This window comes from Peristeroidobacter agariperforans (genome assembly GCF_004138335.1).
In the GTDB taxonomy this organism is placed as follows: Bacteria; Pseudomonadota; Gammaproteobacteria; order Steroidobacterales; family Steroidobacteraceae; genus Steroidobacter; species Steroidobacter agariperforans.
Genome location: NZ_RYFW01000004.1, coordinates 168377 through 225271 on the forward strand (window position 1 = coordinate 168377; position 56895 = coordinate 225271).

Here is a 56895-nt window from a genome sequence, read left to right on the forward strand (position 1 = left end):
TTGACGATGGCTGGTTATGTCACGCGCGACGTCATGCCGGCGCTCGTGCTGAGGAGCGCATCATACGTTGAAGCGTCGCGGTTACGCGCGATTCTTCACCATCATCCCCGCAATCTCCTTCACCATCTTGGCGGCGACCAGCGTCGTCTGGTTGGAGATATCGCAGCGTGGGTTGTACTCGACGATGTCGGCGCCGACGATGGGCTGCCTGATCGACTGGATCAAATCGATCACCTGGCGCGGCGATGGACCGCCGGGCTCACGATGAGACACGCCGGGAGCGAAGGCGGGGTCGAGGCCGTCGATGTCCAATGAAATATAGACCGGCGTCGTGAGCTCCAGTCGCGTGCAATCGCTCCAGCGTCCGGCTTCGATCACCTCGACGTTGAAACGTTTGAACTGCTGGCGATGCTCGTCGCAGATGGTCCGCAGCCCGACCTGGATCAATCGATCCGTCAGCTTCTCTTCCATGATTCGCGCGAACGGCGACGCGTGCGAGCGAGGATTGTCCTGATAAGCGTGATAGATGTCGGCGTGCGCGTCGATGTGAAGGATCGTCAGACTCCGATGGTGCCGCCGCACCCCGCGCATGATGGGATACGTCACCGCATGATCGCCGCCGAGACAGATCAGCGGATCGCCCGATGCCAACGCCTCGCCAACGCACTGCTCGATGAGATCCCACGGATCGCGGTCGCCCTCGAAGCGGATGTTTCCCAGGTCCACGAGCCTGCCCGGCGCACTCAGGTCGACGCCGCTTTCGCTCCACAGGCTGTAGGCATCGTTGTGCAACTCGCGACGAATCAGATCCGGCGCCTCGGCCGGGCCTCTGAGATAAGAAGAGTTCTCGTCGTGCGGGACGCCGAGTAGTGCGATCTTGGTCATGGCCGACGCTCCTTGGGGCCAACGATTGTGACATAGCTCACGTAGCAAACCCTGCCGCCCCGGTACTTTAGGGTCTTGGCCTCCCTGGAGGGCAGATTCACATGCGAACGGCAAAATACTTCTCGACGGCGCGTGCCGGTGCGGCGCTGCTGCTGCTTGCCATCGGCGGTTGCGCGACCATGGATCGGGAGGAATGCCTGACCGTGGACTGGCGCACCGTCGGTTTCGAGGACGGCGCTCAAGGATACTCCGGCGACCGCATCGGCCAGCATCGCAAGGCTTGCGCGGAGTACGGTGTTACGCCCGATCTCACCGCCTATCAGCAAGGCCGAACCGAAGGATTGCGGGAGTATTGCGTGCCGGCGAATGGCTTCCGGCTGGGCTCGCAAGGCGGCAGCTACGGCGGCATCTGTCCGTCCGATCTCGATCCCGCCTTTGCCGATGCATACCACTCCGGCCGCCAGCTCTATACGCTCGAATCGCGGCTGTCGAACGTTGCTCATCAACTCGACTCGCGGCGGGGCGATTTACGTGCCGCCGAATCGGATATCGTCACCCGCTCGGCGGTCGCGATCAGCAGCGACGCCACGGCGGAGGAGCGTGCGCAGGCGGTGCTGGATGTGAAGAATCTCGGCGAGCGCGTCGGGCGCTTGAAGACCCAGATCCGCCAGCTCGAAGAAGAGCGCGTGCACTGTGAACGCGATCTGCAGGACTATCGGGCGACGCTGAATCTTCCCTGATCCCTGCGAACAGCCTACGATCGCCAGCAGATCGCAGGCTGACAATGACAACTGAAAAACTTGCAGAGCTGCTGGCCGTCAATCTCTGGGTCGTGCTGTTCGTCATCACGCTCGGCATGCTGCTGGGCGCGTGGCTGCTCTGGGCGGGGCTGCAGCGTCATGGCAATCGGATCGTCGCGCTGCTGCAGAAGTTACTCGACCGCCTTCGTCCTCATGCCGAACGCCTGCCGATGCCCCGTGCCGTGCACGGCGCCTGGCAAATAGCACGGCAGCTCGGAGTGCAGGTGCTGTTGAGCATGGCAATTGCGGTCGCGGCATGCGTCGGCTTCGTGGAGATCGCGGACGAGATCGGGATCGACGAAGACCTCGGCCAGTTCGATGTCGCGCTGAGCGCCGCCTTGAGCCAGCATGCGAGCGATGAGCAGCTGCGCATCTTCGCGGCCATTACCGATTTGGGCGACAAGAAATTTCTCATACCCCTGACCGCGGTCATCGCCGTGCTGATGCTGTTCCGACGTCGCTGGACGCTGGCGGCCACGTGGATCGTCGCCACCGCGGGCGGCGCGTTGCTGAACGTGGGATTGAAAACCATTTTCGAACGCTCTCGTCCCGAACGTCTGCATGATTTCGCAGTCGCCGATGGTTGGAGTTTTCCGAGCGGCCATTCGTCGGGTTCTTTCATCGTTTATGGCCTGCTCGCCTATCTCATCGTGATCAACTCCAGGCCGCGCTGGCATTTGCCCGTGGCGGCGCTCGCCATGACGCTGATCGTTTGCGTGGGATTCAGCCGGGTGATTCTCCAGGTTCACTACTTCAGCGACGTCCTGGGCGGCTACGCGTTCGGTGCGGCGTGGGTCGCGGCGTGGATCGCAGGTCTCGAAGCATTCCGCCGCAGGCGGCAGGGCGCAGATCTGGCGGGAACCAATATTTCATAACGGGGAGCGGCTATGTGGGCACAAGGTTACGACCCCTTCGGCAACTCCATTGTGTCCACGTTCATGGCCGCCGTACCGGTGGTCGTGCTGCTGGGCTGCATTGCCTTCCTGAAGATGAAAGCGCACGTCGCGGCGCTGCTCGGCATCGCCAGCTCGCTGGCCATTGCGATCGTTGCGTTCGGCATGCCAACGGGCATGGCGACGCGTGCCGCTGCATTCGGCGCGGCGTACGGCCTGATGCCGATCGGCTGGATCATCCTCAATGTGATTTTTCTGTATCGGCTGACCGAGCAGCGCGGGCAGTTTCGCGTTCTTCAGGACAGCATCGCCGGAATCACGCCCGATCGGCGCCTGCAACTGCTGCTGATTGCCTTTGGTTTTGGCGCCTTCTTCGAGGGCGCGGCCGGATTCGGGACGCCCGTGGCGGTGACCGGTGCAATGCTGATCGGGCTGGGATTCTCGCCACTGGCGGCCTCGGGGTTGTCGTTGATCGCGAATACCGCGCCGGTGGCGTTCGGTGCGTTGGGCACGCCAGTCATCGCACTTGCCAGTGTGACCGGCCTCGATCTGCACGAGCTCAGCGGCATGGTGGGGCGGCAGCTGCCGTTCTTCTCGATCATCGTGCCGTTCTGGCTGATCTGGGTATTCGCCGGCTGGCGCGGCATGTGGCAGGTCTGGCCCGCCATTGCAGTCGCGGGTGTGACGTTCGCCATTCCTCAATATCTCGTTTCCAACTTTCACGGGCCGTGGCTGGTCGACATCGTCGCGGCGCTCTGCTCGATGGGCGCGCTGACGGTCTTTCTGCGGGTGTGGCGTCCGGCCAGCATCTGGCATTCAACGAAGCGCGGCGAGCCTGACGGCACGGTGGCGGCCGAGTCGGCGCTGGCGACTCATACGTCAGAGCAGGTGTTTAAGGCGTGGTTGCCGTGGATCGTGCTCAGCGTGTGCGTCTTCCTGTGGGGCATTCCACAAGTCAAAGCCTGGTTGGATTCGTTGTTCATCATCAAAGTGCCAGTGGGCGGGCTGCACGAGTTGGTGCAGAAAATGCCCCCGGTTGTGGCTGCGCCGACCGCCGAAGCGGCCGTTTATAACTTCAACATCCTCTCGATGACCGGCACGGGGATTCTGGTCGCGTCGATCCTCAGCAGTGTGCTGATGAAATTCTCGTTTCGTGAGTTCGTGCGTGAATATTTCCGGACGCTGGTGGTCGTTCGCCTGTCGCTGCTGACCATCGCCGCCATGCTCGCGCTGGGCTACGTCACGCGCTACTCGGGTGCGGACGCGACCATGGGCCTGGCCTTCGCACAGACGGGTTGGCTGTATCCGCTGTTCGGCACCATGCTCGGCTGGCTCGGCGTTGCGCTCACGGGCTCCGATACCGCATCCAACGTGCTATTCGGCGGCTTGCAGAGGATTACTTCGGAGCAACTCGGGTTGAATCCCGTGCTGATGGCCGCCGCCAACAGTTCCGGCGGCGTGATGGGAAAGATGATCGATGCCCAAAGCATCGTCGTCGCGTCCACCGCGACGCGTTGGTACGGCCACGAAAGCGAGATCTTGCGCTACGTCTTCTTGCACAGCATCGCACTGGCGCTACTGGTGAGCCTGCTGGTGCTGGGGCAGGCGTATGTGTGGCCGTTGACTACTTTGGTGCACTAGACAGCCGACTGGCAATCGCCCGGGCGTAGCGTTGCTGTGCGCCCGGTGAGAGCGAGGTGAACAAGCAGGGCTCGACCAGCTCGACTTCCTGCAATCGCACGACGCCATCGTTGTTGGTTGCGAGATCGACGCGCGCATACACCGGCGTCTCGCCGATCTTTTCGAGCACCTGACGCGAAACCTGCAACTCGGCTTCGATCGGCGGCATCTCGTGAGATTCATCGAAGCCGCGCGGCGCGGATTCCAGCGTCGGTGGCCGGCGAACCGCATGACTGAAAGCGCCGTCGAAGAAAACATACGAACGTTCGCCTTCAGTCTCGAAGGCCAGCAGATACGGCTGAATCATCAGGTCCAGCCGCGCGACCAGCCGATCCAGCGTTGCTTGCGCCGTGTCGATCTCGGCCAGGTCGAACACATGCGTTTCGGTTGCACCAGCGGACACGACCGGCTTGATGACGAAGCGAGCCCAGCCGCGCGCGCTCACTTCTCGGCGCAGGTTGACCGAGCTGCCGGCCGAGACCCACAGCGTCGGCGTGATCGGGATGCCTTGCTGCTCGAGCTCCAGCAAATAACGCTTGTTGAGATTCCATTCGAGCAGGTGAAGCGGATTGAACAACGCCGTCTGAGCCTGCACGCGACGCGCCCAGCTCACGAACGCCAGCGGATCGAGATGACTGTCCCAGGTCGATTGCACGACGACGGCGGCGAACGGATCGAGGCGGGCTGTCGCATCGGTCCAAATCAGCGGCGTGGCGCGAATGCCGAGCGCGGCGAGCTCGGCGATCACGCCGCGGTCATGGTGGCCCAGGTCAGGATGGTATGAGCAGGTGGCAATCGCGATATCGATCATGCGGTGTCGGCGGGCACTGTTTGACGACCGCTACATTAGCAAAGTCCCGCGGCGAAATGACGGTCTACGACTCGAATCGATAGCTGAGCTTGATCAGTAACTGATCGTCGTCGCGGAGGCTGAAAGTATCTCGCAGCAGCCGCCCGCGAGCGTCGCTCTCGGCTCGCTGTTCGTAGCCGCCGCGTCCATAAACGATATATAGATAGGAAAGCGGAGCGATCTCGAAGCGGTAGCGGAGCTGCACGCCGAGGTTGCGCACGCTGAAGTCCTCGACGACCTCATCGGTAGGCACGGCATTGCCCGCGGGATCGACGCGATAACCCTGACGAATGTCGGCATTCACGGCGACGGCTTGCAGTTTCAAGCGCAGCTCGTGCCGGTTGGTCATCACCCAGTTGAAGCCGGCGCTGAAGTTCGACTCCTCGCCGTCGAAACTGCCGATCAGATTGTCCCGCTGCCACACCAGCCAGTCGGGCGTGCGGCTCGCAAAGAACCCGAGATACACATTCAGTTCATCGCTGATGAAATAAGTGGGTTCGAGGTTGATGCTGTAGCCCACCTGGTCATTGCCAGACAAGCCCCCGCTCATGGCCTCGAGTTCCACGTGATAAGCCCAGTTGCCCTGTCGCGGCCTTTCGTACTCGAAATAGCTGTTGAAGTTGGGCGGCAGATTCACCACGCCATGGCCGCGGGTCAGCAGGTCATCCACGCCCGCGCTGTTGATATTGATCTGGCCGTACTCGTAGCTGCCGTTCCGCAGCCGGCTTTCGCGGCTGATCCGAAACTGATGATTCATCAGCTCGCCGGCATCGTTGTACGAGGTGCTGACTCGCCCGCGCCAGTCCTTGGACGCGTAGCGCGACTCGGCGGGCAGCTGGGTGAAGCGACGGTTGAGCTGCCAGTGCGCATAGTTGGTGCTGTTGCGCTCGAGGTAACCGGCGTCGTTGATCTCCAGGTCGTTGCTGAAGTGCATGCCGATCCATTGCTGGCGCCAGCCATGGTCCATTTCGTAGTCGGCCCAGACTGTCGCTCCGTCGCCGGTGGTGCTCGATCCGGAGTCTTCGATCTCGCTGCCGATGAGCCGGGTGCGAACATTCCATCGCGCCGTCGGCCGCCAGTTGTGATCGATGCCCACTACGCTGGCGGTTCGATCGAGAAACGGCCGTTCGACTCGGGTCGCGAGTATGCCCAGGTTCTGCTCTCGAAAGTCGCGCACCAGGCGCAGCGCGCCGAACGAGCGGCCGGCCGCATCGGCTTCATCGGCGCCGAACACGCCGTACTTGGTCGCGCCGATGCTGCCGTTCAATTTCAATGCGCCGGTGATATCTGCGGCGCCTTGGCCGTCATCCGCCGGTCCGCCGATGCGGCGGGTGTAGAGCAGCTGGCTGAAGTCGGACGGGGTGGTGAACTCGAAGATGCCCTGGTTCTCGGTGAAGAACGGGCGCTTGTCGCTGATGAATGTTTCGGTGGCGTCGAAATTGACGACCAGCTCGTCGGCTTCCACCTGGCCGAAATCGGGATTCACGGTGGCGCTGAGCTGCAGCTGGCCGTTCGGCTTCCAGAACAGGTCGACGCCCGCATCGAGCTCGTTGTCGCGGTCGATGGCGTCGTAGAGGCTGGAAACGTACGGCGTGATCGCCAGCAGCGATTGTTTGAAGCTGGTCACTTCGATGGGCGCGAAGTCCGACAGGAAGCGCGGCCGCTCGAAGCTGGCCAGCGGCCACGCGACCCGTTCGCCGGTCGAGCCGACGACGCGATCCAGATAGATGCCGATGGTGCGCAGGTCGCCGGAGTTCTCGCGCATCGGCGCGATGTGCCATGGGATCAGGACCTCGGCCGTCCATTCGTTTGCATCGCCGCCGACCGCGTGTCGCCAGTTGCCGTCCCAGTCCTTGTTGAATTCGGTTTCGTTGGTGATGGTGGCGTCGTAGACGCCCGCGGTCGAGGTCACCCGGAAGTTATAGCCCGTGCGCCGATCGCCGTCGAAATCGATCATCACATTGATGCGATCGACCTGCTCCTCGGAATCGCGCTGTACGCGTTGCAGGTTTCTGGGCACGCTCGGCGGCTGGAAATTCCGGAAGGCGACCGCGAGGCCGTCCGGCGTCGCGAGGATCCAGGCCTCCGTGGCCAGCGAGCCGGGCTCGCCGTTCAGGGGCTGAGTCTTGCGAAAGTCCGTAATATGCCGGCCTTGCCGCCACTCATCGGCATCGATCCGGCCGTCGATGTCGACGGCGAAGGCTCGAGTGGCGAGCACGGCCAGCAGCAGCCCAACGCAAGGGGCGCGGCTCGCGATCATGGTTCTGTTCCTGGCGCTAACCCGGTTATGCGTAGGACGCGGCCGCTGGCGAAAAGGTTTAAGCGGTTTTCAGATCTCGATCGTCACCTTGCCGAAGTGACGTTGCGTTTGGTAGTACTCGAACGCGGCGACGATCTGCCCCAGTGGAAAGCTTCGGTCGATCACCGGCTTCAAGCCGTTTACTTCGATCGCGCGGATCATGTCTTCCAGATCGGTTCTGCTGCCCACCGAAATTCCACTGACGCGGAGCTGTGCGGAGAACAGCGCCGGGATGAGCAGCTCGCCAGCGAAACCCGACAGCACGCCGATCAGTGCGATGTGTCCGCCCAACCTGCACGCAGCCATCGATTGCGCGAGCGTCGCGGGCCCGCCGACTTCGATGACATGATCCACGCCGCGGCCGTCGGTGAGCGCTTTGGCTTGCTCACCCCAGTTGTGGGTCGTCTTGTAGTTGATCAGCTCGTCGGCGCCCAATTGTTGCAATTTCTCGAGCTTGGCGTCGGATGAAGAGGTGGCGATGACCCTCGCTCCCGCCGCCTTGGCGAACTGAAGCGCAAACAGCGATACCGCTCCGCTGCCCATGATCAGCACGGTGTCGCCTGGCTTCACCTTTCCTTGCGTCACCAATCCTCTCCAGGCCGTAACTGCTGCGCACGGCAACGTTGCGGCTTCTGCATGGCTGTAGCCCTTCGGTGCCCGAGTAAACGCATGAGCTGGCATGCACGCATACTCACGTGCATAGCCGTCGATGAGCTCGCCGGGAATATCACGTCGGTTTGCAGCGGTGATCTCGCCCGACAGCCAGTGCGGCCAGAAAGTGCTGACGACGGCATCGCCCACCTGCAACCCGCTGACGCCTGGACCGCACGCAACCACTTCACCCGCGCCGTCCGAGAGGGGGATGCGACCGGCTGCAGATGGAATGAGGCCGCGCACGACGAAATCATCGTGGGGATTGATGGAGCTCGCCCGCAAGCGCACCAGCACTTCGCCCGCCTTGGGCTGCGGCGGAGTCTCCTCGATCGTGCACAGGTTGGCCACGCTCGCGGGTGCTTTCAGTCGAACGGCTTTCATCCGGTCCTCGGTGTCGACGGCGCAAATCGGGCAGGCGATTGTTCGGTTCGACCTGCCCGTCGGTGCGGATTCAACCGTTATTTTTGTTGGTCCCGGAAGGCCGCCTCGCCGGCGTCCGACACCTCGATCCACTTTGGATCGGGCGGCGCGCCCGGCACGTAGCTGTCGTGCCAGTTCCACCATTTGTAAGTTCGACTCTGCGGATAGCCCTTCGGTGAGTCTTCCCATTCCTCCTGACGGCCGAGCGCCGTCATGTCGAGGAAACTCCATACGGTGCCGATCGCCTCATCGCCGCGAGTGTTGATGAAGTAGGTGCGGAACACGCGCTCGCCATCGCGGATGAACGCGTTGTGGCCGTGCCATTGATCGACGCCGAAGTCCAGGTCGAAGCTGTCGGTGAGGGTGTACCAGGGCATGGTCCAGCCATTCTCTTTCTTGAGTCGCGCGATATCGGCTTGCGGGGCGCGCGAGACATAGGCCAGCGTCGTGTCGCGCGCGTGCAGATGTGCGAGATGGGAGACCTGGTCGGCGACCATCGAACAACCCACGCACGCATGCTCAGGCCAGCCGTGCACGCCGGGCTCGAAGAATGCGCGATAGATGATCAGCTGACGGCGGCCCTCGAACAGGTCGAGCAGGCTCACCTTGCCCTTCGGACCCTCGAACGAATATTTCTTTTCGACTGCGAGCCAGGGCATACGTCGTCGCTCGGCCATCAGCGCGTCGCGGGCGCGGGTCATCTCCTTTTCCCTGACGAGCATTCGCTCGCGTGCGGCGTCCCACTCCTGCGCCGACACGATGGGCGGCGCGTCCAGGCCTTGCAGTTCTTTGAGGCCTTTCTCAGTTGATGCGGTCATTGCAACCTCCGAAGCGATGCTGGTCGAATCTTCGCGGAGGAGTATGGCCCCGTAAGACGGCGGGGCAGGAGTAACAAGTGTGGCGGGAAGTCGAGCGCCGGCTACTATCGCCAGCGCCCCCGGAGTCACGTTACAATGTCCGTTCCGCGCCCGTAGCTCAGTTGGATAGAGTACTGCGCTTCGAACGCAGTGGTCGGGAGTTCGAGTCTCTCCGGGCGCGCCACTTCTTCAGGGCTGACATCGCAGCCCAATCCGGCGATTGCCGACGAGCCCGCCGGCGCCGGCGGCTCACTCCTTGACGTGGCTGTTCGCCGTGTAGCTCAAGCTCACTCGCCAGCCGCGGTCCTTGGAGGGCTCGGCGACCGACGCGTGGGCCTCGGAGGTGGCGCCGTCCCAGAAGGCGACCATCATGTCGACGCGAGACAGCGTCGCACCGGCATCGGTCATTTTCTTGCGGTGAGCGGCCGAAGCGAAATCGTAGGACGGCGTGCCGCGCTCGCGAGTGACGCGCTTTTTGATCGTGGCATAGAGAGCCGCGGCGTCGGCTTCATCCTTGACGTCGAAGATATAGCCGCCGCGAAACAGTTTGCCGTCGTCGCAGGAATAAACCGCCAGCGCATCCCGATCCAGCTCGCGAATCCGGAAGGCAAATTGGTAGCCGGAAGGAAGCTTGCCGTCGAACGGCCCCGAGCCGCGGGCCTCTTCCTGAGCCACGACCCGATCGCAAGGCGCGCCGAAATCCAGGACACGAAAATCGGCGGCGCCCGCCGGGCCGGCGAGCAGGGCCGCGCCGGTGAAAACAACACGAATCGAGAGACCGCTGAACCGCACGAAATACACTCGACTGACCATTGGGTAGCGTCAATTTACCCAATTGCCGGGGCGCCTGCCCGACGGAATGTGCGCTCGATCACTCTCCGACCCTCCCTTAAGGGCGAGGCCGGGCACGGATCGCGGCGGCCGGGCATACAATCGGGCCATGAACAAAGAAGCGGCGCTGGCAAGCCTGGGTCTGCAGGGAAACGAGGATCACGCCACCGTGGCGAGGGTCTACGGCGAGCGTCTGGCCGCCGTCCAGGAGCGGCTGCTGTCGGCCCAGTCCGATGCCGATCGCAACACGCAGGGCGCCGAGCTCGCCAAGCTGAGCGAGGCTTACGAATACGTCACCGGCACCGGCCGCTACACGAATTCCAGCGACGCGAGCGCGACGGTGATGCGCTCCGCTACGACGCTGACACCGGCGCCGTCAGGCGACACGTTCGTTCGCATGGAGCCGGGCGCGGTCATCGCCGATCGTCTGGAGATCGGCAATTTGCTGGGCCAGGGCGGCATGGGCAACGTGTATGCCGCGCGCGATCGTTTGAAAGAAGAAGACGTCGCGATCAAAGTGCTGCGCCAGGACTTGCAGTTCAGTATCGCGGCCAAGGATCGTTTCCTCGCCGAAGCGAAAGTTTCCTGCAGCCTGTCGCATCCGAACATCGTGCGCGTGCACGACGTCGGCATCAGCGGCGGACTCTATTACTTCTCGATGGAGCGGCTGAAAGGCCACACGCTGCGCCAGCGCATGGAGCAGTATCGTCAGAACAATTGCGTGTTCAGCATTGCTGAGGTCACGGACATCGCGCGTCAGCTGATCGACGCGCTTCGCTACGCGCATCGTTACATCGTGCACCGTGACATCAAGCCGGAGAACATCTGGCTGGCGGAAGATGGCACGGTCAAGCTGATGGACTTCGGCATCGCTCGCGCCTTCGCCAATTCTCAGCTGACCCAGACCGGCATGGCGCTGGGCACGGCCTATTACATGTCGCCGGAGCAGCGCATCGGATCGAAGGAAGTCGACTGGCGCACCGATCAATATGCGCTCGGCGTCGTGTTGTATGAATTGTTCGCGGGCACGCTGCCGACCGGTGCGGTGCAGCCCATCGAGACGCTCCGTCGCGATCTGCCGAAGCGGTATGCGGCCGCGTTGATGCGTGCCATGGCGGTGATGCCCGAAGACCGCTTCCAGTCGCTGAATGAGCTGCTCGCCGAGATCGAAGCGCCGCCGTCGAAAAAGTTTCGTTATGGCAGCATCGTGCTGATCGGCGCGGGCCTCGCGGCCGCAGCTGCCGGTGCATTCGTGATTGTGAGCAATCAAGGTGGCGCGCCGAAGCTCGAGGCGGCCGTCGCGTCGGCGCCGGCCGCCAAAACAACGCCCGCGCCGGCATCAGGCTCGGCGCAGTCACCTGGTGCTGCAGGAACGGATGGAGCTGCACCGAGCGAGCCGCCACCACCGTCGGAAGAAACATCAACCGTAGCCGCAACGTTGCCCGAGCCTGAGCGGGAAAAGTCGGCACCGGCGCCGGAACAATCGGCTGCTGATGCGATCAGCGCGACACCCTTGCCGGCTGCACCGGCTCCGTCACCAGCGCCGCAGCGTGTGGCGAAGGCAACCTCATCCGACAGCGCACCGTCCTCAGCGTCATCCGCCGGTGGCGGCATCGATGCGCGGCGTCAGCAATGTATCGCTCAGTGTGAGCGCGACGATGGCGAATGTCGTAGCCTCGGCCGCCGTGGCAAGCAGGAATGCATGCGCGCAGTGGCCTTCGGTGCGACCCCGGGTCGAATCACGACGACGAATCCTGCCGCGACGAGCTGCGCCTACTTCGGACAGTCACGCTGCGACTCGTCCTTCAATCGCGAAGCCTGTCTGGCTCGCATGACCACACGATACAAAGCCTGCATCGACGTGCTCGGCGGTACGGTTGCTCAACGCCGCCAGGATTGCGACGAAAATGCTCGCGAGTCCGACCAGCTGTGCCTGGACGAGCTGCGGGATTGTCGCCAGTCGTGCGAGTGAGCCGAGCGCCGTCTCAGCCGACGACGCTCTTCAAATAACGAAACAACAATGGATGTCCGGCCTGCAGCGCCTTGCGCTGGGCCAGTTCGTCATCTTTTTTCTGGGCGCGACGGGCTTCGAGCCAGCGGTGCACGCAGCGATAGTGTTGTTCGCCGGCAGTGTCGGTGCGGGCCAGGTCGATAGTCATTTGTCTTGCGAGCCCGGGCTCGTGCAACAGCATCCACGCAGGGAAATCGCCGGGGGGCAGCGCCGCGTCAGTCGCGTCGTCATTGGCCAGATCGTCTTCCGCCGCCAGAAATTCCTGCCACGCCTTGCCGATGCCGGCATCAGGCTGTTGTGGTTTGCTCAATGCTTCCGCGGCGACCGACGGCGCGTGCCAACACAGCGCAAACCAACCCATCAGCGAATCGACGCGACGATGTTGAAACGCGCCGCTCTGCGCGACCGCCAGACAAAGCGCAGGGTGACGCCACCATTCGGGATCCTGCTGAACGCACACGTTCACGCCAGCCCAGTCCTGAGCCTGACTCAGCGCATAGCTGCGATGAAGCTGCGGTTCATCCGCGGAGAAGGGCTGATCGTTCAGCGCATCGGCGAGCTGCCGCCACAGCGGCGTCAGCAGTTCGCGCCACTGCGAGCCCAGCAATCGCTTGGCCGTCGGGGCTGTTTCCTGCAGAAACTCCAGTGCTTCGCGCGCGTCGTCAACAGGCTGGCCCAGACGAGCGAGCGCGCCCACCAGTCGATCGTACCCAGCCAGGTCGGAGTGGTTCGGCGCGATTTCATACAAACGATCCAGCTGTCGCTGCGCGTCGGCGGCATTCATCTGCGCGAGCGCGCGAGCGATGCCGTTGGTGAGCGTGGCGACGGGATTGTCGAAGAACAGATCCATCTGCGGCGCCAGCTTCGCCGGAATGAAACGTCCAGCGATCAGCCGGTGCAACTCTGCTTGAGCGCTGACGCGTAGCGGCTTGTTGGTGGCGGGGGCGTCCGTGTGCCAGGCCGTGAATTCCTGCGGCTGCTCGACCAATCCGATGCTACGAGCGTAGTTCACCGATTGTTCGATCTGGGCGCGGATTTTCTCCGGGCTGCCCATCAGCACGCCGTCGAGGAATTCGATCTCCTGGCGACGCCAGCTCTCGTAGTCGCTATAGGCCAGGCGCCCGGTTGCGAGCAACAGCTCCAGTACGGTGAAAGCGCCTTGTTCCAACAATTGGTCGTCGACCTGCTTCTGCAGGCCAGGGTCGATTTTGATCATGGAGCGAACAACATTTCGAGATCGGCCGCATCCAGCTGCAGCGGTGCGGCGTTCTTTTCGGTGTAGAGCTGACTGGCCAGCTGATGTTTCTGTTCCTGCAGCCGCACGATGCGTTCCTCGACCGTGCCTTGCGCGATCAGCTTGTACACGAACACGGGCTTGTGCTGCCCGATACGATGCGCGCGATCGGTGGCCTGAGCCTCCACCGCGGGATTCCACCAGGGGTCATAGTGAATGACGGTGTCGGCGGCCGTGAGATTCAAACCCGTGCCGCCGGCCTTCAGGCTGATGAGAAACAGCGGCACGGCGCCGCTCTGGAACTTCTCGATCAACGGCATGCGGTCTTTGGTATCGCCGGTCAGCAACAGATACGGAATGCCCAGCTCCTGCATCTGCTCCTCGATCAGCTCCAGCATCGACGTGAACTGCGAGAACAGCAGAATGCGCCGGCCTTCCTCGATCATCTCCGGCAAAGCGTTGCTGAGCCAGTCCATCTTGGCCGAGGGCACGGCCTCTTCAGGCTGCTCGGCCGAAGCAACCAAGCGCGGATCGCAACAAGCCTGACGCAGCTTGAGCAAGGCGTCGAGCACCGTGATCTGACTGCGGGCGAGTCCGCGTTCCTCGATGGTTTCGCGGACCCGGCGGTGCGACGCGAGACGCACGCCGTCGTAGAAGTCGCGCTGCTTCTCGTCGAGCGCAATGGTTTCGATGATCTGCGTCTTGGCCGGCAGCTCGGGCGCGACGGCATCCTTCGTTCTTCGCAGCACGAAAGGAGCGATGCGGCGGCTGAGCGAGAGGGCGCGGTCGCGATCGTTGTTCTTTTCGATCGCCGTACGGTACTGGCGCTGGAAGTCGCGTTCCTCGCCCAGCATGCCGGGCTGCAGAAAATCGATGAGCGACCACAACTCGCCGAGGTGATTCTCCATGGGCGTGCCGGTGAGACACAGCCGGTGCTCCGAGTTGAGCGCGCGAGCGGCCTGAGAAACCTTGGCGCGAGGATTCTTGATCACCTGGGCTTCGTCCATCACGACCAGATAGAACTCGTGGGCCGTCAGCACTTCGCTGTCGAGTTGCAGCAGCGGATACGCCGTGATGACGATGTCGACGTTCCGAATCGAGGGGAACAGCTCCTTGCGGCGCGCGCCGTGCAACGTCAGCTGTTTCAAGTGCGGCGCGAACTGCTGAATCTCCCGCTGCCAATTGCCGATGACGCTGACCGGCGCAACGATCAGCGACGGTTTGGTCAGCCGGCCTTCCTCCTTCTCCAGCGCGAGATGCGCCAGCGTCTGCACCGTTTTGCCCAGGCCCATGTCGTCCGCAAGGATGCCGCCGAGATGGCAGCGTCGCAGGAACTGCAGCCAACCCAGGCCTTCTTGCTGGTACGGACGCAGCGTAGCGTTGAAGCGCGCCGGCGGTTGCAGAGGAGTGATCGCGGAGAAGTTCTTGAGCTCGGCAACGGACTCCAGCAGCGCCGCACTCTTCGAGCGCAGGACTGGCGCTTCCGGCTCCGACGTGAGTTGCGCAAGGCGGCTCGCCTGCGATGCCGGCAGCGACAGCGATTGTTGCTTGTTGAGCGCGTCATGATCGAACAGCTCGACGAGCGTATCGGCGATGCGTCTGATCCGATCGATGGGAACAGGCAAGTAACGTTTATCTGGCAGCTGCACGAACAGCTGATCACCGATGCGATGAACGCCGGCTTCACCGGTGCCAAGCGCGCCTTGCAGATAATCGACCAGCGCCGGCAGCAGGTTGACTTGCACGCCGTCGACGACCAGGCCGAGCTTCAAGTCGAACCATTCGCGATCGCGGCCGCTGTCCGCGTCCACATACCACTCGCCCGCGGAGGCCAGGCGATACGGAAAATCGTCGTTGATGACCACGTCCCAGCCTTCGGCGCGCAGTTTGGCAATGCCGTCGAGCACGAATGCCAGCCAGAAGTCGCGGCCGTGCGAGCTGTTTGCGAGCGCCGTATCGAAGCGCTGCTGGATCTTGTGCTCGGCAGCCCGGTCTCTTGGGATCTCGCGAAGCTTGTTGTCCGCGAGGATCCGGACATGCGTCATGTCATCCCGAAGGGATCGGCTGTACACGGGCAGGCCGTTGTAAACGAAGTACAACGTCGCGATGGGATCTTCGGAAAGATACAGTTGCGCGCCGACGCTCTTACGTGCGCGTCGGACCGCCTTCAGTTCGCGCAGCTTCGGCAAAGCGGCGCAGCTGCTCGCGATCTCTTCATTCAGTTCGGCCACTTGTTCAGGGGCCACCGGCGGCGAGTTCCAGAAGCGGCGGAAGTCCTCGATGGGGCAGGGCAGCGACAGCGCTCCGATTTCTTTGCTTGCCGGATCGACGTAGGTCGCGACATCGAGATCGAAGAACGTGACGATTGCGTCGTCGCCGCGCTCCGCGACTTCACACTGCAAATATTGATCGCCGTTTTCCAGCTGCTGCCACGACAGCTTCGCCTGTCGCAGCTTGCCTGCTTTCAGCGAAGGAGTATCCAGCGTCTGCCAGCGGGCGCGGCCCGTTGCGATCACCTGGTTCAGCACGGTCGTGCCTTCGGTGTCGCGCAGGAGCCAGGGGCCGTCGGTTCGCTGCGAAAGTAACAATTGCAGGATCTGCCGATCTTCCGAATCGACGTAGCGGGGGTAGTCGTTGCCGCGTGGCACGAAGATGCTGGAGCTGCCGCGAGAAAGTTTGGTGGAGCCGGGCGCTGTTTGCCCGACCCAGGTCGATAGCTGCAACTCGCCTGCGGATGTTGCCTGTAACAGATAGTAGAGCCGCTGTTGTAACTGCGGCCCGGCAGGCGCTGAAGTCGCGCGTTGCAGTGCTGACGTGGGGCGTTGAGGCGAGGCAACGCTCGGCGCGTTGTTCACCGCCGCGATAGAGACAGCGGCAATGTGCACGCACGGGCTCGGCTTGCCGCAGCTGCATTCGGCTTCCGCGATGTGCGGGTCGTTCGGCTTCGCGTGTCGAATATAAACACGCTGCCGTTGGGCCGCCGCGCTCTCATCGGCGACCACACCGGTAACGACCAAGCCAGATTGCAGAATCCGCAGCTCGCTGACCGCTCCGCCGCGGACCAGTTGCTGTGCGGCCTGATACAGGTCGTCGCCGAGCCTTATAAAATCGGGATCGGGCATCCTGCCACGACCCTCATGCGAGTCGGCAAAAGGCGTGACTTTTGCCTCTCGCCGCCGCAAGCGGCGAGGTACATCCATGTACCCGAGGTGCCTGTCGAAATATCATCGTCAACATCGGCATCAAGCCAGCGTGTGATACACCTTCTGCACGTCCTCGTCCTGTTCGAGCTTGTCGATCATTTCCAGGACTTCGGTGGCCTGCGCTTCGGGCAGCTCGGTCGGCGTGAGACAGATGTATTCGTGCTCGGCGGACAGCGGGGTGATGCCGCGATCTTCCAGTGCTTTTTGCATCTGGCCGAACTCGGGGAAGTTGCAGCGGGCCACGATCTGCGGCTCGCCCTTTTCACCCGTGCTCTCGCCCATCTCCTCCAGGCCGTGGTCGATCAGGAACAGCTCCAGGTCGTCCTGATCGATGCCATCGGGGTTCAGACGGAACACGCCCATTTTCTTGAACTGAAAGCTGACGCTGTTCGCCGTGCCCAGGTTGCCTTCGTGCTTGGTGAAGATGCTGCGCACGTTGGCGACGGTGCGGGTCGGATTGTCGGTGGCCGTTTCCACCAGCACGGCGACGCCATGCGGGGCGTAGCCTTCGTACAGGATTTCGGTGAAGTTGGCCGCGTCCTTGCCGGAGGCGCGCTTGATCGCTGCTTCGACCTTGTCCTTGGGCATGTTGACGGCGCGTGAGTTCTGGATCACGCGGCGCAGGGCCGGGTTGGAGTGGGGGTCGGGGCCGCCGTTCTTCACGGCGATGGTGATGTCCTTGCCGATGCGGGCGAATTGCTTCGCCATGCGGTTCCAGCGCGCGAACATCGCGTGCTTTCTGACTTCGAAAATACGGCCCATGAATGGCTCCCCGAAATTCCAAGCGGGCCAGTTTACCACCGCGCCCGTCGGGTGGCGGGCCGTGGTTGGGGGTGGGCTGCGTTATTTACCCTTGGCTTCCCAGACCAGCTCGGCCTTGGCGGCCGCGGCCCGTTTCAGAATGCTGAGCAACGGCACCGCGCGGGTCGCCAGGTCCACCGGCGGCTCGCGGTCCTCGTCGTCCTCGTCCTCATTCTTGGCATCTTCGTTGTCAGCCGGGCGCGCCGGGGTGACGTGCGTGCCGGCCTTGATCCGCTCGGTGGCGTGCTCCAATTGGCGCAGGGCCAGGGGCACGTCGTCCGGACCGAGCGCCCCGGGTATCCGCCCGGTGGCGCCCATCAGCTTCAGCAGCTGGACCGCGACGTCCTCGAACATGGTGATGGATTCCGTCGCGGTGGAGCGAAAGGTGACCAACATGTGCGAGCTTGCTCCGAGTAGGAAAATATGAGCTAGGTGCAACCGCGAACCAGGAACAGTACGAACAAGACTGGAATCGGCACGCCCAGCAGCCACAACAGGATCCAGCCTACTTTACCCCGCTCGCGCCCGTAATTCAGCATTCGGTGCAGGCCGGGCGGCGGGCGCTTGGACATGTTTGCAGGCTCTTGAGCCATGGCAGTCCCCTCATTCACTGCGATATGCAATGAACGGCTGCCGTCACGACGCGGTTCCGGGCGCTATTCCTCGACCGCTTTGTTCGCCGCGCTCCAAATATCCTGGACGATCCGCCGGGTCAGGCCTTGTTCCATCAGCAAGGCCTGGGCGCCTTCTTCGGAATAAGTGCCGCGCTTGGTCAGCAGGGTCAGCGCCCCGCACAGCTCGCCGAAATAGATGGCCTGGCCGAGCGGGCTCATGTGTCCCGGGGGCACTTTGTCCGTCTGTTCCTGCAAGGCGCGAATGGAAGGATCGGAGAGTTCCCACGTCGCCGCGATGAAGCCCGCGACGTTCGGCGCTTCCGTCTGCATGGCGCGAATGAACACTTCGGCGCGCGGCTGCAGGTCCTGGTGCTCCCGATATGTTTCCATCGTCAGTCGAAACAGCACGATGCGCGCCAAGGGGTCGAGCAGGCCGATCAGCTGCGCGATGAAAGGATCGGCATTGCCGAGCGCTCGCGCACACACTTCGGACGCGGCGGCCGTGCGTTGGGCGTGTTCCCAGGTCACTGCGGCGAAGTTATCGAAGTGACCTTTGGGTTGCCGGAACACCGGCTGTAACAGCGCCGTCGCCAGCAAGCTGCGGAGCCCGTCGGTGCCGAGCACGACGACGGCGCGATCGAGGCTGTCGACCGGCTCGGGCGAATAGCGATACGCCGCGCTGTTGGCTCGCTGCAGAGTGCTTCCGGCGAGTGCAGGGTCTTCGAGAATGAGCCGTACCAATTCCCGGCGCGTGCTTTCATCGTCGTTCAGCGCCTGCATGAGCTTGGGCAGCAGCATCGGACGACGGGGGAAATACTCGCGCTGGTGAACTGCCGCCGCGGCGTTGTCGTTGACCCTCTCCAGGACGTTGGCGTGCTCACCCGAGATCGCATAGTCGAAACCGGGGACGCTGAAAGCGAGCTTGTAACACTCGGCATAGGCGCTCGCGGTCGCTTCGGTTTCGAACGCCGGACCGTCGCCGCCGGGGGGGCCTGTGACGGCGCGCATATCGTCGCGAGGCGCAGTGGTGACCGAGGAACGATTCGAGGAGCTCGTCGGTCCGCGCACGCCGAACATGAATACGGCCAGCCCGACCATGACTGCGATCAGAATGATGGTGAGGGTCACGCTCGACTTTGCTCCTCTGCTTTGCGCTAGTGCTCTGGCGCTGCAAACAAATCTGGAAGCTTTGTGCCGGCGCGATCATACCTTGTCAGCGCCGTTCGTGTCGGTCCCGAGATAGCTGCTGACCCCGGCCGGCGCGCGGTGTGATCGGAGGGGTGTTAATCTTGCAGTCATGCCGCTCAGCTCCGGACAACTCGACGACATCGCGCCTGGCGTGCGCCGGCTCGTGGCGCGTAATCCTGGATTCATGACGGGGCCGGGGACGAACACGTATCTGGTCGGTCATGAGCGTTACCTGGTGATCGACCCAGGGCCGGAGGATCCGGTGCACGTCGAGCGCATCGTCAAGGAAACGGGCGGTCGTATCGACGCGGTGCTCGCGACTCACACGCATCCGGATCATTCGCCGGCCGCCAAGGCGCTCGCCGAGGCGACCGGCGCGAAGGTGATGGGCAAGTCGGCTCCGGTGCATGGCCGTCAGGACGCGGAATTCGCGCCGAGCAAACAGTTGCAGGATGGCGATCGAGTGACGATCGATTCGCTGACGCTGCGAGTCGTGCACACGCCGGGGCATGCGTCGAATCATCTTTGTTATCTGCTCGAAGATACCGGGCTGTTGTTCACCGGCGATCATCTGATGCAGGGCTCGACGGTGGTCATCGGTCCGCCGGATGGCAGCATGACGGAATACCTGCGCTCGCTGCAGCGCTTGCAGACCCTGCCGGTTACCCGGCTCGCACCCGGTCACGGCCTGACGATCGACGACGCGCAGGGCGAGATCGTTCGCATCATCGCGCATCGGCTACAGCGCGAGGCCAAGGTCGCCGACAGGCTCGGCCGCATCGGCAGTGCCGACTTGGATACGTTGGTCGTCAGCGTCTACGACGACGTCGATCCCCGCTTGCACCCGGTGGCGAAAGGCTCGCTGCTGGCCCACCTGCTGAAACTGGAACAAGACGGCCGGGTCGTGCGCGACTCGCCGGACATCAACGCCCCGTGGTCCCTGCAAAACACTCCAACGCCGTCCCGCTGATCGAGCTCGTCAACTGTTCGCTGATCTTCGAAGCGCACCAGGCGCTCGATGAAGTCAGTTTCACGTTGCGCAAAGGCGAGCGCTGGGCGCTGATCGGCGCCAACGGCTCCGGCAAAACCCTGATGCTGAAGATGCTTCGCGGCGAAGTATGGCCGACGCCTACCGGGCGTCAGCGTCGTACTGCGTCGCTGGCGAAAGAGCAGATCGCCTATGTGGGGCCGGAGCGGCAGGACAAGTACGTTCGTTACGACTGGAATCTCACGGTCACGCAGGTGGTGACGACCGGGTTGTTCGACGAGGACATTCCGCTGACCCAGCCGACGCATGCTCAGAAGGAGCGAGTTGCGCGCGTGTTGAAGAGATTTGGTTTGTGGGGACTGAGGCAGCGGCGCATTCTCACGTTGTCTTATGGCCAGCGCCGCCTGGCGCTGGTGGCGCGTTTGTTTGCTGGTAACGCGGCGGTGTTGTTGCTCGATGAGGTGTTCAATGGATTGGACGTGCGCGCCAAGGAGAAATTGAAGAAGGCGCTCGAGCAGCCTAGAGGCGGGCACGATTGGGTGATCACGTCGCATCGGCCCAAAGAGCTGCCGAAGAACGTGACGCACGTGGCACATATCGAGCACGGCCGGATTGTTTCGGCCGGCCCGGTCGGGCGTGAGCAGAAGCTTACCCACGATCGCAAAGAGCAGAAGACAAAGCCCCGGGTGTTAGGGCCGGCAAAGCCGAGAAGGAAGCCGTCGTCGGCGCCGCTGTTCGTCATCCGCAACGCCGATATCTATCGCGACTACCGGCCCGTTATCCGCAGTCTCAACTGGACATTGGCGCGCGGCGAGAACTGGGCGGTCCTCGGTGCGAACGGTTCGGGCAAGAGCTCGCTGCTCAATATGATCTACGGCGACCTGCATCCCGCGCTCGGTGGCACGATCGAGCGTGAGGGCGTGCCGCGCGGTACTCATATCGAAACCTGGAAACATCGGCTCGGCTGGGTATCGCCGGAGCTGCAGGCAGATCACTACCTGGCCACTTCGATCGAAGAGATCGTCATCTCCGGTCGCTACTCGAGCGTCGGTTTGAACGACGCACCGACCCACGCCGATCGCAAGGCTGCCGATCGGTGGCTGAAGTTCTTCAACATCGAACATCTTCGGGGTCGCGGTCCGCGGCAAGTGTCGTACGGCCAGATGCGGATGGCGCTGTTCGCGCGCGCCATGATGAACGATCCAGAATTGTTGTTGCTCGACGAGCCCTGCACGGGGCTCGATGGCGACGTGCGCGCGACCATGCTCGGCTTCATCGAGCAGTTGGCGGAGAAGGGCACCCAGATCGTCATGGCCGTGCACGATCCGGAAGACATCGTGCCGGCCGTGAAGCATGTGCTCCGAATCGGGCGCGGCGGCAGGGTGGAGCTGGTGGAGGTCGATTTCAGCTGGTAGAACGGCAATTACCGCGGTGAAGCACGCGTTGCGAATCAACCGGGCGGCAAGGCGTCATCAGTCGACATAGACTAGGATCGACCGCCGCGATGAAATGCCGAGGCTGCCGGTGCTCAAGTCCATATCAACGTCACTCGTGCTGTCACTTTGTTTCGCGGTCGGGCACGCGGAGGCGACGCTCGAGCCCGCCAGACAAATTGCCGCCGAGATAGACAGCGGCGTTCACGCAGGGTTCGAGTCCTTCATCATGCAGGTCGATGGCGTCACCGTCGGTCGCACGGTCGATTCGACGCTGGCGAAGCGGCCGCCGGATCTTCGTTCAGCCACCAAATCCATCACGGCCCTATTGATCGGCATCGCCATCGATCGCGGGGCGATTCCATCGGTGCAGGCCAAAGTGATTGACCTGCTGCCAACCCGACGCACAGCGTTCGAGAGCGATCCGCGTAAGGCGGCGATGACGCTCGAAGATCTGCTCACCATGCGCAGCGGTCTGGACTGCAACGATTGGGATCCGAAGTCGCCGGGCCAGGAAGACAAGATGTACCGGCAGCAGGACTGGGTCGCGTTCTGGAGCGAGCTGAAGATGCGCACCGAGCCGGGCAAGGAATTCTCCTATTGCACTGGAAACGTGGTGGCGGTGGGTGAAATCCTGGCAGGGGCCGTGAGCATGTCAGCCGATGCTTTCGCGCTGAAATATTTGTTCATCCCACTCGAAGTGCGGCGCGCCGAGTGGCGTTACTACGACGCTAAACACGGCGTCGACACCGGCGGGCACTTGCGATTGGAGCCGGATGACCTGCTGAAGATCGGCGAGCTGGTGCTCGCGCGCGGCACATACAAAGGCAAGCGCGTCGTGTCCGAAGCCTGGATCGACGCCATGACCCAGGAGCGCACCGGCATTTCCGGAATGAATCAGCGCTATGGATATTTGTGGTGGCTGGATCACACCAAGGATCCGAACCTGCCGCAAACCAAGCTGTGGTGGGCGCAGGGCAACGGCGGCTCGCTGCTGATGGTCATGCCTGAGTTGCGCGCCGTGATGGTCACCACCGGCACGCGCTTCAACCGGCCCGACATGCTCGAGCCGATGTTCTGGCTGAGGGATCGATTGCTGCCGGCGATGCGGTCGAGCAAATAAAAAGGGCGGTGTCTTTCGACACCGCCCTTGCTCATCTCTTTACCCTCAGCCGAGAGACTTCGATTTAGTTGGTCTTGCGACCATCGAGATCATTTCGCTTAGGGTAGTCGATGCGTCCGGCTAAACGTTTATCGTCTACGCCTTCGGCGCCGAACGCGCCTTGGCGGCTTCCTCGATGACCACGTCGGCGACGTTCTTCGGCACTGGATCGTAGTGCGAGAACTCCATCGTGTACGAGGCGCGACCCGAGGTCATGCCACGCAGATGGCCGATGTAGCCGAACATTTCCGACAGCGGCACGGTGGCCACGACGGCGATGTTGGTGCCACGCTCCAGCTGCTCCTGGATCATGCCGCGACGGCGGTTCATGTCGCCGATCACGTCGCCCAGGTAGTCGGACGGGGTCACGGTCTCGACCTTCATCACCGGCTCGAGCAGGATCGGACCGGCCTTGCGGATGGCTTCGCGGAAGCAGGCCTTGGCGGCGATTTCGAACGTCAACGCGTTCGAGTCGACGTCGTGGTAGCTGCCGTCCGTGAGGCGGGCCCGGAAGTCCACCGTCGGGTATTGCGCGAGCACACCCTGTTCCATCTGCATACGCAGACCTTTTTCCACCGAGGGCACGTATTCACGCGGCACCGAGCCACCGACGGTTTCGTCGACGAACTCGAAGCCGGCGCCACGCTCCAGCGGCTCGAACGTGATCCACACTTCGGCGAACTGACCGGAACCGCCGGTCTGTTTCTTGTGGACGTACTGCTCGGCGATCGTCTTGGTGAACGCTTCGCGGTAAGCCACCTGCGGCTGACCCATGATGCCTTCGACGTTGTACTCCGTGCGAATGCGGTCGAGCGTCACTTCGAGGTGCAACTCGCCCATGCCGCGCAGAATCGTCTGGCCCGTTTCGCGATCGGTTTCCAGCTTGAGCGAAGGATCGGCGCGGACCATCTTGCCCAGGGCGGTGCCGAACTTCTCCTGCTCCGCCTTGTTCTTCGGCTTCACCGAGACGCTGATGACGGGGTCCGGGAAGCGCATGCGCTCCAGGATCACCGGGCTTTCGGAGGCGCACAGCGTGTCGCCGGTTTCCGTTTCGGCAAGCGAGACCAGCGCGATGATGTCGCCGGCGCGGGCTTCTTCGATCGGGTTCGCGTCCTTGGCGAACATTTCCACCATGCGGCCGATCTTCTCGCGCTTGCCGCGAGTCGAGTTCATCACCGACATGCCCTTGGTGAGCACGCCCGAATACACGCGCACGAAGGTGAGCGCGCCGTACGCGTCGTTGAGCACCTTGAACGCCAGGGCCGAGAACGGCTCGTCGTCCGAGCTCTTGCGCTCGCCGTTCGGGTTACCGTCCTGGTCCACGGTCTTGATGGCTTCGACGTCGGTCGGGGCCGGCAGATAGTCGACGACCGCGTCGAGCATCTGGGTCACGCCCTTGTTCTTGTACGACGAGCCGCACAGCACCGGGTTGAAGGAGGCGCTGATCGTGCCCTTGCGCAGGCACTTGCGCAGCACGTCGGCCGACGGCTCGACGCCGTCTTCCAGGTATTTTTCCATCGCCGCGTCGTCCTGCTCCAGGCAGGTATCGACCAGGTCGGAACGGAACTTGGCGATGTCGGCGAGGATCTTGCGATCGCTCGGCACGCTGATGTCCAGCTTGTCGGCCAGATCGGCGGTGATTTCGTGCTGGACCGGCACGGCATCGCGATCGTCCGACTCCCACACCAGGGCCTTCATCTCGACCAGGTCGATCATGCCCTTGAAGTTGTCTTCCGAGCCGATCGGCAGTTGCACGGGCAGCGGACGGGCGCCGAGACGCTTCTTGATCATGTCCACGCAGCGCAGGAAGTTCGCGCCGCTGCGGTCCATCTTGTTGACGTAGCAAATACGCGGCACGCCGTAGTTGTCGGCGAGACGCCAGTTCGTTTCAGACTGCGGCTCCACGCCAGCGACGCCGTCGAACACGACGACTGCGCCGTCGAGCACGCGCAGGGAGCGGTTCACTTCGATCGTGAAGTCGACGTGGCCCGGAGTGTCGATGACGTTGATCTTCTTCTTGCGCCAGAACGTCGAGACGGCGGCGGACTGAATCGTGATGCCGCGCTTCTGCTCCTGCTCCATGTAGTCCGTCGTGGTCGAGGACTTCAGATCCTTGGTGTCATGAACGTCGACGATCGTGTGCTTGCGGCCCGTGTAGTACAGGATGCGTTCGGTGGTCGTGGTCTTACCGGCGTCGACGTGGGCGATGATGCCGATGTTTCTAATATCGGCAAGGGCTGTAGTACGGGGCATGTCAGATTTCCGTTACAAGGTCTGTGCGCAGCTAGGTTGTGGGTCGTTTAGCGGGCGCGGATTCTATCGGAAAACCGCGCAAATGAGATTACCCAGGCGGCTCCCAACCGGGGCGCCCAGGCGAAGGGCGCGCATTCTACCTGAAAAATCGGCCGAAGTTGTTGTAAGAGAAAGAAAATTTTTGGCCGCTGCCGGGAAATTGACGGCCGCCGGCTCAGCTGCGGCCTTACGGTAGGAATTTTCAGGAGTTTTGATCAGGATGCCCGAATGCGGGGGCGCAGGGATGCGCAGGACCGGCCCGACCCCGGGCCGTCTCGCCGGGGCTGAACGGCGGCCGGCTCAGGCCTGGATGTTCGCCTCGTACACGATCACCGCGTCGCCGACGATGCGGACCGACTGCGCGACCTTACCGGACGACTCGATCTCCACTTCGACCATGCCGGGCCGGCGCATCCACATGCCCTGGCGCCCCTGGAACACGACGCGCCCGTCTTTCGGCGTCATCAGGCCGTGATTGACGAGATAAACGCCGAGCATGCCGTGCGCATTGCCGCTGACCGCGTCTTCGCGAATGCCGAGCGCCGGAACAAACATCCGCGACTCGGTGCCGACGACGCCGTTGTTCTCGACCAGCGCGAACACGAAATAACCCTCTGCGCCCACGTGCGAAGTGAGGCGGGCGAGCTCTTCGAAATCCGGCTTGATGGCGCCGAGCAGGTCGTTCGACTTCAAGCCCACCAGCAGGCGCGAGCCGCCCTTGGTCAATACCTGCAACGGACAATCGACGTGCAGGCTCGGGCTGGAGATGCCGAGCGCATTCAACACCTGGCGGCGGTGATGCTCCGGAATGACAGGGCCGAGCGACGGCGGGTTCTGGGTGATGGCGATGCGCAGGTCGCCTTCGACGTCGGTGACCTCGATTTCGACGATGCCGGCGCCCGTGCGCTGGCGCAGCCTGCCGCCGGGTTTGCCGTCTTTCTTGGCCCGCACGTATTGCGCAGCGATGGTGGCGTGACCGACGAACGGCACTTCATGGCGGGGCGTGAAGAATCTCACCTGCATGTCGTGATCGCCGGATTCGGCTTCCAGCACGAACGCGGTCTCGCCGTTCACTTCGGTGGCGATGGTCTGCATCTGCTCATCGGACAGATGGTCCGCGTCGAGCACCACGATGGCGGGATTGCCGGTATAGCGTTGGCGAGTGAACGCGTCGACGTGAAACAGCCGGCAATGTCGGTTGGGCATGGTTGCAGCCATTGAAAAAACGAAAGCGCTCTTATAGCGCCAGAAGCGATTGGTGCCCAGTGCCCAGCCTCCAACAAGAGCCAAAAGGGGCGCTTTGTGCCCTTAGCACGCTCTTTGTTACAATCGCGCTCGCCTTAGGGGTGGCCCTGACTGGGGCCCGAGATGCCAACCGCCGACGACGCCGGCTCATTGGCAAACCCGTTGAACCTGATCCGGTTAGTACCGGCGTAGGGAGCAGGTAGTGGCCCAAGTGTGATCATGACGGGTCCCGTTCATTTCCCCGCTCTTCGCTCGCTGTTGCCCGGATCTTCACTCGAGAGGATCTGGCCATGTTCATCGACAAACAAAAAAGTCTCGGGAGATGCACCCGGGCATCGATCGTTTCGCTGGCGCTGACCGCCAGCCTGGCAACCGCCGCCGAGCAGGACGTGCTCGAAGAGGTGGTTGTGACTGCGACACTGCGTCAGCAATCTTTGGTCGAAGCGCCGGTCAGCGTGACCGTGCTGGACGCGACCACGTTGCGCGACGGCGGTCGACAGCATTTCGAAGATGTGCTCGCGAACGTGCCCAACCTGTCCTATGCGAGCGGCACTTCACGGCCGCGTTTCTTCCAGATTCGCGGTATTGGCGAGCGCGAGGAGTGGCAGGGCGCGCCGAATCCTTCGGTCGGGTTTCTGATCGACGATATCGATTTCAGCGGCATGGGCATGCCGGCTACGACGTTCGATGTAGAGCGCATCGAAGTGCTGCGCGGGCCGCAGGGCTTGCACTACGGCGCCAACGCGCTCGGCGGCCTGATCGTCATGCGCGGCCGCGATCCCGAAGATGAATTTGGCTTCTCCACCGAGGCTTCGGTCGGTGAGTACAACAGCCAATCGATCGGCGCGGTCGCGACCGGTCCGGTCGAGTCGCTGAATTCGGCGTGGCGCGTAGCGGTTCAGAACTATCGCACCGATGGTTTCCGCAAGGATGTCTATCTCGGCCGCGATGACACGATGGACCGCGACGAGCTGACGGCACGCGCCAAATGGCGTTGGCGTCCTAGCGAAAGCACGACGGTCGATCTGACCTGGCTGCACGCGGATCTGGATAACGGCTATGACGCGTGGTCGATCGATAACTCGCGCGTGTCGCTCGCCGATCATCCGGGCAGGGATTCGCAGAAGTCCGATGGCGCGGCGCTGCGCGTCGACACATCGGCAGGCCAACTCGGCCGTTTGACGCTGACGGCGACGCTGTCGGACAGCGAGACGGACTACAGTTTCGACTCGGACTGGGGCAACGCCGAGAGTTGGGCTCCGTACACGTACGACTATTTCGATCGTCAGCAGCGCGACCGCCGCGGCCGCAGCTTCGAAGCGCGCATTACTTCCGAAGAAGCAGCGTCGCCGCATGGGCTGACGTGGGTCGCGGGCGTTTACGGCCTGGACGTGGATGAGCAGCTGTACTACACATCGCAAGGCGTCTACATCGATCCGTTCTTCCCTGAATACTCCGGCTCCACCGACAAGACACTGCGCAGCGATTACGACGCGCAGAATCTCGCGATGTATGCGCAGGTCGAAGCGCCGTTCAGCGAGCGCTGGGGCTGGTCGTTTGGATTGCGCGGCGAGCGGCGCGATGCTGACTACACCGATCGCCGCACCGGTGAGGATCTGACCGGCATCGATGCATCTGCGAAGGACAGCATGTGGGGCGGGCAAGCGACGGTCTATTTCGATCCGCGCGATCACCTGCGTTGGTTTGCCACTCTGTCGCGTGGGTACAAAGCAGGCGGTTTCAATCTTGGTGAAGCGGCTCAGGTCCAAGCGGACTTCGAGCCTGAGAGTCTGGTTGGCCTCGACGTGGGCATGAAGGGTCAGTGGCTCGAGGGTCGCCTGTATGCGGATGTCACTGCCTTTTATATGAAGCGCACTGACATGCAGGTGGCGATCAGCACGCAGCTCGACCCAGGCGACCCGAGCAGCTATCTGCTCTACACGGACAATGCGTCCGGCGGCCGCAACATGGGCATCGAGAGCAGCGTGCGCTGGCGTGCGACGGAAACGTTGGAGTTGGGCGGCTCGCTGGGCCTGCTGCGCACCCGGTATTCGGGCTTCCGGCCCGACGGTGTCACCGACTTGAGCGATCGCGATCAGGCGTATGCGCCCGAGTATCAAGCGTCGATGAATGCGACCTGGCGTCATCCGCTGGGCTGGATGGCGCGCGTCGATGTGGCGGCGACCGACGATTATTACTTCGACGTGCCCGACCTCGACGGCGACAAGAATAACTATCGATCCAACACCTATACGCTCGCACACCTCAAAGCCGGTTACGAAGCCGAAACCTGGGCCGTGTACGCCTGGGGTCGCAATGTGTTCGACGAGGACTACTACACGCGCGGCTTCTACTTCGGTAACGAGCCGCCCGATTTTGCAAACACGCGCTACACGCAGCTCGGCGAGCCGCGGCAGTTCGGTGTCACCTTCCGTTGGGAGTTCAAATAATGCGTACCGCCATCGAGATCAGTCTGTATCCGCTCGACGCTGACTACATTCCGCCGATCAAGGATTTCATCGACCGCTTGAATCAGTATCCCGAGCTGCAGGTCACGACCAACGCCATGAGCACGCAGATCGCCGGTGAGCACGCGCGCTTGTTCGAGATTCTCGGCAAGGAGACTGCAACCAGCTTCGCTGAGCACGGTCGCAAAGTGTTCGTGATGAAGGTGCTCGGCGGCACCGTTCCGGACGCCTGAGCCGCACGAGAGCGTCCATGGAAGAAGCCATCCTCGAGACATCGCTTGCTCCCGCGCCGATGACGCAGATCATCGTCGAGCAATTCCTGGCGACTTCGCCGTGGGAAGCCGCGGCGGCGCTGATCGGCCTGGCGTACCTGCTGCTCGCAGTTCGCCGCAACCTGCTGTGCTGGCTGTGCGCATTCGTGAGCACCGCCATCTATCTGGTGCTGTTCGCGAAGGCGTCGCTGTACATGCAGTCGCTCTTGCAGGTGTTTTACCTGGTGATGGCGGTGTATGGCTTCATCGACTGGAAGCGTGGCCGGACCGAGTCGGGCGACGTGCGAATCGAGTCGTGGACTGTGAACCAACATGTGATGGTGGGCGCGCTTGTCATAATCGCGACCGCGCTGAACGGTTGGGCACTGTCGCGATGGACCGACTCGCCCGCGCCTTATCTCGATTCTTTCGTCACTTGGGGCAGCATCGTTACCACTTGGATGGTCGCGCGACGCATAATCGAGAACTGGTTGTACTGGATCGTGGTCGACGGCGTCGCTGCCTGGCTGTACTTCAGCCAGGGCCTGCTGGCCACCACGGTATTGTTCATCATCTATCTCGGGATCGTGGTGCGTGGATATTTTGTTTGGCGACGGGAACAGGCGTTTCAGAGTACCGCTGCGCCATCGACGTGAGCTGACATGACGTCCGCTGGCACCGCCGCCGGCGCACTCGATATCGCCGCGCGGGTGCTCAGCATCCCCGTCGAGGCGATTCTGTCCTGCGAGCCCATCAAGCACGGGCTCACCAATGACAGCTGGCTGGTGCGCACCCGGCAGGATGATGTCGTCGTGCGCATCAGTAATGCCGCCGAGCAGGCTTTACAAATCGATCGGCAGAGCGAAGCGGCCGTACTCACGGTGGTGAGCGAGGCGGGCATCGGGCCGGAAGTCCTCCTGTGCGATCCCGCGCAGCGAGTGCTGGTGACGCGCTATCTCGGCGATACCTGGACCGAGGCCGATGCCGTACAGGAAAACAACATCCAGCGGCTCGGCCAAATGTTTCGTCGCCTGCATCGCTTGTCGCCGCCGCTCGGCGTCCGTCGCGTGGAGCTGAACGACACGCTCGAAGGCTACTTCCGCACGCTTCAGGAACGCGGCATCCAACCGGCGCTGACGACCAAGTCACTGCGCGACCGGGCGCTGCAAGTCGCATTGAAGTTGCGCGAGAACTCCGCCGCCACGCTGTGTCACAACGACGTGCACCACCTGAACGTCACCGACGACGGGCAGCTAAGGTTGATCGATTGGGAATATGCGGGAGTCGGGCAGCGGCTGTTCGATCTCGCGTCAGTGTGCGTTTATCACAACTACGACAAACTGCAGCGCGAGCAGTTGCTGAGCGCGTACACCTCACTCACCGAATTGACGACCTGGCACCGCCTGGAGCTGGCGTGCTGGCTGTTCGACTACGTGCGCGATCTCTGGATGGCGGTGCGCGAAAGCGGCGGCTGATTCAACCGCGCCCGGGCGCGCAATGCTTGAACGCCAGCGTCACCTGGCCTCGCAACGTTCGTAACAGTCCCAGTTGTTCGGCATCGATCTTGATGCCGTTGGGCTTGTCCGAGTCCGCGTACAACAAGCCGATCGCTTGTTCCTTCAGCATCACCGGCAGCAGGATGAAACTCCTGGCGCGCAGCGCCTTGCGGTGCCAATCCGGAATGCGCTGGGCGATGTTCTCCGCCTGCGCATTCTCGATGACGATGTCGGCGCCTTTCTCGATCGACACGTGAAACGCGTCGGGTGCGAACGCCAAGGGGAACGAGCACTGAGGAATGACGCGCTCGATGTCCGCACCGAAGCCGAAGCGGGCACGCATCGTATTCATGCGCGCGTCACGAATGAAAATCATGGTGCGCGTGAAGCCCATGCCGCGATACATGGTTTCCAGCACCATGTGCAGCAGGTCGTTCAACGAGCAGTCGGAAGCGAGCGCTTCGGTCACATCGCGAATGCCAGCGGAGAGCGCCTGCTGTGGCGTCTCGGCCGCCGCCACTTCCTTTTCTTCTTGCGCGTCGATTGCGTCGACGTGCTGCGTCAGCGGGTCAGGCGCCTTTGAGGTCTCGGTATTCGGTGTCTCGTCATTGTCCGGAGTGCTGCCGCTCCAGGCGCGGATCGCTTGCCACGTGGCGTTTTTCTCCGCAGGCACTTCGAGTGCCGTAGTACGTTCCGCCATGTCCTTGAGGCTTTGATCGATGATCGCAGTCAGTTCTCTGGCGTCGAGCTTGATCGCGGCACTGTAACGTCTGCTCAGTGCGAACAATGCTGCGGATTTGGCGGATGCGGGCGTGCGCAGTGCGGCGTTGTACAGATCGTTGGCGTAGTTGGCGGCGATCTTCAAACGATCGATATCGTTCGTCGGCGCCGAAATATCCCGAGACGAGAGCGTTTCCATGCCTTCGACCAATCGGCCGGGGAAGTTCCACTCGCGGGCGACGCTCACGCCCAGCTCGCGATAGGAGACGCCGAGCACGCGCTCGGCCGCAGCTTCTTCAGGCAGTTCCTTTTCGACCAGCGCGCGGATTTGCTGATTTTCGTCAAAAAGAAAGAAGGTCACCAGCAGCCGTCCCAAACTCTGGAACATGGCGCAGATCACCGCTTCCTCGCTATTCGGTATGCCGAGGCGCTGACCCAGCTGCTTCGAGACGACACCTGCGAAGAACGCGCCGATGAGCTCGTTCTGCAGCGACTTCTCTTGCGGGCGCCCCTTGGCGAACTCCAGCATGGTCAACGCCATCGCCGTGTTTCGCACTTCGTCGCAGCCCAGGATCATCACGGCTTTGGAGACGGTGCGGATGCGGCCGTGATACTGGCCATAGAGAGCGGAGTTGACCACCTGCAGCAGCTTGGTGGTGAGCGACGCGTCGCGCAGAATAACCTGTGTTAATTGCCGGGCGCTGTGCAGCTCGTTCGCGACGACGCTGTTGATGTCGACAATGGTGGTCGAAAGCGTCGGAAAGCCCGAGCTGCTGCGCAATCGGCGCAGGATCGCGTCCAGTCCAGGCGGTCGATGATCGTCGGTGCGCGTCGGCGTGCTCTTCATGAGTCTCTAATGTCATCGCGACCGGTGAGCATGCTCGGCCCGCGCGCCTATTGATTCCGCTGATTGCTGGTGTACATCCGTGCATCGACCCCCTGAGGCTTTCCTTGAGTGGGGAAGTATACGTGCGGCTTGCGTACGAGTGAGACGTCCGTCGCACGCGCCGCCCTTCAGAGCGGCGCGTGTCGGCCGATTACCTTCTGCACGCGTAAATCGTCCGCCGTCGCCTCGGGTTCAGCTCATACAATAGGGCGCTCGCGACCGACACTTATCCATCCAGTTATGACGTCTGCACTGGCCTCGCTGGCCGCGGCTTTGAACACACCCGCTCCGTGGCTGTTGCCATATGCCCCTATCGCACGAAGTGTGCTCGCGGCAGCGACGTCAGATTCGGTGGCCGACGCGTTGAATGCAGCGGGCGAGGGCGGTGTGCGCTTCGTCGAGCAGGCGGCGTTGCCTGACGGCGAGCCCTATGAATCTTTCATCGCTCGCACTGCCTGTGTTCCCACCCGGGACAACTTGCACGATCTGTTCAACGGGCTGATGTGGCTCAGCTACCCCAAGACCAAGCGGCGCTTGAACGCAATCCACGCCGAGGCGATTACCGCGCGAGGCGGTGCTGCTGGCGCTCGTGGTCCGTTACGCGATGCTCTGACACTGTTCGATGAGAACGCCGCAATATTGCAAGCGCCGCCCGCGCTGGTCGAGGCATTGCGCTCTCGTCACTGGAAGGCGCTCTTCATCGATCTTCGCGCTGAGTGGCGATCGGCGCGCCTGGCGCTGTTCGGTCATGCGCTGTTCGAAAAGCTGATGCAGCCACGCAAGCCGATAACGGCCCACGTGTGGCCGGTCGAAGACGTGACCGACGATGCGATCGCCTCGAGCCTTGCGCCCGCGCGCCTGGCTGCCAAGGACTTCCTGCCTATGCCGGTACTCGGCGTGCCCGGCTGGTGGCCCGACAATGAAAACCTTGCCTTCTATGACGATGCCGATGTTTTCCGAGTCTCGCGTTGATGTGAGCGGCGTATCTCGCTAGCCTTTTGAGGTATGAACTTGCGTGACGGTGTATTGGTGCGGCGAAACGCCCTGGGATCGGCGGATCTCGCGGAGCTCACCCGCTTTCTGCGTCGTGCCGGCATGTCGGATTCGCCGGTCTCGAACTTCGAGGACGAGGCTCACGCCGGCGAAGTGGAGTGGGTGATCAACAAACAGATCCGCGACACGCAGCAGGTGAAGCTCACGAAGACCATCGAAAAGAAGCTCGCTGCCATCGACGACGCCTGTATCGCGTCGATCATCAATCCGTTCTACAAAGTCGAAGTGCGCGACTGCGAGCCGTCACAGATTCTGCACTACGGTGTCGGTGGGCATTACATTCCACACGTCGACGCCGAAACGCTCTACAAAGACGACAACGGCCTCGAGCTGTGGGAAAAGACGCTGGACCGCGATCTGTCCGTCGTCTACTTCATCAACGACGACTACTCCGGCGGCGAACTGTTCTTCCCCGCCCTCGATCTGGTCATCGAGCCCGAAGCCGGCACGCTGGTCTGCTTCCCTTCCGATCACAATTACATCCACGGCGTCCGCCCCGTCACCGCCGGCCATCGTTACACCATCGTCACCTGGATGCGCGTCTCGGGCATGCCCGCGCCGGATGAGATCAACCAGATGTGGATGGACGAGTACCACCGCCACTTTCCCCAGCAGATCGCACAACCGCCGCGATTGGGGAAAGGCCGGGGCGTGGCGACCGGGATCACCCGATGAAGTCACGAAGCTGCGGTCGGAAGCTCGGCCAGGAGCCTGGCCATGAAGATCTCGTCCGTATAGTGAGCGTCGCTGGAACGTTTGTAGGCAGCACGCATGAGGCCCTCCTGCTGGAATCCGAGCTTGCTGTAGAAAGCAAACGCCCGCGGATTGTCGACTTCCAGCATGAGTTCCACACGAAGAACGCCTTGCGCTTTGAGCAGTGTAAAAATTTGCTCCAGTAGTTGCCGGGCGATTCCCGTTCCGCGCCAGCGAGGCGCGACTGCCAAGGTTCCCAGCGTGGCTACGTGCGAAGCGCGCCCGGGTTGGCGCGTCGTTCTACAGAACGCAGCGATGATTCCTTCCTGTTCCAGAACGTAGAACGAGCGGCAATCGAGCAGCTCCTGAAACACCGCATGAAACTCTGCCTCGGACATGGGGTCATAGCCAAGGTACGGGATGACATCGGGATGCATGTAGATGGAGTACACGGTGTCCTGATCATCCGGCGATGCCAGTCGGAGCATGATTGCACCTCGCTCGTCCAGGGCGATTCCAGCCGCCTGGCATTTTGGCACAGTGAGACAGCTCATGCGGCTCATCGATTGGATCCCGGGGTTGGCGGCACTTGCGCTGATGCAAGTGCATCCCTGCGAGGCCGCGAACCCGCTCGGTATCGCTTTCAAGGACACGACGAACGTGTCGCTGTACGCGCAGCCGTCCGGAATGATCATCGCGGGGCGTTGCAATCGGAAGGATCCTGCGTTCCAGCAGGCCCGAGATCGCGGGGCTGAAGTTCTCCTCTATATCAGCGCTACAGCTCGTCCGGACCATCGCGTTTGCGCGCTCGATAACGAGTTGTATATGAATGACCCGACGCGCGTGCCGTTGTGGCCCTATCCGCACGAAGGCGAACGAGTCAGTTATCCCAAGACTCATATGACCGATATGCGGCCGGGCTCCCCCTGGATCCTTCACGTCGTCGACTATGTGGAACAGCTGATGCGCGATAGCAAGGTCGATGGAGTGTTTCTGGATTCCCTGGGCGCACGGCCGTGGAACAAACTCGCCGACTGGGAAGGTTGGCCGCAGCAACAGAAGGATGCATGGACCGATGGCGCGATCGATCTGGTGCGACGGCTCGATGAGAAACGGCGCGCGATCAAGCCCGATTTCATCATCGTTTCAAACGGCGCTTGGGATCGCGGCGATGCGCGCGGCCTGAGTGGCGAGCGCTATGTGGATGGCATCATGCTCGAACATCCCAAGCTGGGTTCGAAGTGGCACGAGAAACAAGCGGGCAAGTCCTTCGGCGATCTGGGGCATCGACGCGTGCTGGTCGTTGCCTCCGGTCCCGACGATGCAAGGGCATGGGCCAAGGTCAAAGGCGTGACCCATGTCTGTTCCCAATTCGGTCCAGGAGAATACGAACATCCGACCGAGCCGCCCGTGTCATTCGAGCCGCTGCACGATCGGAAGACGGCCTCGTCTAAGTGACGCGCTGACCGGGGATTGCCGCGAACGCGCGCACTGGGAATGTCCCCATTCCTTTGACCTTCGGCGGCACTGCTGTAAAGGTCGCGCCCGTCGCCGGCACCAACTCCAGTCCGCGCATGTGCTCGACGATGGGAATGCCGGCGCCCAACAGCGTGGTGTGAACGGGCCGATGGCCGTCGCCGGTGTCATCGATATTTAGAGAATCGATGCCGACGAGCTTCGCGCCTTCCTTCTTCAAATACTCGGCAGCTGCCGCCGTCAGGAACGGATGGCCCTCGAAGTATTGATCCGTGCGCCAATGACGCGACCATCCCGTGTGAACCAACACAGCTTTGCCGCGAACGTCGACAGCACCGAACGCCTCGGCTGGTATCTTGCGACCCGACATGCCATCGGCGTGTATGACCACTGCGTCCAATCCAACCAGCGTATGCAACGTCAAGCCGGCAATGTCCGTCCCATCGGGAAAGCGGTGAAACGGGCTGTCGATGTAGGTGCCGGTGTTGGAGCACATCGTGATCTTGCCGATCTGGAACTCGGTACCAGGGGCGTACACATCTCGGGACTGCGCACGGCTGAGATGATCGCAGATGATCGGCGCCGGCAGACCCTTGTACGTGATCATGCCGTCTTCGATGGTGTGGCTAAGATCAATGAGCGTCGCGCTGCTCGCTTTGTCTTGGCCAGGCGCCGACGCACGCGAGCGTTTGTGAGGTTCGACGATGATGGTCTTGTTCAAGATTGCCACGCGCCCGACCATCAGCAGTCGCAGGTCTTGAATGATGTACTGGGCCAGCGCGCTGTCGTCGATATCGTCGCCTTCGATGTCCAGCCGGAATTCCTGCCCCTGGATGCCGCCGCCATTCAAGAACTCGACTTCGAAATCGAACTGCACACGCTTTTGCTGACCCGGAGCGCTCATCCAACAACCTCATCGTGATAGACGACGCAGTATCCACGACCGCTACGCTGGGCACCATCGAAAAGAATTGAAGCATGTTTAAGTTAGACTGCATGCAATGGACGCACACAGGAGCGGTTACGCCGATGGCCCAGGTGATCCCCGATCCGAGAAAGATCAAAAGCTTCCGTTCGGCCGCCGAGTTCGAGAAGTGGCTGAGCAAGCAGCACGACCGCGAGGACGAGCTGTGGCTGCGAGTCTTCAAGAAGGATTCCGGCAAGCCGACCGTAACCTGCGCCGAGGCGCTGGACGTGGTGCTGTGCTGGGGCTGGATCGATGGCCTGCGCAAGGCCTACGATGAAATTTCGTTCCTGCAACGCTATTCGCCTCGCAAACCGAAGAGCGTCTGGAGCGATATCAACCGCAAGAACGTCGCGCGGCTGACTGCGGCGGGGCGCATGACGCCGCATGGTCAAAAGCATATCGATGCCGCGAAGGCCGACGGTCGCTGGGACGCTGCCTATGCTCCGATGCGTAGCTCCTCTGCGGAAACCATTCCCGCCGATCTGCGCGCTGCCATCGACGCAAACGCTCGCGCTCGCAAAACCTTCGAACTGCTCAATCGCCGGAATCTGTTCGCGCTCACCTTCCGGACGAACAACATGAAGACGCCGGCGGGCCGGGCGAAGAAGATCGAGACGCTGGTGGCGATGCTGGCCAAGGGCGAGACCATTGTTCCGCAGCGACTCGACAAGAAGCCCGTCGCCAGGCGGGCCAAGGCGAAGAAGCGGAGCTGAGATGGAAGCGATCAGAACACCATGTTGATCGCCGCCACCGGCGTAATCGTGGCGCTCGTATTACGCCCGGCGGCAAACCATCTCGCACCGGCGATGACGCCGACGCGGCTGGTGAAGTTATATTCAACCGCGGGCGCAATACCGAAGCGCCACGCGGAGCCGAAGTCTTCTTCGATGCGCCGTGAATCGCCCGTGCCAGGGTCGGTCTGGATACCGTCAACCCGCGTGCTTGCGTCGTGCTGGTAAATGAAGTCGATCGCGAATACCCACTCGCGAGTAATGCTGTATTCCCAGGCGGAGTTGATGGTGAGCACGTCGCCCGGACGCGCGGTTCCGCGAAAACCCTCGCTGGTGCCGTAGACACTGACATCCTCAACGTCTACGTCATCCGATAACGCATACGAGACATTGAAGCGGCTGCGCAGAATGCGGCCGTTCGGCATCCAGACGTAGTACTGCGAGTAGAGCGCCAGCGTCGTCGTGTTCGCGCCGCTTCCCAGTCCGTCGTTCACGTCTTCACCCAATCGATCGTACTTGCCCGTCGGCAGCGTCTGCTGAACGACGAGGGACAGGGTCGGAATCAGGCTGCCCTGTTGAAATTGCGTCAGGCGATATTGTCCTTGCACCGAGACGTCGCCGAGCTGAATTCCTGAACTGTCGCGGCCGCCGTTCACATTGTTGTAGCCGAACGTCGGGATCAGGCCGGCCGTAAATCGATCGGTCACGCCGTAGAGAATGTAGGTCAAGGAGCCGTACGAATGTGTGCGTGAAGCGCTTCGTTCATCGCCGTCGTTGTCGTAGCGACCGTAGCGAATCACATCGTAGATGTACGGCTCAACCAGCGCATGCCCTTGCGGGAGCGTGCCCGCGCCGGCAGCAATGATCGGGCCGGTCCACCACGCGTCGTCGAGCGATTGTTGCGACACTGCCGCCGTCGCTTCAGCCTCGTGTGCCCCAGCCGGATGGCTTGGGAACAGGCCGACGATCCCGATGATCGGTGTATACAGCCACGGAATATTGAAGTTGAGTGTCATCACTCGAGAGCTCGGACGCCGTTGGGCCGGAAAGGCGAAGATTCTCACGAAGCGGCGGCGCTGGCACACTCCGGTTCTTGTCGGAACGCTAACAGCTAATGCTGACTACGGATGTCTATTTTGCTTCGGCAGTTATTGAAGAGGGTGAAGCACCATGCCCAAGGTCGACGTTTCCACAGTGACCGTGCGAAAGGGCTGCCCGTATCCGCCGCCATTCGACGCGCCCTGTGCCGAACGCACTCGTCGTCGCTTGGGCGATGCGGGGGGCTTGCGCGACTTCGGCGTGAATCTGATGACGCTCCCACCGGGCGGCTGGTCGAGCCAGCGCCACTGGCACAGCCACGAAGATGAGTTCGTTTATGTCCTCGAAGGTGAGCTGACGCTGGTCGAAGATGGCGGCGAGACCGTACTGCGCAAAGGCGACTGCGCGGCGTTTCCGAAAGGCACCGGCAACGGCCATCATCTGATCAACAAATCCTCCACCGTCGCCCTCTACCTGGAAATGGGCTCGCGCCACCTGGAGGATGTCATCAACTACTCCGAGATCGACATGATGAGCGCCAACACCGACGGGCGCTTCGTGCACAAGGATGGCTCGCCGTACTAAGGCGTCGCCAACTTCAGCCCGACGATGCCGGCGATGATGAGCGTCAGGCTCGCGATCCGTCCGGCATTGGCGGGCTCGCCCAGCATGAGGATGCCCATCGCCGCCGTTCCGACGGCCCCGATGCCCACCCACACGGCATAAGAAGTCCCCACTGGCAGCGACTTCATCGCGATTCCCAGCAGGACGATACTGACGAGCATGGCCGTGATCGTAATGACGGTTGGCCCTATCCGTGTGAATCCTTCCGTGTGCTTGAGACCGATCGCCCAGACGATCTCGCACAACCCCGCAATGATGAGCAGCAACCAGGCCATGGAACCCCCGTGGATGGATAAAGCAGCGTCAACTCCGAGGTGGACGCTGCTTTAAGACGAACCAAGTGGAAAACTTGTGACAGGGGCCCCGTCAGCGATTATTGCGTCTCACGGGCTCGCCGCTGCCGGCTCGCGATTCCGGTACAACTTATCCACCGCGAGTGCCAGGAACATGAAGTTCGTCTCGCCGCCGCCCATGACATATTCGGTTTGCTGCCAGAAGTACGGCCACACCTTCAGCTCGGGCAGGTCAGGACGGACCAGGTTCGTTCCGGAGACGACACCGCCCGGGATGTAGGACCAGTCGGCGCGATTGGTGCCATAGGCGGTTGTGACCGAGTGCGCGCCGACGCCGGAGACGAACGATGCGGTGTTCGAGCCGGGGTGGACACCCAGAATGAAATTGAGTGCGTTGACATACGAGTCGACGCTCGTGAGCGCCGGCCAGCCTTTCTGGAAGAAGTACTGGTGCACGCCGCGCTTTTGAATGTCCCAGCCGGCGCCCCAGATGTTCGGTTCGTAAGGTACGCCATAAGGCGAATCGGTGCGTGCGCGAGCGCTGACGCCTTTTTGATATTCGGCGACTGCCTTGGTGACGCGCGCCACGAAACGTTTCGGCAACCGATCCAGAATCGACGCCAGCATCCAGGCGCTCTCCTTGGGTTGCGCGACGATGAATGCCTCCATCGCAACCAACTGCTCCACGTAGCGCGCATCGTTGGTCGATTGAATCAATTCCGCAAGAGCGAAGACACGCGCCGCTCCCTTGTTTCTATCCGACGCTCTGGCAACGAGCTCCTGCGCAGCCGACGTTGCCTCCTCAGCGAGCTGCGAGTTGTAGCCCTTCAGGACGCGACCGGCGGCGAGCAAGCCGGCGGCGACGTGCAGCTCGCGCTCCGGATTGTCTTCGGTAAACACCCAGCGATCGTCCGCGACGATAGGCTGACCGTTATTGTCGACGCCGAGACCGGCGACGGGCTTGCTTACGGCGTTGTCGGTTTGAACCGCCGCATCTCCAAGCAGCACATAGGCCCGCAAGTCCGGCTCGATGATGCCGCGATACAGCCGCCCCAGCGCTCGATAGCCCCCCAGCACGCTGAGCAACCCGTGTTCGATCTGCTGGAGCGCGTCGTTCTTGCCATCGGCGTCGCGGATCTCCACCTGTTTGCGCGACTGGTCGATCGTGGTGGCATCGTAGTCGAGGCCGAATTCCTCGATCATCTTTGCCAGCAACCAGACCGTGCCGATCTGGGATTCGACGCGCAGATCGAGATCCCCGGCGTCGTGCCAGCCGCCCGCCGCGAGGCCCGGCACAGCCTCTCCGGGCCGAAACCGGGACAGTGTGCTCGAGCCCTGCACGTAACCGTCGAAATGGTTGAGATTGACGGGCGCCATCAACGCGTCGTCCTGGTGATCCAGCCCGTGCCACACGCGATACTTTTCGCTCACGCGCATGTGACACATCTGAGCGGGCAGGAAATATTCCAGCGTCGGTTGCCAGACGTGCCGTGCATACACATCGTCACCGATGCGGAATGGATGCGACGTCTTGTCGCCGTAGCTGAGCACATACATGCCGGGATCCCGGATCGAGCTGAAGTCGACGGCGGCGTAGCGATAGCGCAGGAAGTTTCCCCAGGCGGCCGGTGTGAGCGAGAGCACCTCTTGTGAGCCGTTTTCCGTGAGCCGGAGCAGGCGCACCGGTTGCAATGTCACATCCCGCACGTCCAACTCGATGATCGCTCGCTTGGGCTGAGCCGATGCATAACCCACTTGCGAGACCTGGATCACCGGCTCGTAGCGCCAGTTCGCGACCGTGTGTGGCGTGACGACCCACTCCAGGGCGCGCGTCGTCGCTCCGGCATCCAGCGCGCCGCGCACAATAAACCATCCGTTGTTGTGATTACTGCGACCGTCGATGAGCTCCAATGAGCCCGTAACGCTTTCGATCGACAGTCGCTGCAGGTTGGATTCAGCGGCGACGACGAGCCGCTTGCCGCTCGCGAGGGGCGCGGTCAAGCCGCTGTCCGGCGCGGCCGTAGGCGAATTGGCCTGGCGCGGGGTCGAGGCTGTTGCGTCGTCGGAGATAGAGCTAGAAACAAGAGGGCCGCCAGGCTGCCGGGGGAAGATGCCGCTGACGGAGTCCATCAGCCAGGATTTGCCGAACAGGTCGGTAGGAAACAATTCCAGATTGAAGCCGATGCGCCCCGCCCACTGCTGCGGCAACGGTTGATCGAGATCCACACGGATGCGAAAGGCCCCATTGCGTTCGGGCGTGACACGCACCCAGTAGCCGAGCTGCAGATCCGGATAAAAGATCGGATTGAACCCTCGCCGATTCTTCTCCGGATCGGGATAGGAGAGGTGCTGACTGATCGTCGCGCTGTCCTTGTCGACGGTGCGCTCGCCCCCTTTGGGCATGGGCGACCATTGCCCCGGCGATTTCTCCAGCCGCACGTCACCGTTCGCCGCGACCCGCGTGCCGTGTTGAATGATCGTAACGCCGGTCTGATGACCGTCGGGGTAGATATCGGAGAAGACGAGCACGTCCAAGCCGGGCCGGGTCAGGTAGCCGCGCTCGTGCAAACGCAAGGAGGCGTTGTCTTGCGCGGGAGTGGCGCACGGGCCCGCGAGCAGGCAGAGAGCCAGCAATCGTTGCAGCTTCATTCGACCGAATTCCCCCAAAATGGTACCGCTAGCACTAGAACGTAACGCCTTGGCGGGATTCGCGCCAGCGGGATCGTGGAGATGACGCCAGTCACCTGACACATTGCCAGCGACTCGATCGGCGGACGGCCTCAAACCTTTCCTGCCTCCTCTGCATCTCAATTTCGCCGCTGGCACTTTGGAAAGGATGCATTACGTGCGCGAAGTACGCGGCGTCCTGGGGGGAACTGTGCGTCATCTCTATTTCGCGTCATTGCTTTGGTCGATCTTTTGGCCGCTTGCGGTGCACGCCGACTATGCATCGGGGCGGACCACGGCGTTCGTGCACGTCAATGTCATCCCGATGGATCGTGAACGGGTGCTCGCAGATCAGACCGTCATCGTCGAAGGCAATCAGATCGTGGCGATGGGCGATCAGCTGACCGTGCCAAAGCACGCGCAAGTGATCGATGGGCACAAGACGGCGTATTTGTCCCCAGGGTTGGCCGACATGCACACGCATTCGGAGACTCCGAACGACCTGGCCGTTTATCTCGCGAATGGCGTCACGACGATCTTGCACATGGGAGGAGCCCACGCGGGCTTCGTGGATAGCATCGTGCCGGCAGTCAATCGCGGCGCCATTCCGGGGCCGCACGTCTATACCAGCTTCAAGGTCGATGGATCGAGAGACTACAACGCCTTCGTCATCAAGACGCCGGCCGAGGCGCGCGCGGTCGTTGGGCTTGCCAAGACCAACGGATACGACTTCATCAAAGTCTATGTCGGCCTCGCGCCCGACGCATTCTTCGCATTAGCCGAGGAGGGCAGGCGGTTGGCCATGCCCCTGGTCGGACACGGCGTGTACGCCGTTCGCCTCGAACGCCAGCTCGCCGAAGGGCAAGTGCTCATTGCGCATGCGGAGGAATTTTTCTACACGTTTTTTACGCCACCGGGCGTCGATGAAAGCGATGCGCCGCCGGATCCCAGCCGCATCGCATCGGCAGTCGCGCTCGCCAAACGTTACAATGTCGCGGTAACCGCCGACGTTGGTACCTATGCAGCCATAGCGCATCAGATTGGTCGTGCGGATGTCGTTACTTCTTATCTTGCTCGACCCGAATCTCTCTATCTGTCGCCGAATGATCGGCTCGCTTGGCAGATGAGCGCTTATGCCAACAAGACCGCTAAGTTGGCTCCCAAGCTTGCCTTCTTGAGGATGCTGGTAAAAGCGATGGCCGATGCGGGCGTCGAATTGGTGGCAGGCACCGACGCCCCGACGATTGCCGGACTGCCGCCCGGTTTCTCGCTGCACGACAGCCTGAGTGATCTCGAGGCCTCGGGATTGACCCGTTTTCAGGCGCTGTCTACGGCCACCCGAGCGCCCGGTAGCTTCATGCAGCGGACCAAAGGAGGTGATTTGTTTGGTATCGTGGCGCCGGGTTATCGCGCCGATCTCATTCTTTCCTCAAAGAATCCACTCGACACGCTGACCACGCTTCGCACGCCGATGGGAGTTATGGTCCAGGGGCAGTGGCGGGACGCCGCCGCCCTCAAAGATCTCACCGAGAAAATTCGACAGAGCTATCGGCGCGCCAGTGAAGCGCCGTGAGTCCTGTTGAACTGCGTAGCTCGGGCCTGGTCAGCGAAAGTAGTCCGCGAATTCGGCCGGCATCGAGGTGATCAGTCGGATCTCGACGTCCTTGTAGAACACCTCAGCTGCTTCGCTCTGGATCTGCAATTTGCCTTTGGTGAGCGGGACGACTTTGCCATCTACGGCGTGGCGAGAGTTCTTCACGGCCAGAACGACTTTGCCATTGGCGATGTGGACGCAGCGATCGGCGTAGCACACCAGCTCGATCTGATTCCAGTCGTCCTTGATCTCGGTGTTCTCGCTGATCTGGCAGTAATTGTCGGCAGCACCGTATTTTTCCCCCTCTGCGGCAAACGTGAGCCAGGGCGCGTCCTTCTTATATTTGTAGAACTTGGCACCCTCCGGCTTTACCGCCGGGATATCCACCTGGGCTCTGGCAATCGTCCAGTACTCGCCGATACCGTCTTCGATGATCTGGAATTCCTGGGCTTGCATCCACGAATGCCAATAATCGACACCCCACGGTCCGGTGCTGTGATACAGGACGCCTGAGTCTTTCAATTCGCTCAGGCGCGGCTCCCATTTGCGCTCGCCCCATTTGAACTTCGCGCGGAAGTGGTAATTGGAAAACTCTTGTTTCGTGGCGGCGCTGCCGTAGATCTCGCCAGAAATCCGGAGCACCGGGGTTGCGTGGTCTTCCACCATCGAGAACACATGCTTGCTGTCTTTGTTGACGCCGACCGGCTTCAACGAAGCGGGCGCCGTACCTGCGACCACTGAAGCGATTACATCGCCCGGGTAGCTCAGATAGACATCCCATTGGCTGAGATCCTTGTCGAGCAGCTGCTGCCAGGGCTGCTCCGAAGCCTGCGCGGTGTTCAACGCTGCGAACGTGCAAAGGGCGAGGATCTGTTTATGCATTCTCGATAACCCGAGCTGAGCAGCGGCGCGAAACTGAAGAGCGATGCCGCATGCGCCGCCCTCCGCGAAGTCCGCGATTATAGGGAGTTGTGTAGCGGCATGCGCGGGCCTTGCCGCTGCCGCTGCACGAGCCTAGCATCCGAGCGATAAAGGTTAGGGAGGGACCGTGAGAAACATCAAGAAAATGGCCATGTCGGCCAGCCTCATTTGGACGGTTTTCAGCGCATCCAGTGCTGTGGCGACAACCTGTGGAATCGCGCGGGTTTCCCAGCGAGAGCTGAAGGCCAGCCATATCGTAGCGTCAGGCACAATTGTCGTGCTGAGCGAGGAAATAGAGTACCCGAGCGATGAGATCGTGCTGATCAAGGGAACGGCCGAACTGCGCGTGGAAAGCATCAGCCGGAATCGAACCTCGCTGACCGCGCCATTCCGATTCACCTTCCAATATCAGTACGACGGCTACTGCACCGCCGGCGACTTCGTCTACGACGGCCAATTCGCGATCGTTCATCTGAAGCGGCCTTCACGACGAGCGACGGTTCTAACAGTCGTAAAAGTCGAGTCCCCATAGGCGACACCGCCGCCCCCTCAAATCACATGGCGCCTTCGCGGGCTACGGGAGTGGGGCGCCTGCGCTGTTCGCCACCGAGCGTCAAGTTCGGTTAGCTGACTTCCGGTGCCGACCCAAAGTGGATATTGGCACATCGCGACGATACACGAGTGTTTGCATACATAAAGTTGCCCGCTATTCGGCACGCACTTAGCTGGGTATGGTTCGCGGCAATTTCTCGGCAGCACGGAGCGATGGCGACAGTGAGTTTCGTTCGTAAAGCAATCGGATGCGGGATGTTCCTTGTGCTTGCGCCAGCGGCGGCGTTCTCGAAGGAGGTCATCCGCCTTTCGCCGGAACGCGCGGCGGGTGAGAAGACTAGCGTTGCGGTCGAAGATGTTCGGCCGGATTGGCAAAAGAAACAGAAGAAGCTGTCCTTATGGCGCACCTCTTGTGATTTCGCCATTACCCGCTGGGGCGACGGCAACTCCACACCGGCTCGCGCGGACGCCGCGGCCTATGGTTTAGAACGATTCCTGCCGAGCGAATTTCGCGATCGAGCATTCAAGCTCACGTGGTTCACCCTGCACACGAACCGGCAGGCCCCGCCGGATCACAAAGATCCTACCGAGACCGGTCTGGTCTACGATGTTTTGAACAGCATGGAGTGCCGAAAGGGATCGGAAATGGTCGGCGGCGTCGATGCGGAGGAGGCGAATCCACCGGCTCCGTTAGTTGTAGACGTGGTCGTCGAATTAGACGGAAAAGAGTTCAGCGGGCGTGCCGTGCGGAGTGTGCCGGAGGTCAACGTGGCGTCCATCGCCGTGATCGACGAGGCGCTGCAGAAGTTGGCTAAGAGCATCGCGGAGAATTCGCCCGGTTCCACGCCGTGCTCGAGGTTGAAAGCAGCGATGGAGGCGTCGCCGAAGGTGAGTTTTTATGGCAAGAGTTATCGGGAGTATTGCGGGGAGTGAGGCCGGCTGCTCGACCGCAGCGGAAGCCTCGCATGGGACCGGCGGCACGCGTCGGCAAAGAACCAGGTGTCTCTAGAAAGTCCGCTTCTGGCCGAAAGCGGACGGGCAGGGTGGCAGTCCTCGGCCCGGGTGGTCAGTACTCGTCTTCACCGTCATCAAAGCGACGTTGATTTTTAAGCCAGCGTTTTGTCGCGCTTTTGTTGGCGAGCACTTCGAGGAAGCCTTTCTGCTGATTGATATGCGCTCGCAGTTCCCGCGCGCGCTGCTTACTGACCAAATGAAGACTCCGGGCATCAAGCGCGCTTCCCTGCGGTAGTCCGTGATCGATGCGGAATGCGTCTTGGATCGAGCGCAGCTCGGTTTTCATCGTTTCAAGCTGCTCACAGAGCAGTCGGTTGAACTGCTGCAGCTTTTCACGGCTGAGCTTGCTTGCGTGATCCGGATCGATGAGTTCGAGACGCAGCTGTGCCTCGAGCAACGCCAACAGGTCGTTGTTGGCGTACGCACGGTTGATCTCTTGCATGAGCTCGTTCTTTTCGGTGCGCCGCGCGGCATCGGCTTCTCGATCCGGATGCACGGCGCTTGCGAGCTTTCGATAAATCTCTCTCAGAAGCTGCTTCGCGGTCTTTGCGCTGGCTTCGGCACGCTTCTGCCCTCGCGACTTCCGGCGCTCCGCCGAGCGCTCGTGTTCACGGGCTTCGTCGTGTTTCATATGCTCGTAGATGTGCTCGACCAGATCCTCTTCAGATTCGATGTCGGCATCATCCAGATCGATGCCCATGTGTTCCTTCGCTTGCTGCTTCAGATCTTCAATTTCTTCTCGCTTTGATTCCTCGAAGGTGATCGAGCTATGGCGGTCGAAGACGTCACGGATCTCGAGATCGTGTGGATTGGCGTGCAGGAGGGCCTCCGCCGTGTGGCACGCGATCTCCTTCAGCGCGGCCTGATCCGCTCTCGACCAGCCCTTGCCATCGAGCAGTCGATCGATCACGAGAACGGTTTCGCGCGTAACCTGCTTAAGGGTCGCGCGCAGTGGATAGACGCGCTCGGCGTCAGACGTTCTGAATGAGGCGACCAGTTCGTTCCAATCGGCGCGTGCGCGCCGCATCGCCTCGATCTGATCGATGAGATATCGAAAGCGCTCTTGATCCGGCTTCGAAGGGCTGCGTGCGGCCGCCCGTGGAACGTGTAGGAGCGATTTTCCGGACATGATCGAGACAGTGCGCGACGGGGCGCGAATTGTCCGGGATAAGTGCTCGCGCCGCAAATCGGGTGTGCCTTTGTCCGGAGGTCCCTCATGGCCGGTAAGCGACCATGCGGCCGCTTACCGGCGCTGAGCTAGACTTCGGTCTGCGCCGCCATCTCGAGAGCATCATCAGCCTCGCTGCCAAGATATCGGACCGTGCTTTCAAGCTTCGTATGTCCCAGCAGCAGCTGGACCGCCCGCAGGTTCTTTGTTCGGCGATAGATCAGGGATGCCTTCGTGCGCCTAATCGAATGAGTCGAGTAGGCTGATGGGTCGGCGCCCAACTCACAAATCCAGCCGTGAACGATTCTAGAGTACTGGCCCGTGGACAGATGACCGGAGCGGCTCCGCCAGCTGGGAACAGGACGCACCTGGCTTGAGGGCTTTCAACTGAACCCAGGCAGCAACGAGCTCTGGTTCGCTTCCATGACACGCTCCTGGCTCTTGAAGGGAGAGGTATCATGGACGCTAGCCGACCCGAAGCGGCCATTCACCGGTACTTCTCTGAGTCTGCTTTCCTCTGCGCTGAGCGCCTGAATCACCACGTGTACCATATAAGGACGGAGCTGGTGTCCGCTTCATAAGGAGAGCCGTCGTGACGACTAGGCGAGAATTCCTCATGCAAACAACGGCTGCCGGTCTCTTGGCGGTGGAATGCTTTCAGATCGCGCACGCGTCGAAAGCTAACGCCAACACAGATGCGGCTAGGGGCGCGCGTGCCGGTGTCGTTCAAACTGTCTTAGGGCCGCTAGATGCATCGAAGCTCGGCTTCACTTTGACCCATGAACACGTAGGCAGCGGGGCAGAAGAAATTTTCGGCAGCAGGGCGAATTCCGTCGCCGATGCCGTCGACAAGCTCAAAGCGGCAAGGGATGCAGGCATCGAGACCATTATCGATGTCACTACCTTCGACATCGGCCGCGACATTCGCTACCGCGAAGAGATCTCACGCAAGTCTGGAATGCAAATCGTGGCGGCCACGGGTCAGCATTTCTTTGCACCTGACTCCTACAATGCACGAACCGTGGAAGAGATCACCCAGCTCTTTATCCGGGAAATCGAGCAAGGCATCGACGACACAGACATCAAGGCGGGCGTCATCAAGGTAGCAGCTCGCCATGACACCATGACGCCCGCCGAGGAGAAGGTTTTCAAGGCGGCGGCGCGCGCCAGCAAGGCTACCGGGGTTCCCATTGCAACACATACGAATTCACATCGCCGCGCCGGTGAGAAGCAGGCGGAACTCTTCGAAGCCGAGGGCGTGAGTCCCGCAAGAGTATCGCTCGGCCACAGCGACGACACGGATGATATGAATTACCTCACTGGTCTCGCCAAGCGTGGATACACGCTTGGCATGGATCATACATTCTGGGGAATGGCTCCCGGGGCGACGTTGCCCTGGCAAGAACGGGCGGGCGCCATCAAACAACTCATAGACGCCGGCTTCGTCGACAGGATATTTCTCTCGAACGACTGGGTGCACGGCGACGTAGAGCGGGAAAAAGTCAACCCGGATGGTATGCTGTTTACAATTCGCAAGACGATTCCCTATCTGAAACAAATCGGCGTATCACAACGGGAAATCCAGATGATCACCGTTGGGAATCCTAAACGCTTCTTCAGTCGCTGCTAAGCGTTCGGTCATTCTTCGTTTTGGGGGTCATCCGCTCGCGCTGAACAAACGCTGCTGATGCGGCGCCTGGCCAGTCATAGTGCGCCACTTCTCCTGTCTGGCCTTTTTTGCACGATCATTTCGAACTTCTGTCCGCCATGGTAGCTGACGATGCCGCACATCCGCTTCCCATCGGACGCGAGAGAACCGTCGAAGCGAACGTCCCCCTCGGCGGATGCGACAACCATCGCCACGGTCTGACCGTCGGACTTCAGGCTGCGAACGACCACCACCCCGGCAGTGAGCGCAAGCGATCCTGCCAACTCTGTACCTGACATTCCAAGGGAGAGAAGACCGAAGCTGGGAACACCTCCCACATCCATGACCACGTCCCACAGACCCGAAAGTTCAGGCGGCTGACTTGGCTTTGTGGTCGACGCGCGGCACTCAAAACGCATGTTTACGGCCTCGCTTGCTGCCGCCGGAGCAGCGGCAAATGCCAATGTCACGCCAGCGATAATCCAACTCATTGCTTTCTCCATGACGCGGAAGTGCGTGTCGCGGATGATGAGTTATCGTGCGGTCGCTCGCGGCCACTTGGTGCCAGGCGGACGCGGCGGTGGGAGGAGTGGGGGCTGCGCAGTGACGAGAGCGTGCGGAAAGCAGCGCTCAGCGAAGCAACACGTCGAGCGCCGCCCGATAGCGGCGGCTGCCGTTCACCTGCGCGCCATTCTTGAGGAGAACGACGAAGTCTCCATTGAACAGTGGCTGCACTTCGCGAATCTGGGCAATGCTAAGGATTGCCGCCCGCGATACTCGGATGAAACGTTGTGGGTCCAGGCGGGACTCGAGGCTGGCCATCGTCTCGCGCAGCAGGTGCTGTTTCGCGCCTGTGTGGATCTCGACGTAATTTCCTGCGGCGACGATGCGATCGACCTCGCCGATGTCGAGCAATCGAATGCGACCCTCGGAACGGATTGCGAGTCGCAAGGGGTAACGCTGCGGTTCGCCTCGACCCATCGACTTCAAGGCCTCGGAAACGCGGCTGACGAAACCGTCATCGGGATGGACCAGGTGGGAACGAGCGCGCTTCAGTGCACGGCGAAAGCGTTCCGGATCGATCGGCTTCAGCACGTAGTCGAGCGCTTGCGCATCGAAGGCTCGCACAGCGTGTTGATCGAATGCGGTCACGAATACGACCGCTGGCATTCGATCGCCCTCGATGGCTGCAATGACGGCGAACCCATCGAGCTCGGGCATCTGCACATCGAGGAAGACGAGGTCGGGCGCAAGCGCGCTGATCGCCGTGATCGCAGCTTCACCGTCACCGCACTCTCCGACGACTTCGATGTCCGGCTCCTGCCGCAGCAGCCGCAATATCCCGCGGCGGGCGACCGGTTCATCGTCAACGATCAGTACGCGGATGGTCATGGGAGAGTGCGCCAAGGTAGCTCGATCTCGGCGATGACGCCGCCGTCATCGGAATTTCGCACGTCGAAGCGTTGCCTGTCCGCATACAGCAAGCGCAACCGCGCCCTCGTGTTCGCCAGGCCGACGCGTTCGATCGTCGCCGGTGGTAGACCACGGCCGTCATCGACAACGCACAGCAGGAGGGAGTCGCCCTGGCGGTCCGCTTTGATTTCCACTCGCCCCGGTCCAGCGCGCGTGGCTAGTCCATGCCGTAGCGCGTTCTCGACCAGGGGTTGGAGGATCAAGTTCGGAACCCGCGCTTCGAGAACATCATCAGGAATGAGGATCCGATAGCTCAGACGCTCGCCGAAGCGGGCCTGCTCGATCTCGAGATAGCTCTCGAGAAAGGCAATCTCTTCGCCGAGCGTCACCTCATGCGCCTCGGTGCTGTCAAGCGAGCGGCGTAGCAATGCGCTGAGCTGCAGGAGGATCCGATCTGCTGAGTCGACATCCTCGCGCATCAGCACCGAGATCGTGTTGTGAGCGTTGAAAAGGAAGTGTGGCTGCAACTGGGCGCGCAATGTCTGCAGGCGGGCATCCGCCAGCTGCGCTTCGAGGCGGAGTTGCCGACGATCCCTTTCTCGGGCGGTCCGCACGAGTCGCTCCACATGCGCCGCGGCGACGATCAGCCAATATACCGGGAGGTTCAGCAGAAGCGTCGTGCCAAGCAGCCGGCTGAAGGTGCCGAGCCAGGTGGGTTCGACCTGGGTCGCACCGATGACTGGCGCCGCGACCGCGAAGAGCGCCAGGTTGACCAGGGCGCAGGTGGCCGAAGCGACGCCATGCAACGCGAGCGCGCCAAGGAAGCGCGGCCGCTGCAGCGGGAACCGCGCCTCGAGTCGCAGGGCGATCGGCGTGAGGGCTGCCCAAACCGCGGCCCAGACGAGCCAGATGGCGCTGGCGCGTGCCCACGCCAACGGTTCGCCGCGCACCTGTGCGGCAAACCAGGCTTGGCCGGCGAAGAACATTGCGACCAGTGTCCACGCCGCCAGAATGGCTACGGCCCGGCGGCCGATATGGGACACGTTCTCCACGACCGGTCGCGCCCCTTCGTGTTCTTCTCTAGCGAGCTGTGCCATCGGCCGGGCGGCCTCCACTTGCCGACCCGTCGCCGGCGCTCGCAGCATACCCAATTGCTTCATCAGCCCGTGCGGGTGGCGCACATCATTCCTCGGCGATGCGCCCATCGACCGTCCGGTCGTTTGCTAACGCTCATCGCTGAGTTCGACCGGCGCGCCGGCTGATCGCAACATGAGAGATTACTTCTATCATATTTAGAGAATGACGGACCATAACGGGCTACTCGTTGGTTTGATGAACGAGCGGCAGCGTTCGGGCCGCCTTTCGTTTCAAGCGAGGAAAACCTGGTGCCTGACTCTTCGCCCGTACAGCCTCCGGTCGAGCCCATGCTCGCGAAGCTCGCTGACGAGGTGCCGGTAGGGGACTACTTGTATGAGCCAAAATGGGACGGCTTTCGGGCGATCGTGTTCCGTGGCAAAGACGACGTTTATTTGCAAAGCCGGGACTCGAGACCGCTGGATCGCTATTTTCCGGAGCTGCACGACGTGCTGCTCGATCGCCTGCCGCGCAACTGCGTGGTGGACGGTGAGATCGTGATCGCTACGAGCGGCGGGCTGGATTTCGATGCGCTTCAGCTGCGGCTGCACCCGGCGGCATCTCGCGTGGCGAAGCTCGCGAAAGAAACACCCGCCTCTTTCGTCGCGTTCGATGTGCTGTCGGCTGCCGGACGTAATCTCATGGGCGAGCCGCAAGAGGCGAGGCGCGCTGCTCTGGAAAAGTTGCTCGGCGCCGTTACGCCTCCCGTCTATTTGACGCCGGTCACACGCGACCGGGCCATCGCACTCGACTGGCTGACGCGTTTCGAAGGCGCCGGCCTCGATGGCGTGATTGCGAAGCCGGAGTCGGGTGTGTACCAGCCGGCCAAGCGCGCAATGATCAAGGTAAAGCACGCGCGCACGGCGGATTGTGTGGTGGCGGGATTCCGTTACCACAAGAGTGGCAAGGACGCAGTGGGCTCGTTACTGCTCGGCCTTTACGATGACGACGGAGTGCTCCAGCACGTTGGAGTGACGTCATCGTTCACGATGGCCGTGCGTCGGCAGCTCGTGAAGGAGCTTGCACCGCTGCGTAAGAAGGCAATGGACGATCACCCGTGGCGCGAATGGGCGGGCGCGGCAGCGGAATCGAGTCGCATGCCTGGCGCTCAGAGTCGCTGGAGTGCGGGCAAGGATTTGTCATGGGAGCCGCTGAGGATCGAGCGCGTCTGCGAGGTGAAGTACGATCACATGCAGGGCAATCGGTTCCGGCACGCGGCAATTTTCTTGCGCTGGCGGCCTGACAAGCCGCCGGACGCCTGCCGTTACGATCAGCTCGAAGTAACGACTCCCTACGAGCTCGAGCGAATCTTCTCGTCCGGATCGAGCGGCTCCTGAGGCGGACGCAGCGCTTCCGGGACGTGCTGTAGATTGATACGAGTCCGAGTCCACGTCGTGTACCGCCCGCGCATCGCATCCACGAGTACGTCGGCAGGCTGTAAATGAGCTGCTGCCTCGGGATGTCGAGTCTTCCAGCGCTCCACGCCTGCCACAGCGTCTTCCTTACGGCGTGCGCGTCCGATCTCGATCAGAGGCAGCTTGGATTTTCGCTTGGAGGGTTGAACGCGAGGCGGCTCCGAATCCTGGCGGCGATAGTGTGGCGGCCAGGGCGCGTCGCCCAGGCCCTGGCGTTCGAAAAGTTCGAGCAGTCCTTCGAGGGAGCCGGCGTGCTCATCGATCCCTGCGTGCAGATCGCCTGACTTTTTGAAGCGGGTCGGCATCGTCGCCAGCGTGAAATCCGCCGGGTCGCAAGCGTCGACCTCATCCCATGAGAGCGGCGCCGAGACACGCGCGTCAGGCCGCGGCCGTACTGAGTATGCGGCGGCGACGGTACGGTCTTTGGCGTTCTGGTTGTAGTCGACGAATACACCCTGGCGCTCTTCTTTCCACCACTTGCTCGTAGCGAGTTCGGGCGCGCGGCGTTCGATTTCGCGCGCAAGCGCAAGAGCTGCGAGGCGGACTTCATCGAAGGTCCAACGCGGCTCGATACGCACACACAGGTGCATGCCGCGCGAGCCCGAGGTCTTGGGCCAGCCAACGAGCTTGAAATCATCGAGCACAGCTCGCGCGATTGCTGTGACTTCCCGGACCTGCTGCCACGTGACGCCGGGTACGGGGTCCAGGTCAACGCGCAGCTCGTCAGGATGATCGAGATCTTCGGCGCGCACAGGATGGGGGTGTAGCTCTAGGCATGCGAGATTCGCGAGCCACGCCAACGCAGCGGCGTCGCGTGGCACGACCTCTTCCGCAGCCCGACCCGAAGGGAAATGTAATTCGACCACTTCGATCCACGGCGGACGGCTGGCGGGCGCGCGCTTCTGATAAAAATGCTCGCCTTCGATCCCGTTCGGGTAGCGCACCAGCATGTTCGGCCGCCCACCAGCACCGCGCAGCGCTCCTTCGCTCACGGCGATGTAATAACGAACCAGGTCGAGCTTCGTGTGCTTCGGCTCCGGGAACAGTACCTTGTGCGGATTGGAGATCGTGACCTCGTGCCCGGCAACGGTAAGGATTTCAGCTGCGCTCTGCTTGGCCATAGGTCGATTCGCCCGATGGTGTGTAACGCTACTGCTGCGATACAGACGCAACGGTAGGGGCGTTGGCCGGTTCCCTGTGTGTCGAGGCTGCTGGCGGCTTTCGCCGCAGTTCCGCCCGGTATTGGCCGACGTTGGTATGATGAGCCCGAAATATAATCGCCGGCCAATTGACGGATGGCCAATCAGGGATGTCGCCCGATGAACGCAACACGTTCGCTGCCTATTACCTCACGACAACAGCTGATCCGTCGCGTCCAGCGAGAGCTCGAGAAGCGCGGCTATCCCCGGCTGCAGATGATGCTGCTGGTTGGACTGACGGGCGGCGCGGGATTCCTGGCGTCGTTTCTGTTGCTCATCTACGGCGTCGATTCGCTCGGACTTCGATACGCCCTTTCCGTCGCAATCGCCTATCTCGTTTTTCTACTGTTGCTGTGGCTTTGGCTGCGCACCGATGCCGATACTTATGATGGGTTGGATGAGGTCGCGGTCGAGCTCATCAATGCCATTCCCGGCCCGACAGCGCGGGCAGCGGCCAGCAATGGCGGCGGTGGTCAATTCAGCGGCGCCGGGAGCTCCGGCCGCTGGGAGGATAGTTCCTCATCGGAGCCGCTAGTCGAACTGCCTGACGTTCCGCTTCCAAACGCCGGGGCAGTGGCGGACGCGGATGAGCTCGCGATTCCTCTCGCAGTTGTCCTAGCGGTCGTCGGTGTTCTGTTTGTTGTTTTGTTTGCATCGTTTTCAGTAATCCTTTCAGCGCCCGTGCTGTTCGCCGAATTGCTCGTGGACGGCGTGCTGGCGGCGTCGTTGTATAGAAGACTGCGGCGTGTCGATTCACGCCACTGGCTGCAGTCGGCCGTCCGCAGGACCCTCGTGCCGTTTGCGATCACTGCGGTACTCGCTGGCGCGCTTGGTTGGGGGCTGTCGGTGTACGCGCCGGGCGCGCGGACGTTGGGAGATGCGTTGGCGGTGTTGGCGGATGAAAATGAAGAATTCTGAGTGCACTATCGAGCAGTATCGGGGTGGCAAGCTGGTGCGTTCCTTCACGCCCACGACCGATAAAACCTATGCATGGAACATGAACGTGAACGGTAAAAGCTACCGAAGGACCCATGGCTGGGTGTTGTCCAAGATTCTGCCAACGTTGGTCGATGGCTCGCCATTCGCAACGAAGGTCGTGCCAAACAAGTCCGCTCCAATTCCCGTTGTTCGTAGGAAGCGAGTGCGGTTGGACCAGAGATCCCAATCAACGAATCCGCGTCGAGCGCCTACATCCAGCAAGCGCAATGAGTGAAAGAATTCTTCTTCTGGTAACAGCCGGAGGTGAGTTATGGGACTGCTGGATTCAGTTGGAGGCAATCGCCGCGGCGGCGGCATGTCACCGGTCATGGTCGGGCTCATGGGCCTGTTGGCCTACCGCACGCTCAAAGGCAAAGGGCGCCTCGCGGACATGCTCGGGACCGGCGCTTCCGGTTCTGCTGCCGGTGCAGGTGGTGCGTTGTCAGGAGGCGCGCTTTCGGGCGGCTTGAAGGATCTGATAGATCGGTTCCGCGAGGGCGGCCAGGAAGAGAAGGTGCAAAGTTGGGTGTCGAAGGGGCCGAACAAGACCATCGACCCGAAGGAACTGGAGCAGTCTTTAGGAGACGAGCGGATCGAGTGGCTCGTTGAGCAAACTGGCATGCCTCGGGATCAGTTGCTCGCCGGGCTCAGTGGCGAGCTGCCGGATGCCATTGATAAACTCACGCCGAACGGGCGGATCCCCACGGACGAGGAACTGTCGCGCGAAGGATAACGAGAGACGGCGGAAGCGTTTCGTTCTGTCAGCCGCCTCTCGGCATCGCCCGCCGAATTGGACGGAGGAGCGAGGGTGACAAACGATCGAGTGTTCGCGCTGAAGTTCGCGAAGGTCTACCCGCTGTACCTGCAAAAGGCGGAACGCAAGAATCGCACGAAGCAAGAAGTCGACCGGATCATCTGCTGGCTGACCGGTTACAGCCAGGCGCAGCTGGAACAGCAGATCAAAGAGAGCGACCTGAAAACGTTCTTCGATCGAGCGCCCGCCATGCATCCGAACAGATCCCTGATCAAAGGCGTGATCTGTGGCGTTCGTGTGGAGGAGATCGAGGATCCGCTGATGCAAAAGATTCGCTACCTGGACAAGCTCATCGATGAGCTCGCCAAGGGCAAGGCGCTGGAAAAGATTCTGCGGGAGTAGCTCGTCTTCAGCTGTTCCCTTGCGTAGCGGTGAAAACCGCCAGTTGATCGGCGAAGGCGCGCTTGTAGGCCGGACGCGCTTCGCCGCGGGCGATATAGGCGCCAAGATTCGGATAGTTCTCCAGTCCACCCGATCCACCTAAGCGACGCAGTACCGTCACCATCAGCAGGTCGCCGGCGCTGAACGCGCCATCGAGCCATTCGGTGTCGCCAAGATGATCGGAAAGTTCGCCCAGCCGTGCGCGGACGCGATCGTCGAGCATGGTTTGTCGCTCCGCATACCAGCTCTTGTCGCGCTCCAGGATGAGCGCCATCGAGCGCTCAACGATCGGCGGTTCCACCGTATTCAGCGCGGCAAACATCCATGCGATCGCGCGTGCGCGGGCATTTGCCTCCTCTGGTAGCAGGCCCCCGTGGCGCTCGGCGATGTGGAGTACGATCGCCCCAGATTCGAACAGGGTGAGGTCACCATCTTCGTAGGTCGGAATCTGGCCGAACGGATGAAGCTTGCGGTGCGCGGGCTGCTTCAACCCGGCGAACGAAACCAGGCGAACGTCGTAAGGCTGGCCCACTTCTTCGAGCGCCCAGCGAACGCGCATATCCCGCGCCAGTCCCCGGCCGCGGTCGGGCGACCGTTCGAAAGCGGTGATGGTGGGGTTCATTGGGAGCGCTCCTGGTGATCCGCGATGGCTCAAGGACGAACGAGCTGGGCCGCGACCGACAACGGTTTACCACATGTTCGGGGTTGCCCGGACGTTAGAATCGCCGAGCCGGACCTGCGCTCGCTGGCGATTCCGACGCTCGTGATCACCGGCGACCACGACTTCATTCCCGTCGACATTGCCGAACACATCGCGCAGGCGGTCCCGAACGCCAGGTTGGTTACCCTCAAGGATTGCGGGCACTTCGCCTATCTCGAGTGCCACGACGCCGTTCGGCAGGCCACCGAGGATTTCTTTCGATCGGTCAAGTGAGCATCGCGCTGCCGGTACGCTTCGAGA

52 protein-coding genes, 1 tRNA gene, 2 pseudogenes and 1 riboswitch (1 of these 56 running past the window's edge) are annotated in these 56895 nt (G+C 61.9%); of the genes and pseudogenes, 26 read left to right on the top strand and 29 right to left on the bottom strand.

What is annotated here, in order from left to right:
- Positions 1-81: 81 nt before the first annotated feature.
- On the bottom strand, positions 82-885 hold the full coding sequence (speB, locus tag EK373_RS26550; RefSeq protein WP_129647524.1) for an agmatinase: 804 nt from the start codon (positions 883-885) through the stop codon (positions 82-84).
- A gap of 101 nt (positions 886-986) precedes the next feature.
- Here speB and EK373_RS26555 point away from each other — a divergent pair, with 101 nt between their 5' ends.
- Genes EK373_RS26555 through EK373_RS26565 form a run of 3 tightly spaced genes read left to right on the top strand, consistent with a single transcriptional unit; the run spans position 987 to position 4219 of the window.
- The gene (locus tag EK373_RS26555) at positions 987-1625 is read left to right on the top strand and encodes a DUF2799 domain-containing protein (protein ID WP_129647525.1); all 639 of its coding nucleotides are present in this window, start codon (positions 987-989) and stop codon (positions 1623-1625) included.
- 44 nt (positions 1626-1669) lie between these two features.
- Positions 1670-2560, top strand: a complete 891-nt coding sequence (locus tag EK373_RS26560; RefSeq protein ID WP_129647526.1) for a phosphatase PAP2 family protein — start codon at positions 1670-1672, stop codon at positions 2558-2560.
- Between the two features lie 12 nt (positions 2561-2572).
- Positions 2573-4219, top strand: coding sequence for an L-lactate permease (locus tag EK373_RS26565; RefSeq protein ID WP_129647527.1), 1647 nt, complete (start codon positions 2573-2575; stop codon positions 4217-4219).
- Here the strand turns inward: EK373_RS26565 and EK373_RS26570 are convergent.
- The 4 genes from EK373_RS26570 to EK373_RS26585 form a co-directional block, all read right to left on the bottom strand.
- Positions 4203-5069 carry an ATP-grasp domain-containing protein gene (locus EK373_RS26570; protein WP_198683672.1) on the bottom strand — a complete coding sequence of 289 codons (867 nt, stop codon included), beginning with the start codon at positions 5067-5069 and terminating at the stop codon, positions 4203-4205. The two genes, EK373_RS26565 and EK373_RS26570, sit on opposite strands and share 17 nt — an antisense overlap.
- Positions 5070-5133: 64 nt before the next feature.
- Positions 5134-7368 carry a DUF5916 domain-containing protein gene (locus EK373_RS26575; protein ID WP_129647528.1) on the bottom strand — a complete coding sequence of 745 codons (2235 nt, stop codon included), beginning with the start codon at positions 7366-7368 and terminating at the stop codon, positions 5134-5136.
- A 69-nt stretch (positions 7369-7437) separates the two neighbouring features.
- The gene (locus EK373_RS26580) at positions 7438-8442 is read right to left on the bottom strand and encodes a zinc-dependent alcohol dehydrogenase family protein (protein ID WP_129647529.1); all 1005 of its coding nucleotides are present in this window, start codon (positions 8440-8442) and stop codon (positions 7438-7440) included.
- Positions 8443-8519: 77 nt separating this feature from the next.
- The gene (locus EK373_RS26585) at positions 8520-9299 is read right to left on the bottom strand and encodes a DUF899 domain-containing protein (protein WP_129647530.1); all 780 of its coding nucleotides are present in this window, start codon (positions 9297-9299) and stop codon (positions 8520-8522) included.
- A 146-nt stretch (positions 9300-9445) separates the two neighbouring features.
- Here EK373_RS26585 and EK373_RS26590 point away from each other — a divergent pair.
- A tRNA-Arg gene (locus EK373_RS26590) sits at positions 9446-9522 on the top strand.
- Between the two features lie 65 nt (positions 9523-9587).
- Here EK373_RS26590 and EK373_RS26595 read toward each other — a convergent pair.
- Positions 9588-10151 carry a hypothetical protein gene (locus EK373_RS26595; protein ID WP_129647531.1) on the bottom strand — a complete coding sequence of 188 codons (564 nt, stop codon included), beginning with the start codon at positions 10149-10151 and terminating at the stop codon, positions 9588-9590.
- Between the two features lie 127 nt (positions 10152-10278).
- Here EK373_RS26595 and EK373_RS26600 point away from each other — a divergent pair, with 127 nt between their 5' ends.
- The gene (locus EK373_RS26600; protein ID WP_157994550.1) at positions 10279-12141 is read left to right on the top strand and encodes a serine/threonine-protein kinase; all 1863 of its coding nucleotides are present in this window, start codon (positions 10279-10281) and stop codon (positions 12139-12141) included.
- Between the two features lie 13 nt (positions 12142-12154).
- On the opposite strand, the gene EK373_RS26605 is transcribed toward EK373_RS26600, so the two are convergent.
- The 6 genes from EK373_RS26605 to EK373_RS26625 all read right to left on the bottom strand — a co-directional run bounded on the left by EK373_RS26605 (position 12155) and on the right by EK373_RS26625 (position 19160).
- Complete coding sequence (locus EK373_RS26605; RefSeq protein ID WP_129647533.1) at positions 12155-13396, bottom strand: hypothetical protein; 1242 nt, start codon at positions 13394-13396, stop codon at positions 12155-12157.
- The gene (locus EK373_RS26610) at positions 13393-16536 is read right to left on the bottom strand and encodes a DEAD/DEAH box helicase (protein WP_198683673.1); all 3144 of its coding nucleotides are present in this window, start codon (positions 16534-16536) and stop codon (positions 13393-13395) included. Before EK373_RS26610 ends, EK373_RS26605 begins: the two co-directional genes overlap by 4 nt.
- A gap of 120 nt (positions 16537-16656) precedes the next feature.
- The gene (locus EK373_RS26615) at positions 16657-17379 is read right to left on the bottom strand and encodes a YebC/PmpR family DNA-binding transcriptional regulator (RefSeq protein ID WP_129647535.1); all 723 of its coding nucleotides are present in this window, start codon (positions 17377-17379) and stop codon (positions 16657-16659) included.
- 81 nt (positions 17380-17460) lie between these two features.
- Positions 17461-17814 carry a DUF1840 domain-containing protein gene (locus tag EK373_RS26620; RefSeq protein WP_129647536.1) on the bottom strand — a complete coding sequence of 118 codons (354 nt, stop codon included), beginning with the start codon at positions 17812-17814 and terminating at the stop codon, positions 17461-17463.
- A 32-nt stretch (positions 17815-17846) separates the two neighbouring features.
- Positions 17847-18011, bottom strand: a complete 165-nt coding sequence (locus tag EK373_RS33220; RefSeq protein WP_157994551.1) for a hypothetical protein — start codon at positions 18009-18011, stop codon at positions 17847-17849.
- Positions 18012-18074: 63 nt separating this feature from the next.
- Positions 18075-19160: an HDOD domain-containing protein gene (locus tag EK373_RS26625; RefSeq protein ID WP_129647537.1), complete on the bottom strand. Its 1086-nt coding sequence runs from the start codon at positions 19158-19160 to the stop codon at positions 18075-18077.
- Between the two features lie 169 nt (positions 19161-19329).
- Between EK373_RS26625 and EK373_RS26630 the strand changes: the two genes are divergently transcribed.
- The 3 genes from EK373_RS26630 (at position 19330) to EK373_RS26640 (ending at position 22764) form a co-directional block, all read left to right on the top strand.
- Positions 19330-20190, top strand: a complete 861-nt coding sequence (locus EK373_RS26630; protein ID WP_129647538.1) for an MBL fold metallo-hydrolase — start codon at positions 19330-19332, stop codon at positions 20188-20190.
- A complete protein-coding gene (locus tag EK373_RS26635; protein WP_129647539.1) occupies positions 20154-21623 on the top strand; it encodes an ATP-binding cassette domain-containing protein in 1470 nt (489 codons plus the stop codon). The genes EK373_RS26630 and EK373_RS26635 overlap by 37 nt, the downstream gene beginning before the upstream one ends.
- A 109-nt stretch (positions 21624-21732) precedes the next feature.
- Positions 21733-22764 (top strand): serine hydrolase domain-containing protein, encoded by a 1032-nt coding sequence (locus EK373_RS26640; protein WP_157994552.1) that lies wholly within the window; start codon positions 21733-21735, stop codon positions 22762-22764.
- Between the two features lie 135 nt (positions 22765-22899).
- Here the strand turns inward: EK373_RS26640 and fusA are convergent, their stop codons facing one another.
- Both fusA and EK373_RS26650 read right to left on the bottom strand, forming a co-directional pair.
- The gene (gene fusA / locus EK373_RS26645) at positions 22900-25056 is read right to left on the bottom strand and encodes an elongation factor G (RefSeq protein WP_129647541.1); all 2157 of its coding nucleotides are present in this window, start codon (positions 25054-25056) and stop codon (positions 22900-22902) included.
- A 339-nt stretch (positions 25057-25395) separates the two neighbouring features.
- Complete coding sequence (locus EK373_RS26650; RefSeq protein ID WP_157994553.1) at positions 25396-26301, bottom strand: PhzF family phenazine biosynthesis isomerase; 906 nt, start codon at positions 26299-26301, stop codon at positions 25396-25398.
- Between the two features lie 126 nt (positions 26302-26427).
- A riboswitch (TPP riboswitch) is annotated at positions 26428-26553 on the top strand.
- Positions 26554-26630: 77 nt separating this feature from the next.
- Between EK373_RS26650 and EK373_RS26655 the strand changes: the two genes are divergently transcribed.
- Genes EK373_RS26655 through EK373_RS26670 form a run of 4 tightly spaced genes read left to right on the top strand, consistent with a single transcriptional unit; the run spans position 26631 to position 30534 of the window.
- A complete protein-coding gene (locus tag EK373_RS26655) occupies positions 26631-28790 on the top strand; it encodes a TonB-dependent receptor (RefSeq protein ID WP_129647543.1) in 2160 nt (719 codons plus the stop codon).
- Positions 28790-29041, top strand: a complete 252-nt coding sequence (locus tag EK373_RS26660; protein ID WP_129647544.1) for a YkoF family thiamine/hydroxymethylpyrimidine-binding protein — start codon at positions 28790-28792, stop codon at positions 29039-29041. The genes EK373_RS26655 and EK373_RS26660 overlap by 1 nt, the downstream gene beginning before the upstream one ends.
- A gap of 17 nt (positions 29042-29058) precedes the next feature.
- Positions 29059-29715 (top strand): nicotinamide riboside transporter PnuC, encoded by a 657-nt coding sequence (gene pnuC, locus EK373_RS26665; protein WP_198683674.1) that lies wholly within the window; start codon positions 29059-29061, stop codon positions 29713-29715.
- A gap of 6 nt (positions 29716-29721) precedes the next feature.
- Positions 29722-30534 carry a phosphotransferase gene (locus tag EK373_RS26670; protein WP_129647545.1) on the top strand — a complete coding sequence of 271 codons (813 nt, stop codon included), beginning with the start codon at positions 29722-29724 and terminating at the stop codon, positions 30532-30534.
- A gap of 1 nt (position 30535) precedes the next feature.
- Here EK373_RS26670 and EK373_RS26675 read toward each other — a convergent pair whose 3' ends face one another.
- Positions 30536-32122 (bottom strand): HDOD domain-containing protein, encoded by a 1587-nt coding sequence (locus EK373_RS26675; protein ID WP_129647546.1) that lies wholly within the window; start codon positions 32120-32122, stop codon positions 30536-30538.
- A 279-nt stretch (positions 32123-32401) separates the two neighbouring features.
- Here EK373_RS26675 and EK373_RS26680 point away from each other — a divergent pair, with 279 nt between their 5' ends.
- Complete coding sequence (locus EK373_RS26680) at positions 32402-33133, top strand: DUF3025 domain-containing protein (protein WP_129647547.1); 732 nt, start codon at positions 32402-32404, stop codon at positions 33131-33133.
- Positions 33134-33166: 33 nt separating this feature from the next.
- Positions 33167-33889, top strand: coding sequence for a prolyl hydroxylase family protein (locus EK373_RS26685; protein WP_232831260.1), 723 nt, complete (start codon positions 33167-33169; stop codon positions 33887-33889).
- Between the two features lie 2 nt (positions 33890-33891).
- Here EK373_RS26685 and EK373_RS26690 read toward each other — a convergent pair whose 3' ends face one another.
- Positions 33892-34395 carry a GNAT family N-acetyltransferase gene (locus EK373_RS26690; protein ID WP_129647957.1) on the bottom strand — a complete coding sequence of 168 codons (504 nt, stop codon included), beginning with the start codon at positions 34393-34395 and terminating at the stop codon, positions 33892-33894.
- Between the two features lie 64 nt (positions 34396-34459).
- Here EK373_RS26690 and EK373_RS26695 point away from each other — a divergent pair, with 64 nt between their 5' ends.
- A complete protein-coding gene (locus tag EK373_RS26695) occupies positions 34460-35365 on the top strand; it encodes a hypothetical protein (protein WP_129647548.1) in 906 nt (301 codons plus the stop codon).
- On the opposite strand, the gene EK373_RS26700 is transcribed toward EK373_RS26695, so the two are convergent.
- On the bottom strand, positions 35358-36287 hold the full coding sequence (locus EK373_RS26700) for a cyclase family protein (protein ID WP_129647549.1): 930 nt from the start codon (positions 36285-36287) through the stop codon (positions 35358-35360). The two genes, EK373_RS26695 and EK373_RS26700, sit on opposite strands and share 8 nt — an antisense overlap.
- Positions 36288-36412: 125 nt before the next feature.
- Between EK373_RS26700 and EK373_RS26705 the strand changes: the two genes are divergently transcribed.
- Positions 36413-37063 (top strand): YdeI/OmpD-associated family protein, encoded by a 651-nt coding sequence (locus tag EK373_RS26705; RefSeq protein ID WP_129647960.1) that lies wholly within the window; start codon positions 36413-36415, stop codon positions 37061-37063.
- A gap of 11 nt (positions 37064-37074) precedes the next feature.
- Here EK373_RS26705 and EK373_RS26710 read toward each other — a convergent pair whose 3' ends face one another.
- Entirely contained in the window at positions 37075-38097 is a 1023-nt protein-coding gene (locus EK373_RS26710; RefSeq protein ID WP_407676222.1) for a transporter, read from the bottom strand.
- A gap of 154 nt (positions 38098-38251) precedes the next feature.
- Between EK373_RS26710 and EK373_RS26715 the strand changes: the two genes are divergently transcribed.
- Entirely contained in the window at positions 38252-38704 is a 453-nt protein-coding gene (locus EK373_RS26715; RefSeq protein ID WP_129647550.1) for a cupin domain-containing protein, read from the top strand.
- Here EK373_RS26715 and sugE read toward each other — a convergent pair.
- Positions 38701-39018, bottom strand: coding sequence for a quaternary ammonium compound efflux SMR transporter SugE (gene sugE / locus EK373_RS26720; protein WP_129647551.1), 318 nt, complete (start codon positions 39016-39018; stop codon positions 38701-38703). The genes EK373_RS26715 and sugE overlap by 4 nt on opposite strands.
- 108 nt (positions 39019-39126) lie before the next feature.
- Positions 39127-41685 carry a cellulase N-terminal Ig-like domain-containing protein gene (locus EK373_RS26725; protein ID WP_129647552.1) on the bottom strand — a complete coding sequence of 853 codons (2559 nt, stop codon included), beginning with the start codon at positions 41683-41685 and terminating at the stop codon, positions 39127-39129.
- Between the two features lie 196 nt (positions 41686-41881).
- On the opposite strand from EK373_RS26725, the gene EK373_RS26730 reads away from it, so the two are divergent.
- A complete protein-coding gene (locus EK373_RS26730) occupies positions 41882-43276 on the top strand; it encodes an amidohydrolase family protein (protein WP_198683678.1) in 1395 nt (464 codons plus the stop codon).
- 30 nt (positions 43277-43306) lie between these two features.
- On the opposite strand, the gene EK373_RS26735 is transcribed toward EK373_RS26730, so the two are convergent.
- The gene (locus EK373_RS26735) at positions 43307-44179 is read right to left on the bottom strand and encodes a 3-keto-disaccharide hydrolase (RefSeq protein ID WP_129647554.1); all 873 of its coding nucleotides are present in this window, start codon (positions 44177-44179) and stop codon (positions 43307-43309) included.
- A 166-nt stretch (positions 44180-44345) separates the two neighbouring features.
- Here EK373_RS26735 and EK373_RS26740 point away from each other — a divergent pair, with 166 nt between their 5' ends.
- Entirely contained in the window at positions 44346-44750 is a 405-nt protein-coding gene (locus EK373_RS26740) for a hypothetical protein (protein WP_129647555.1), read from the top strand.
- Between the two features lie 275 nt (positions 44751-45025).
- Positions 45026-45703, top strand: coding sequence for a hypothetical protein (locus EK373_RS26745; protein ID WP_157994555.1), 678 nt, complete (start codon positions 45026-45028; stop codon positions 45701-45703).
- Between the two features lie 133 nt (positions 45704-45836).
- On the opposite strand, the gene EK373_RS26750 is transcribed toward EK373_RS26745, so the two are convergent.
- A complete protein-coding gene (locus EK373_RS26750; RefSeq protein ID WP_129647557.1) occupies positions 45837-46913 on the bottom strand; it encodes a J domain-containing protein in 1077 nt (358 codons plus the stop codon).
- Between the two features lie 128 nt (positions 46914-47041).
- Positions 47042-47308, bottom strand: a pseudogene (locus tag EK373_RS26755) (tyrosine-type recombinase/integrase); the annotation flags it as partial.
- 260 nt (positions 47309-47568) lie between these two features.
- Here EK373_RS26755 and EK373_RS26760 point away from each other — a divergent pair.
- The gene (locus EK373_RS26760; protein ID WP_129647559.1) at positions 47569-48582 is read left to right on the top strand and encodes a phosphotriesterase family protein; all 1014 of its coding nucleotides are present in this window, start codon (positions 47569-47571) and stop codon (positions 48580-48582) included.
- A 74-nt stretch (positions 48583-48656) separates the two neighbouring features.
- On the opposite strand, the gene EK373_RS26765 is transcribed toward EK373_RS26760, so the two are convergent.
- The 3 genes and pseudogenes from EK373_RS26765 to EK373_RS26775 all read right to left on the bottom strand — a co-directional run.
- Positions 48657-49091 carry a hypothetical protein gene (locus EK373_RS26765; RefSeq protein ID WP_129647560.1) on the bottom strand — a complete coding sequence of 145 codons (435 nt, stop codon included), beginning with the start codon at positions 49089-49091 and terminating at the stop codon, positions 48657-48659.
- A 139-nt stretch (positions 49092-49230) separates the two neighbouring features.
- Complete coding sequence (locus EK373_RS26770) at positions 49231-49992, bottom strand: LytR/AlgR family response regulator transcription factor (protein WP_129647561.1); 762 nt, start codon at positions 49990-49992, stop codon at positions 49231-49233.
- A 113-nt stretch (positions 49993-50105) separates the two neighbouring features.
- A pseudogene (locus tag EK373_RS26775) lies at positions 50106-51218 on the bottom strand (sensor histidine kinase); the annotation flags it as partial.
- Between the two features lie 219 nt (positions 51219-51437).
- Here EK373_RS26775 and EK373_RS26780 point away from each other — a divergent pair.
- On the top strand, positions 51438-52484 hold the full coding sequence (locus EK373_RS26780; protein ID WP_407676223.1) for an ATP-dependent DNA ligase: 1047 nt from the start codon (positions 51438-51440) through the stop codon (positions 52482-52484).
- On the opposite strand, the gene ligD is transcribed toward EK373_RS26780, so the two are convergent.
- On the bottom strand, positions 52439-53683 hold the full coding sequence (ligD, locus tag EK373_RS26785) for a non-homologous end-joining DNA ligase (RefSeq protein ID WP_129647564.1): 1245 nt from the start codon (positions 53681-53683) through the stop codon (positions 52439-52441). The genes EK373_RS26780 and ligD overlap by 46 nt on opposite strands.
- A 198-nt stretch (positions 53684-53881) precedes the next feature.
- Here ligD and EK373_RS26790 point away from each other — a divergent pair, with 198 nt between their 5' ends.
- From EK373_RS26790 to EK373_RS26800, 3 genes are all read left to right on the top strand, one after another.
- Positions 53882-54679, top strand: a complete 798-nt coding sequence (locus tag EK373_RS26790) for a hypothetical protein (protein ID WP_129647565.1) — start codon at positions 53882-53884, stop codon at positions 54677-54679.
- 331 nt (positions 54680-55010) lie between these two features.
- Entirely contained in the window at positions 55011-55472 is a 462-nt protein-coding gene (locus tag EK373_RS26795; protein ID WP_129647566.1) for a YidB family protein, read from the top strand.
- A 75-nt stretch (positions 55473-55547) separates the two neighbouring features.
- Positions 55548-55895 (top strand): DUF2200 domain-containing protein, encoded by a 348-nt coding sequence (locus tag EK373_RS26800; RefSeq protein WP_129647567.1) that lies wholly within the window; start codon positions 55548-55550, stop codon positions 55893-55895.
- 7 nt (positions 55896-55902) lie between these two features.
- Here EK373_RS26800 and EK373_RS26805 read toward each other — a convergent pair whose 3' ends face one another.
- A complete protein-coding gene (locus EK373_RS26805) occupies positions 55903-56556 on the bottom strand; it encodes a glutathione S-transferase family protein (RefSeq protein ID WP_129647568.1) in 654 nt (217 codons plus the stop codon).
- 24 nt (positions 56557-56580) lie between these two features.
- On the opposite strand from EK373_RS26805, the gene EK373_RS26810 reads away from it, so the two are divergent.
- On the top strand, positions 56581-56868 hold the full coding sequence (locus EK373_RS26810) for an alpha/beta fold hydrolase (protein ID WP_129647569.1): 288 nt from the start codon (positions 56581-56583) through the stop codon (positions 56866-56868).
- On the opposite strand, the gene EK373_RS26815 is transcribed toward EK373_RS26810, so the two are convergent.
- Positions 56805-56895, bottom strand: the final stretch of a protein-coding gene (locus EK373_RS26815) for a hypothetical protein (protein WP_129647570.1). 905 nt of this gene lie beyond the right edge of the window; 91 of the gene's 996 nt are visible here — the last part of the coding sequence; its start codon lies beyond the right edge, outside the window; its stop codon occupies positions 56805-56807. The genes EK373_RS26810 and EK373_RS26815 overlap by 64 nt on opposite strands.

Coding starts and splice junctions, on each gene's coding strand:
- EK373_RS26600 (WP_157994550.1), top strand. CDS start 10,279: ATGAACAAAGAAGCGGCGCTGGCAAGCCTGGGTCTGCAGGGAAACGAG.
- EK373_RS26620 (WP_129647536.1), bottom strand. CDS start 17,814: ATGTTGGTCACCTTTCGCTCCACCGCGACGGAATCCATCACCATGTTC.
- EK373_RS26595 (WP_129647531.1), bottom strand. CDS start 10,151: ATGGTCAGTCGAGTGTATTTCGTGCGGTTCAGCGGTCTCTCGATTCGT.
- EK373_RS26670 (WP_129647545.1), top strand. CDS start 29,722: ATGACGTCCGCTGGCACCGCCGCCGGCGCACTCGATATCGCCGCGCGG.
- EK373_RS26650 (WP_157994553.1), bottom strand. CDS start 26,301: ATGCCCAACCGACATTGCCGGCTGTTTCACGTCGACGCGTTCACTCGC.
- EK373_RS26580 (WP_129647529.1), bottom strand. CDS start 8,442: ATGAAAGCCGTTCGACTGAAAGCACCCGCGAGCGTGGCCAACCTGTGC.
- EK373_RS26585 (WP_129647530.1), bottom strand. CDS start 9,299: ATGACCGCATCAACTGAGAAAGGCCTCAAAGAACTGCAAGGCCTGGAC.
- EK373_RS26605 (WP_129647533.1), bottom strand. CDS start 13,396: ATGATCAAAATCGACCCTGGCCTGCAGAAGCAGGTCGACGACCAATTG.
- EK373_RS26795 (WP_129647566.1), top strand. CDS start 55,011: ATGGGACTGCTGGATTCAGTTGGAGGCAATCGCCGCGGCGGCGGCATG.
- EK373_RS26765 (WP_129647560.1), bottom strand. CDS start 49,091: ATGAGTTGGATTATCGCTGGCGTGACATTGGCATTTGCCGCTGCTCCG.
- EK373_RS26685 (WP_232831260.1), top strand. CDS start 33,167: ATGAACTTGCGTGACGGTGTATTGGTGCGGCGAAACGCCCTGGGATCG.
- EK373_RS26565 (WP_129647527.1), top strand. CDS start 2,573: ATGTGGGCACAAGGTTACGACCCCTTCGGCAACTCCATTGTGTCCACG.
- EK373_RS26555 (WP_129647525.1), top strand. CDS start 987: ATGCGAACGGCAAAATACTTCTCGACGGCGCGTGCCGGTGCGGCGCTG.
- EK373_RS26770 (WP_129647561.1), bottom strand. CDS start 49,992: ATGACCATCCGCGTACTGATCGTTGACGATGAACCGGTCGCCCGCCGC.
- EK373_RS26560 (WP_129647526.1), top strand. CDS start 1,670: ATGACAACTGAAAAACTTGCAGAGCTGCTGGCCGTCAATCTCTGGGTC.
- EK373_RS26615 (WP_129647535.1), bottom strand. CDS start 17,379: ATGGGCCGTATTTTCGAAGTCAGAAAGCACGCGATGTTCGCGCGCTGG.
- EK373_RS26805 (WP_129647568.1), bottom strand. CDS start 56,556: ATGAACCCCACCATCACCGCTTTCGAACGGTCGCCCGACCGCGGCCGG.
- EK373_RS26715 (WP_129647550.1), top strand. CDS start 38,252: ATGCCCAAGGTCGACGTTTCCACAGTGACCGTGCGAAAGGGCTGCCCG.
- EK373_RS26735 (WP_129647554.1), bottom strand. CDS start 44,179: ATGCATAAACAGATCCTCGCCCTTTGCACGTTCGCAGCGTTGAACACC.
- EK373_RS26725 (WP_129647552.1), bottom strand. CDS start 41,685: ATGAAGCTGCAACGATTGCTGGCTCTCTGCCTGCTCGCGGGCCCGTGC.
- EK373_RS26680 (WP_129647547.1), top strand. CDS start 32,402: ATGACGTCTGCACTGGCCTCGCTGGCCGCGGCTTTGAACACACCCGCT.
- EK373_RS26750 (WP_129647557.1), bottom strand. CDS start 46,913: ATGTCCGGAAAATCGCTCCTACACGTTCCACGGGCGGCCGCACGCAGC.
- EK373_RS26630 (WP_129647538.1), top strand. CDS start 19,330: ATGCCGCTCAGCTCCGGACAACTCGACGACATCGCGCCTGGCGTGCGC.
- sugE (WP_129647551.1), bottom strand. CDS start 39,018: ATGGCCTGGTTGCTGCTCATCATTGCGGGGTTGTGCGAGATCGTCTGG.
- EK373_RS26660 (WP_129647544.1), top strand. CDS start 28,790: ATGCGTACCGCCATCGAGATCAGTCTGTATCCGCTCGACGCTGACTAC.
- EK373_RS26745 (WP_157994555.1), top strand. CDS start 45,026: ATGTTCCTTGTGCTTGCGCCAGCGGCGGCGTTCTCGAAGGAGGTCATC.
- EK373_RS26700 (WP_129647549.1), bottom strand. CDS start 36,287: ATGAGCGCTCCGGGTCAGCAAAAGCGTGTGCAGTTCGATTTCGAAGTC.
- EK373_RS26570 (WP_198683672.1), bottom strand. CDS start 5,069: ATGATCGATATCGCGATTGCCACCTGCTCATACCATCCTGACCTGGGC.
- EK373_RS26810 (WP_129647569.1), top strand. CDS start 56,581: ATGGCTCAAGGACGAACGAGCTGGGCCGCGACCGACAACGGTTTACCA.
- EK373_RS26690 (WP_129647957.1), bottom strand. CDS start 34,395: ATGCTCCGACTGGCATCGCCGGATGATCAGGACACCGTGTACTCCATC.
- EK373_RS26695 (WP_129647548.1), top strand. CDS start 34,460: ATGCGGCTCATCGATTGGATCCCGGGGTTGGCGGCACTTGCGCTGATG.
- EK373_RS26675 (WP_129647546.1), bottom strand. CDS start 32,122: ATGAAGAGCACGCCGACGCGCACCGACGATCATCGACCGCCTGGACTG.
- EK373_RS33220 (WP_157994551.1), bottom strand. CDS start 18,011: ATGGCTCAAGAGCCTGCAAACATGTCCAAGCGCCCGCCGCCCGGCCTG.
- fusA (WP_129647541.1), bottom strand. CDS start 25,056: ATGCCCCGTACTACAGCCCTTGCCGATATTAGAAACATCGGCATCATC.
- pnuC (WP_198683674.1), top strand. CDS start 29,059: ATGGAAGAAGCCATCCTCGAGACATCGCTTGCTCCCGCGCCGATGACG.
- EK373_RS26705 (WP_129647960.1), top strand. CDS start 36,413: ATGGCCCAGGTGATCCCCGATCCGAGAAAGATCAAAAGCTTCCGTTCG.
- EK373_RS26655 (WP_129647543.1), top strand. CDS start 26,631: ATGTTCATCGACAAACAAAAAAGTCTCGGGAGATGCACCCGGGCATCG.
- speB (WP_129647524.1), bottom strand. CDS start 885: ATGACCAAGATCGCACTACTCGGCGTCCCGCACGACGAGAACTCTTCT.
- EK373_RS26760 (WP_129647559.1), top strand. CDS start 47,569: ATGCAAACAACGGCTGCCGGTCTCTTGGCGGTGGAATGCTTTCAGATC.
- EK373_RS26710 (WP_407676222.1), bottom strand. CDS start 38,097: ATGACACTCAACTTCAATATTCCGTGGCTGTATACACCGATCATCGGG.
- EK373_RS26780 (WP_407676223.1), top strand. CDS start 51,438: ATGCTCGCGAAGCTCGCTGACGAGGTGCCGGTAGGGGACTACTTGTAT.
- ligD (WP_129647564.1), bottom strand. CDS start 53,683: ATGGCCAAGCAGAGCGCAGCTGAAATCCTTACCGTTGCCGGGCACGAG.
- EK373_RS26790 (WP_129647565.1), top strand. CDS start 53,882: ATGAACGCAACACGTTCGCTGCCTATTACCTCACGACAACAGCTGATC.
- EK373_RS26575 (WP_129647528.1), bottom strand. CDS start 7,368: ATGATCGCGAGCCGCGCCCCTTGCGTTGGGCTGCTGCTGGCCGTGCTC.
- EK373_RS26610 (WP_198683673.1), bottom strand. CDS start 16,536: ATGCCCGATCCCGATTTTATAAGGCTCGGCGACGACCTGTATCAGGCC.